The 57671-nt window shown below is 45.5% G+C and carries 53 protein-coding genes and 1 tRNA gene (1 of these 54 running past the window's edge); 30 read left to right on the top strand and 24 right to left on the bottom strand.

The annotated features are described in order from the left end of the window. Positions 1-578: the 3' end of a DNA mismatch repair endonuclease MutL gene (gene mutL, locus IKN49_00270; GenBank protein ID MBR3631500.1), read on the top strand. The gene continues 1300 nt to the left of window position 1, outside the view; the window shows 578 of its 1878 coding nt (coding positions 1301-1878); its start codon lies off the left edge, out of view; the stop codon is at positions 576-578. Between the two features lie 104 nt (positions 579-682). Here the strand turns inward: mutL and IKN49_00265 are convergent, their stop codons facing one another. Next, a complete protein-coding gene (locus IKN49_00265; GenBank protein ID MBR3631499.1) occupies positions 683-1228 on the bottom strand; it encodes a prepilin-type N-terminal cleavage/methylation domain-containing protein in 546 nt (181 codons plus the stop codon). A 387-nt stretch (positions 1229-1615) separates the two neighbouring features. Between IKN49_00265 and hpt the strand changes: the two genes are divergently transcribed. From hpt to IKN49_00225, 8 genes are all read left to right on the top strand, one after another. Continuing rightward, a complete protein-coding gene (hpt, locus tag IKN49_00260; GenBank protein MBR3631498.1) occupies positions 1616-2134 on the top strand; it encodes a hypoxanthine phosphoribosyltransferase in 519 nt (172 codons plus the stop codon). After that, the gene (ftsH, locus tag IKN49_00255; GenBank protein ID MBR3631497.1) at positions 2134-4074 is read left to right on the top strand and encodes an ATP-dependent zinc metalloprotease FtsH; all 1941 of its coding nucleotides are present in this window, start codon (positions 2134-2136) and stop codon (positions 4072-4074) included. Before hpt ends, ftsH begins: the two co-directional genes overlap by 1 nt. 39 nt (positions 4075-4113) lie before the next feature. Continuing rightward, positions 4114-5466: a phosphoglucosamine mutase gene (glmM, locus tag IKN49_00250; protein MBR3631496.1), complete on the top strand. Its 1353-nt coding sequence runs from the start codon at positions 4114-4116 to the stop codon at positions 5464-5466. After that, a complete protein-coding gene (locus IKN49_00245; GenBank protein MBR3631495.1) occupies positions 5463-6179 on the top strand; it encodes a pyridoxine 5'-phosphate synthase in 717 nt (238 codons plus the stop codon). Before glmM ends, IKN49_00245 begins: the two co-directional genes overlap by 4 nt. A 10-nt stretch (positions 6180-6189) precedes the next feature. Continuing rightward, a complete protein-coding gene (gene glmS / locus IKN49_00240) occupies positions 6190-8031 on the top strand; it encodes a glutamine--fructose-6-phosphate transaminase (isomerizing) (GenBank protein ID MBR3631494.1) in 1842 nt (613 codons plus the stop codon). Between the two features lie 8 nt (positions 8032-8039). Continuing rightward, positions 8040-8930 carry an NAD(P)H-hydrate dehydratase gene (locus IKN49_00235; GenBank protein ID MBR3631493.1) on the top strand — a complete coding sequence of 297 codons (891 nt, stop codon included), beginning with the start codon at positions 8040-8042 and terminating at the stop codon, positions 8928-8930. Positions 8931-8968: 38 nt separating this feature from the next. Continuing rightward, complete coding sequence (locus IKN49_00230) at positions 8969-9859, top strand: alpha/beta hydrolase (GenBank protein ID MBR3631492.1); 891 nt, start codon at positions 8969-8971, stop codon at positions 9857-9859. A 98-nt stretch (positions 9860-9957) separates the two neighbouring features. Next, positions 9958-10605, top strand: coding sequence for an HAD family hydrolase (locus IKN49_00225; protein MBR3631491.1), 648 nt, complete (start codon positions 9958-9960; stop codon positions 10603-10605). Here the strand turns inward: IKN49_00225 and IKN49_00220 are convergent. From IKN49_00220 to IKN49_00195, 6 genes are all read right to left on the bottom strand, one after another. Next, entirely contained in the window at positions 10600-11706 is a 1107-nt protein-coding gene (locus IKN49_00220) for a glycerate kinase (GenBank protein ID MBR3631490.1), read from the bottom strand. The two genes, IKN49_00225 and IKN49_00220, sit on opposite strands and share 6 nt — an antisense overlap. Then, on the bottom strand, positions 11706-13082 hold the full coding sequence (locus IKN49_00215) for a hypothetical protein (GenBank protein MBR3631489.1): 1377 nt from the start codon (positions 13080-13082) through the stop codon (positions 11706-11708). The genes IKN49_00220 and IKN49_00215 overlap by 1 nt, the downstream gene beginning before the upstream one ends. A 45-nt stretch (positions 13083-13127) precedes the next feature. Continuing rightward, positions 13128-13451, bottom strand: a complete 324-nt coding sequence (locus tag IKN49_00210; protein ID MBR3631488.1) for a hypothetical protein — start codon at positions 13449-13451, stop codon at positions 13128-13130. A 94-nt stretch (positions 13452-13545) separates the two neighbouring features. Further along, entirely contained in the window at positions 13546-15198 is a 1653-nt protein-coding gene (gene recN / locus IKN49_00205; protein ID MBR3631487.1) for a DNA repair protein RecN, read from the bottom strand. Then, positions 15198-16031, bottom strand: coding sequence for an NAD(+)/NADH kinase (locus IKN49_00200; GenBank protein MBR3631486.1), 834 nt, complete (start codon positions 16029-16031; stop codon positions 15198-15200). Before IKN49_00200 ends, recN begins: the two co-directional genes overlap by 1 nt. Before the next feature lie 41 nt (positions 16032-16072). Next, the gene (locus tag IKN49_00195; GenBank protein MBR3631485.1) at positions 16073-16642 is read right to left on the bottom strand and encodes a prepilin-type N-terminal cleavage/methylation domain-containing protein; all 570 of its coding nucleotides are present in this window, start codon (positions 16640-16642) and stop codon (positions 16073-16075) included. Positions 16643-17016: 374 nt separating this feature from the next. Here IKN49_00195 and nifU point away from each other — a divergent pair, with 374 nt between their 5' ends. The 6 genes from nifU (at position 17017) to IKN49_00165 (ending at position 24528) form a co-directional block, all read left to right on the top strand. Next, positions 17017-17874 (top strand): Fe-S cluster assembly protein NifU, encoded by an 858-nt coding sequence (gene nifU / locus IKN49_00190; protein MBR3631484.1) that lies wholly within the window; start codon positions 17017-17019, stop codon positions 17872-17874. A 1-nt stretch (position 17875) separates the two neighbouring features. Then, positions 17876-19048, top strand: coding sequence for a cysteine desulfurase NifS (gene nifS / locus IKN49_00185; GenBank protein ID MBR3631483.1), 1173 nt, complete (start codon positions 17876-17878; stop codon positions 19046-19048). Positions 19049-19089: 41 nt separating this feature from the next. Beyond that, positions 19090-20541, top strand: a complete 1452-nt coding sequence (locus tag IKN49_00180; GenBank protein MBR3631482.1) for a bifunctional metallophosphatase/5'-nucleotidase — start codon at positions 19090-19092, stop codon at positions 20539-20541. A 71-nt stretch (positions 20542-20612) separates the two neighbouring features. Continuing rightward, a complete protein-coding gene (locus IKN49_00175; protein ID MBR3631481.1) occupies positions 20613-22076 on the top strand; it encodes a bifunctional metallophosphatase/5'-nucleotidase in 1464 nt (487 codons plus the stop codon). Continuing rightward, positions 22073-23566 (top strand): bifunctional metallophosphatase/5'-nucleotidase, encoded by a 1494-nt coding sequence (locus IKN49_00170; protein ID MBR3631480.1) that lies wholly within the window; start codon positions 22073-22075, stop codon positions 23564-23566. The genes IKN49_00175 and IKN49_00170 overlap by 4 nt, the downstream gene beginning before the upstream one ends. Continuing rightward, the gene (locus IKN49_00165; GenBank protein ID MBR3631479.1) at positions 23563-24528 is read left to right on the top strand and encodes a tRNA-dihydrouridine synthase; all 966 of its coding nucleotides are present in this window, start codon (positions 23563-23565) and stop codon (positions 24526-24528) included. The genes IKN49_00170 and IKN49_00165 overlap by 4 nt, the downstream gene beginning before the upstream one ends. 127 nt (positions 24529-24655) lie before the next feature. Here IKN49_00165 and IKN49_00160 read toward each other — a convergent pair whose 3' ends face one another. Beyond that, positions 24656-25189, bottom strand: a complete 534-nt coding sequence (locus IKN49_00160; GenBank protein ID MBR3631478.1) for a hypothetical protein — start codon at positions 25187-25189, stop codon at positions 24656-24658. Positions 25190-25328: 139 nt separating this feature from the next. Here IKN49_00160 and rplM point away from each other — a divergent pair, with 139 nt between their 5' ends. The 3 genes from rplM to IKN49_00145 all read left to right on the top strand — a co-directional run bounded on the left by rplM (position 25329) and on the right by IKN49_00145 (position 27350). Continuing rightward, a complete protein-coding gene (gene rplM, locus IKN49_00155; GenBank protein ID MBR3631477.1) occupies positions 25329-25754 on the top strand; it encodes a 50S ribosomal protein L13 in 426 nt (141 codons plus the stop codon). 14 nt (positions 25755-25768) lie between these two features. Further along, on the top strand, positions 25769-26164 hold the full coding sequence (rpsI, locus tag IKN49_00150; protein MBR3631476.1) for a 30S ribosomal protein S9: 396 nt from the start codon (positions 25769-25771) through the stop codon (positions 26162-26164). A gap of 220 nt (positions 26165-26384) precedes the next feature. Continuing rightward, positions 26385-27350: a pilin gene (locus IKN49_00145; GenBank protein ID MBR3631475.1), complete on the top strand. Its 966-nt coding sequence runs from the start codon at positions 26385-26387 to the stop codon at positions 27348-27350. A 406-nt stretch (positions 27351-27756) separates the two neighbouring features. Here the strand turns inward: IKN49_00145 and IKN49_00140 are convergent, their stop codons facing one another. Continuing rightward, complete coding sequence (locus tag IKN49_00140) at positions 27757-28533, bottom strand: hypothetical protein (protein ID MBR3631474.1); 777 nt, start codon at positions 28531-28533, stop codon at positions 27757-27759. A gap of 12 nt (positions 28534-28545) precedes the next feature. Further along, complete coding sequence (locus IKN49_00135) at positions 28546-29115, bottom strand: sugar O-acetyltransferase (GenBank protein MBR3631473.1); 570 nt, start codon at positions 29113-29115, stop codon at positions 28546-28548. Positions 29116-29253: 138 nt separating this feature from the next. Between IKN49_00135 and IKN49_00130 the strand changes: the two genes are divergently transcribed. Genes IKN49_00130 through IKN49_00120 form a run of 3 tightly spaced genes read left to right on the top strand, consistent with a single transcriptional unit; the run spans position 29254 to position 35254 of the window. Continuing rightward, on the top strand, positions 29254-30561 hold the full coding sequence (locus IKN49_00130; GenBank protein ID MBR3631472.1) for an efflux RND transporter periplasmic adaptor subunit: 1308 nt from the start codon (positions 29254-29256) through the stop codon (positions 30559-30561). Positions 30562-30570: 9 nt separating this feature from the next. Next, positions 30571-33726 carry a multidrug efflux RND transporter permease subunit gene (locus tag IKN49_00125; GenBank protein ID MBR3631471.1) on the top strand — a complete coding sequence of 1052 codons (3156 nt, stop codon included), beginning with the start codon at positions 30571-30573 and terminating at the stop codon, positions 33724-33726. Next, complete coding sequence (locus IKN49_00120; protein ID MBR3631470.1) at positions 33716-35254, top strand: efflux transporter outer membrane subunit; 1539 nt, start codon at positions 33716-33718, stop codon at positions 35252-35254. Before IKN49_00125 ends, IKN49_00120 begins: the two co-directional genes overlap by 11 nt. A 51-nt stretch (positions 35255-35305) precedes the next feature. On the opposite strand, the gene IKN49_00115 is transcribed toward IKN49_00120, so the two are convergent. The 8 genes from IKN49_00115 to lpdA all read right to left on the bottom strand — a co-directional run bounded on the left by IKN49_00115 (position 35306) and on the right by lpdA (position 42377). Further along, positions 35306-35713 (bottom strand): SEC-C domain-containing protein, encoded by a 408-nt coding sequence (locus IKN49_00115; protein MBR3631469.1) that lies wholly within the window; start codon positions 35711-35713, stop codon positions 35306-35308. Positions 35714-35739: 26 nt separating this feature from the next. Continuing rightward, complete coding sequence (locus IKN49_00110; GenBank protein ID MBR3631468.1) at positions 35740-36306, bottom strand: ATP-binding protein; 567 nt, start codon at positions 36304-36306, stop codon at positions 35740-35742. Then, positions 36306-36881 (bottom strand): ATP-binding protein, encoded by a 576-nt coding sequence (locus IKN49_00105; GenBank protein MBR3631467.1) that lies wholly within the window; start codon positions 36879-36881, stop codon positions 36306-36308. Before IKN49_00105 ends, IKN49_00110 begins: the two co-directional genes overlap by 1 nt. After that, a complete protein-coding gene (locus IKN49_00100) occupies positions 36878-38164 on the bottom strand; it encodes a M23 family metallopeptidase (GenBank protein MBR3631466.1) in 1287 nt (428 codons plus the stop codon). The genes IKN49_00105 and IKN49_00100 overlap by 4 nt, the downstream gene beginning before the upstream one ends. Positions 38165-38203: 39 nt before the next feature. Continuing rightward, the gene (locus IKN49_00095; GenBank protein MBR3631465.1) at positions 38204-39121 is read right to left on the bottom strand and encodes a hypothetical protein; all 918 of its coding nucleotides are present in this window, start codon (positions 39119-39121) and stop codon (positions 38204-38206) included. 12 nt (positions 39122-39133) lie between these two features. Then, positions 39134-40246 (bottom strand): butyrate kinase, encoded by a 1113-nt coding sequence (gene buk, locus IKN49_00090; protein MBR3631464.1) that lies wholly within the window; start codon positions 40244-40246, stop codon positions 39134-39136. Between the two features lie 65 nt (positions 40247-40311). Next, on the bottom strand, positions 40312-41022 hold the full coding sequence (locus tag IKN49_00085) for an RNA methyltransferase (GenBank protein MBR3631463.1): 711 nt from the start codon (positions 41020-41022) through the stop codon (positions 40312-40314). Then, positions 41019-42377 (bottom strand): dihydrolipoyl dehydrogenase, encoded by a 1359-nt coding sequence (gene lpdA / locus IKN49_00080; GenBank protein MBR3631462.1) that lies wholly within the window; start codon positions 42375-42377, stop codon positions 41019-41021. Before lpdA ends, IKN49_00085 begins: the two co-directional genes overlap by 4 nt. Positions 42378-42469: 92 nt before the next feature. Here lpdA and radC point away from each other — a divergent pair, with 92 nt between their 5' ends. Continuing rightward, entirely contained in the window at positions 42470-43147 is a 678-nt protein-coding gene (radC, locus tag IKN49_00075; protein MBR3631461.1) for a DNA repair protein RadC, read from the top strand. A 34-nt stretch (positions 43148-43181) separates the two neighbouring features. Here radC and IKN49_00070 read toward each other — a convergent pair whose 3' ends face one another. Both IKN49_00070 and IKN49_00065 read right to left on the bottom strand, forming a co-directional pair. Continuing rightward, positions 43182-44480 (bottom strand): HlyC/CorC family transporter, encoded by a 1299-nt coding sequence (locus IKN49_00070; GenBank protein ID MBR3631460.1) that lies wholly within the window; start codon positions 44478-44480, stop codon positions 43182-43184. Positions 44481-44774: 294 nt separating this feature from the next. Then, positions 44775-44847 (bottom strand) — tRNA-Thr (locus IKN49_00065). Between the two features lie 119 nt (positions 44848-44966). On the opposite strand from IKN49_00065, the gene IKN49_00060 reads away from it, so the two are divergent. From IKN49_00060 to IKN49_00050, 3 genes are all read left to right on the top strand, one after another. Next, on the top strand, positions 44967-46667 hold the full coding sequence (locus IKN49_00060; GenBank protein MBR3631459.1) for a hypothetical protein: 1701 nt from the start codon (positions 44967-44969) through the stop codon (positions 46665-46667). Next, positions 46668-48275, top strand: coding sequence for a hypothetical protein (locus IKN49_00055; GenBank protein MBR3631458.1), 1608 nt, complete (start codon positions 46668-46670; stop codon positions 48273-48275). It abuts the gene before it with no gap. 375 nt (positions 48276-48650) lie between these two features. Next, positions 48651-49151 (top strand): type II secretion system protein, encoded by a 501-nt coding sequence (locus IKN49_00050; GenBank protein MBR3631457.1) that lies wholly within the window; start codon positions 48651-48653, stop codon positions 49149-49151. A 90-nt stretch (positions 49152-49241) separates the two neighbouring features. Here the strand turns inward: IKN49_00050 and deoD are convergent, their stop codons facing one another. The 4 genes from deoD to IKN49_00030 form a co-directional block, all read right to left on the bottom strand. Next, positions 49242-49958, bottom strand: coding sequence for a purine-nucleoside phosphorylase (deoD, locus tag IKN49_00045; protein MBR3631456.1), 717 nt, complete (start codon positions 49956-49958; stop codon positions 49242-49244). Positions 49959-50034: 76 nt separating this feature from the next. Continuing rightward, positions 50035-50442 (bottom strand): hypothetical protein, encoded by a 408-nt coding sequence (locus IKN49_00040; protein MBR3631455.1) that lies wholly within the window; start codon positions 50440-50442, stop codon positions 50035-50037. A gap of 21 nt (positions 50443-50463) precedes the next feature. Next, positions 50464-51252, bottom strand: coding sequence for an inositol monophosphatase (locus tag IKN49_00035; GenBank protein MBR3631454.1), 789 nt, complete (start codon positions 51250-51252; stop codon positions 50464-50466). After that, a complete protein-coding gene (locus tag IKN49_00030; GenBank protein MBR3631453.1) occupies positions 51249-52736 on the bottom strand; it encodes a TM0106 family RecB-like putative nuclease in 1488 nt (495 codons plus the stop codon). Before IKN49_00030 ends, IKN49_00035 begins: the two co-directional genes overlap by 4 nt. Positions 52737-52849: 113 nt before the next feature. Here IKN49_00030 and IKN49_00025 point away from each other — a divergent pair, with 113 nt between their 5' ends. From IKN49_00025 to IKN49_00005, 5 genes are all read left to right on the top strand, one after another. Continuing rightward, the gene (locus tag IKN49_00025; GenBank protein ID MBR3631452.1) at positions 52850-53269 is read left to right on the top strand and encodes a hypothetical protein; all 420 of its coding nucleotides are present in this window, start codon (positions 52850-52852) and stop codon (positions 53267-53269) included. A 98-nt stretch (positions 53270-53367) separates the two neighbouring features. Further along, on the top strand, positions 53368-55389 hold the full coding sequence (locus IKN49_00020) for a sulfatase-like hydrolase/transferase (protein ID MBR3631451.1): 2022 nt from the start codon (positions 53368-53370) through the stop codon (positions 55387-55389). Positions 55390-55398: 9 nt separating this feature from the next. Beyond that, positions 55399-55965 carry a LemA family protein gene (locus tag IKN49_00015; GenBank protein MBR3631450.1) on the top strand — a complete coding sequence of 189 codons (567 nt, stop codon included), beginning with the start codon at positions 55399-55401 and terminating at the stop codon, positions 55963-55965. Between the two features lie 9 nt (positions 55966-55974). Beyond that, on the top strand, positions 55975-57006 hold the full coding sequence (locus IKN49_00010; protein MBR3631449.1) for a M48 family metallopeptidase: 1032 nt from the start codon (positions 55975-55977) through the stop codon (positions 57004-57006). A gap of 3 nt (positions 57007-57009) precedes the next feature. Continuing rightward, positions 57010-57671 (top strand): M48 family metalloprotease (locus IKN49_00005; protein ID MBR3631448.1); only part of this gene is annotated, 662 nt, incomplete at its 3' end.

The raw sequence follows: 57671 nt of genomic DNA, 5'->3' as shown, positions 1-57671 counted from the left end.
GGCATGGGCCGTATCATTATCTGGGACAACTGGAAAAAACCTATTTGATATTTGAAAATCCGGATGGACTCGTGCTGATTGATCAGCATGCGGCCCAAGAGCGTGTTTTGTATGAACAGTATTTAGATGCGTTTGAAGCACGTAAAGTGACGGTGCAAGAACTTATTTTCCCCATTCATGTGGATGTATCTGCAAGTAACGCCGAAAGTTTGATGAGTTGGGCCGATTGGTTGAAAAAGGCCGGATTTGAATTAGCGCGTTTCTCAGCCCGTACGATTTTAGTTAATACCATTCCTTCCATGTTGCGATTTAAGGAAGATGATATGAAGGCCTTTATTGTTTCTCTATCGCAAATTGTGGGAGATCCCGCCAAATCTGACGATAAACTGAAACAAAAAATGGTGGCTTTACTGGCATGCAAAAAAGCCATCAAAGCTCACGACCAAATTTCCGTCGCCGAAGCGGAAGGCCTGTTGGAAAATATGAAGAAGTGTAAAGATGGGATGCATTGCCCACATGGCAGGCCCTGTGTGGCGGTGCTTAGTACGAAGGATATTGCCAAGCTGTTTGGCAGGTAATAAACGGCTTCTTCGGCTGCAAGGATTTACGCACAAAACCCGACACATAACGTATCGGGTTTTGTTGCTTGGTGGCATATCCTATAGTACTTAATAAAAAATATTTAAGGTAGACTATACCAATCTTCTCCACCATCACTATAAATTTTAGTTCCTCCAAATATTTTTTCGCAATAACCTGTCCCCCTATATACCGTTCCGCAACATCGCTTTTCTGCACAATAAATTTGATTTGCAGAAATTTTATCTGTACCGGGAAATGGAATTAAAGGTAAAATAAAAGCTCCGCCTTGATGATTCCCTTCAATTCTTCCCATAACAATCGAAGTTGTTCCCCATTGGAAAATTTCTAAAACCCACTCTCCATTGGTTTTTGGTATTTTCCCGCCTTCCCACCATTTTTTTGTTGAATCGGGCCAATCTATTTGTACGTCAAGTAGAGACCAATCATTTATTGCATAAGTCCCATTAGCTAGAAAATAAGCATTTTCAGCAGTTTGAATCGATTTTAGAAGAGTTAAAGCTTGGGTTGCTTTTGCTTTTTCTACGGCTTTCTGATATTGCGGGATAGCAATGGCTGACAAAATGCCGATAATCAGCACGACTACTAATAATTCAATGAGGGTAAAACCCCGTTTGTTGTGTTTCATAACATTCTCCTTTTTCTGTTTTGAAACCCAACAAAAACGGCTGCTATATCAGAGCCTAGCGAAGTTGACCCCAAATATAACAGCCGTGGTCTGCCGCACCTAAAGATGCGGCAAACGCTCGGCACCACACACCAAAGGGATCGGCTCCGGTATGTAGTGCCTGATAACGAGCTGTTTTTGGACTTCGCTATTGCCTTTGGTATCCCAAAAGCGCACCGTCTCTTCAACGGTTCCAAAAACAGAATAAATTGTGTACTACCCTTTTAGTATAACAAATTTTTAGTGAATCATTATTTTTAGGGGGGTACTGCCTTTTTCCCCCTTCACAGCGCTCTCTAAAAAAGGTATGCTGTATATATACCATTTTGGGAGGAAATTATGTCCAATATGCCGGTGCTGGAACGTATTTTAATTTCGCAGGAACAATTGAAAAACAGAATCGCAGAATTAGGAAGAGAAATTTCTGCCGACTATAAAGGGAAAGAACCTTTGTTTGTAGGTATTTTGCGCGGTAGTATTATGTTTTATGCAGATTTGCTCCGTGAAATCAGTATCGATTGCAAAATGGACTTTATGTGCCTTTCTTCCTATTGCGGTACCAATTCCACCGGCGAAGTGCGCACGATGCTTGATTTGCGTGAAAGTATCAAAGGCCGCCATGTGGTCATTGTAGAAGATATTGTAGATACCGGTTTAACTTTAGATTATTTGCTAAAAAATTTAGCCAACCGCGGAGCAGGCAGTATTGAAATTTGTTGCTTACTTGATAAACCGGCCAATCGCAAAGTTGACATCACCCCAAAATATGTGGGTTTCCAAATTGAGAACGAATTTGTAATCGGGTATGGGCTGGATTATGATGAACTATACCGCAATTTACCGTATATTGGAGTTTTTAAGAAATAATGAATAATAAAAACAATCATCGTCGGATTATTTCCGTCAATCAAATTTTGATGTGGGTGGCCATTTTTGCCGTGGCTGTTTTCTTGTTTAATCGTCCCGGCAGTAAAACACAGGAACTGGATTATTCTGACTTTAAGCAGAAAGTGGCTACCGGAGAAGTGTCTAATTTAACGGTTGCTCCTACGCTCATCACCGGAACTTTCAAAGATGCGGATGGCAAGGAAGCGCAGTTCAAAACCGTGCGCATAGAAGATCCGGAACTGGTAAAAGAATTAACATCCAAACAAGTGGCCTATAAGGCGCAGGCGGACAATAGCTGGGTCAGTAACATTTTGTTTAACGTGTTATGGATTGTGCTATTGATTGGTCTGTGGTGGTTTGTGTTTATTCGTCCGCAGCGTAATGACGGAAGAAGTGCCATGAACTTTGCTCGTAGCAAAGCGAAAATGCAAGACCCTTCTAAGCAAACCATTACTTTCAAAGATGTGGCCGGCGTAGAGGAAGCGAAAGAAGAATTGCAAGATGTCATTAAGTTTTTGAAAAATCCAAAAAAATTCCAAAAATTAGGTGGTAAATTACCCAAAGGTGTCTTGTTATATGGCGCTCCGGGTACAGGTAAAACTTTGCTGGCTAAAGCGGTAGCCGGAGAAGCCGGTGTGGCTTTTTTCAGTGCGTCTGCCTCTGAATTTGTAGAGATGTTTGTCGGCGTTGGAGCAGCCCGTGTGCGGGACCTGTTTGAACAGGCCAAAAAGAATGCTCCGGCCATTATCTTTATTGATGAGCTGGACGCGGTAGGCCGCAGACGTTTTGCCGGTATTGGCGGCGGGCACGATGAAAGAGAGCAAACCTTGAACCAACTCCTTATTGAGTTGGACGGTTTTGAAAGTAAACAAGGTATTATTTTGATGGCCTCTACCAACCGACCCGATGTGTTAGATCCGGCCTTAGTCCGTCCGGGACGTTTTGACCGCCACGTATCTGTGCCAGCTCCGGATTTGAAAGGCCGCGAAGAAATTTTGAAGGTGCATGCCAAAAAGGTCAAACTGGCTTCCGAAGTAGATTTGAAAATCATTGCCAAAGGAACGCCCGGATTTGTCGGCGCAGATTTGGCAAACGTAGTGAATGAGGCCGCCATTTTGGCCGCGCGCGCCGATAAAGAAGCGGTGGACAATGCTGATATGGACGAAGCGGTGGAACGTGTATTAGCCGGTCCGCAAAAAAAGAGCCGTATCATTTCAGAAAGAGAAAAGAAAATCATTGCCGCGCACGAAGTGGGGCACACAATCGTGGCCCGTTTAACGCATCATTCCGATCCGGTGCATAAAGTGACTATTGTGCCGCGCGGTCAAGCGCTGGGTTACACCTTGCAGTTGCCGCTAGAGGATAAATTTTTAACCAGTAAGTCTGAAATCTTGGATAAGATTTGCATTTTACTGGCCGGACGAGCTTCGGAAGAGTTGGTATTTGGAGAAATCACCTCCGGTGCTAGCGACGATTTGAATAAAGCAACCGCTTATGCCCGTAAGATGATTATGGAACTGGGAATGAGCGAGAAAATAGGTCCCATTGCTTTGCCGGGCGGAGAAGAAGGTGAAGTGTTTTTAGGACGGGATTTATCCCGCCACCGCCAATATTCGGAAGAAATGGCACAACGTATTGACGGCGAAATTTCCGATACATTGCACAGTGCATATGCTCGTGCAAAGGAAATTATTACTTCTCACCGTGCACAATTTGATAAATTGGTTGAACGTCTGTTAGAAAAAGAAGTCGTGGAAGCGGCAGAGATTGATGAAATATTGGGCTTAGCTCCTAAGAAACAAGAAACTGCCGCCCAGCCAGAGGCTGCGGAAAAGAAAACTTCGGCTCCTCAAGAGGGAACTTCCTCGACTGTAGTTGCTGAAAAAGAAGAAGGACCGCATCAGGCGGAGCTGTTTTAGCTTTTGAAATTTGTGCCGGCGAGCACAAAAGGAAGGAATATGGGCAAATATTTTGGTACGGATGGCGTGCGTGCAGTAGCAGGCCAGTTTCCGTTGACAGAAGATTTTATTTGTAAACTAGGATATGGTGCTTTGAAAGCATTAGACCAATATGCCGAAAAAGAACATCTCAAAAAGCAGGTCATAATTGCGCGGGATACCCGCCTTTCCGGCCCTGCTATTCTAAAAAGTTTAGCCACCGGTATCCGGGCCGCCGGAGCGGACGTACTCGATATGGGTGTTTCGCCCACTCCGTCCGTAGCTACAGCTGTTAAACAAACCGGTAGCGTGTGTGGTGTGGTAATTTCTGCCAGTCATAATCCCCCTGAATTTAACGGAATTAAATTTTTTAGTGCGACGGGTACTAAATTGCCGGAAGCACTGGAAGAACAAATCGAACAAGCGATCGAACAATTAGATACGGTACCGGCTCCGGTTGGCAACTATCGCCCGGCTCCGGAACTGGTGGTGGGATATAAAAAATTTTTAATGTCCACCGTTGACCCTAAATTGTTGCAAGGCACTAAAGTAGTGCTGGATTGCGCCAATGGTGCCGCTCACCAAATTGCACCGGATGTGTTCCGTGCATTAGGAATGGACGTGGTGGTCATGGCGGCTGAAAACAACGGAGCGCTTATTAATAAAGGGGTGGGCGCTTTGCATACGGAAAAGATGCAACAACTCGTCCAAGAGACCGGTGCTTATGTTGGTTTTAGCTTTGACGGAGATGCTGACCGTGTAATGGCTAGTGACGAGACCGGTCGCCAATTAGACGGCGAGTATATTATTTCCGCGGCAGCTTTGGCCTTACGCCAAGCCGGAAAATTACCCCAGAACAAAGCAGTCATGACGGTCATGGCAAACTTGGGATGTATTAATTTTTTGCAAGAACAAGGTGTAAATGTGGAGCTGACTCCCGTTGGAGACAAGCATGTGGCCCGCGTGTTAAAAGAGCAAGGTTTAGCCGTAGGCGGAGAAACATCCGGCCACATTATTTTCTCGGAATTTGCGAACACCGGAGATGGAATTTTATCGGCATTGCAATTTTTACAATTTGCTAAAAAATCCGGCAAAACGGTTAGCCAATTCGCATGGCAATGGGAAAAATATCCTTGTCAATTACGTGCCATAGCGGTTACCAGCAAACCGGATTTAGAAAGTTTGTCCGGTTTTTTGGATGAAATTTATCGGTTGGAAAACAGCTTGGGCGGTAAAGGACGTGTGTTCGTGCGCTATAGCGGCACGGAACCGAAATTGCGTATCTTAGTGGAAGGTGCACAAGCAACCGAAGTGCAACGTGTAGCTGATGCGGCCGAAGCGGCCTATCGGGTGCATATGGAGGATAAAAAATGAGTTTACAGTTGGGTGTTAATATTGACCATGTAGCCACTTTGCGCCATGCTCGGCAAGAAACCTATCCGGATCCGCTGATGGCGGCCGAGATTTGTTTGGCGATGGGAGCCGATTATATCGTGATACATGTCCGTAACGATGATCGCCATATGACAGAAAAAGATTTAGCCCGTTTGTGTAAAGTGTATCGTAAATACATTCATTTGGAGTGTAATTTTTCCGAGAAAATGCAGAAAATGGTTCTCAAATACAAACCCGGTTCTGTATGTATCGTGCCGGAACAACCGGGAGAAGTAACCACTACGGGCGGGCTGAAATTTACGCCAAAAAATTTTGACCGTATCCGCGCCATGACCGAAGCCCTGCAAAAGAAAAAAATCCGCGTAAGTTTGTTTATTGACCCGACGGCAGATAGCGTACGGACGGCTGCCAAATGCGGGGCAGATATTGTGGAACTATGCACGCGCGATTACAGCCAAGCGCGCACCGCTAAACAACGTGCGGCCCTGTTGCAAGATTTAGCCATGTCATCCTTACTTGCCAAAGAATTGGGCTTGGAAGTGCATGCCGGTCACGGACTGGATTATGAAAATGTATTACCGGTAGCAGATTTGTGTGGTATGAGTTGCCTAAACATTGGGTTTTCTATTATTTCCCGTGCGGTATTGGCGGGGTTGCCTAATGCTGTGTCTGGAATGAAAGAATTGCTCTAAGGAGATTTCTATGTGTGGAATTATTGGATATGTAGGCACTAAAAACAGCGTTCCGTTTTTGATTGAAGGACTTAAAAAATTAGAGTACCGCGGTTATGATTCTGCAGGTATTGCCGTGGCGGAAAATGGAAAAACACATCGTATCCGTGCTGTAGGCAAGGTGGCGGAACTGGAGAAGGCGGCCCTACTGGAAAGTCCGAAAGGATCGTGCGGAATTGGGCATACCCGTTGGGCCACTCATGGCAAACCCAGTGAAGAAAATTCACATCCACATACCGATTGTAGCGGAGACATTGTGGTGGTGCATAACGGGATTATCGAAAACTTTTTGCCTCTTAAGGAAAAACTGCAATCCTTAGGCCATAAATTCCAAAGCGAAACCGACACGGAAACGATTGCTCATTTGATTGAAGAAAATCTGAAACATGTCACTGCCAAAACAGATGAAGAGCGTTTGTTATTAGCGGTCATGAAAACCAATGCAGAGTTGCATGGGGCTTTTGCCTACGGCGTCATGTGGACGAAGACTCCGCATCAAATTATCGGTGTGAAGAATCAAAGCCCGTTAGTAGTGGGCGTAGGTAAAACGGAGAACTTTTTAGCTTCCGATGTGCCGGCTTTCCTCAAACATACCAACAGAGTGTTATTTTTGGAAGACGGACAAACCGTAGTTCTCACCCCGGAAAAAGTAACTGTATATGGAGTAGATGGCAAGGAAATGAAAGCCAAACCCATCAAAGTGTCTTGGGATCAAAAAACAGCTGAGAAAGGCGGCTACAAACATTTTATGCTCAAGGAAATTTATGAGCAACCCCAAGCCTTAGAAGATACGTTGCGTACGGCTCGTGCAGACTTTGCCCGTATTTTGGGACTTAAGACAGAAGATTTGCGCAAAATTCGCAATGTATACATGGTGGCTTGCGGAACGGCCTATCATGCGGCTTTAATTGGGAAGTATTATTTAGAGAATTTTGCCGGCGTGACCGCATCTGTGGATTTAGCCAGTGAATTCAAATACCGTACGATTCCGCCTGCCAAAGATACGCTGTGTATTGCTATCAGCCAATCCGGTGAAACAGCAGATACTTTGGGCGCGGTGAAAAAGGCGAAAGATTTGGGATTTAAGCGCCTGGCGATTTGTAATGTGCTGGGATCTGGATTAACCCGTGCGTGCAATAGTGTATTTTATACGCATTGCGGGCCGGAAATCAGCGTGGCTTCCACAAAAGCATTTACCAGTCAAATTATTTCCTTGTATGCGCTGGCTATATTCTTGGGGCATGCTTCGGGAAATATCAGCCAAAGTGAATTTAACAAACTGTATAAAGAATTAATGGCGGTACCGAAAGCGGTAGCGGAAACATTGAAAATTGAATACACGGTGCGACATTTGACGCGCAAGATTTACAAATCTGACCGCTTTATTTTCTTGGGCCGCAATGTAGATTTCCCGATTGCTTTGGAAGGTGCTTTGAAACTGAAGGAAATTTCTTATTCTTCCGCCGAAGGTTTTGCTGCGGGAGAGATTAAGCACGGGCCGATTTCTGTAATCGACAAAGGCACACCGGTAATGGTGCTGATGCCTAAAAACCAGTTGTTTGATAAGATGCTCTCTGCTTGCCAAGAATGCCGCGCCCGCGGTGCCTTTGTGATAGCTGTTACTACGCCGGACGGACAAGAAGAAGCGGCGGCGGTGACGGATAAACAAATTATTGTGCCGCAAGCCAGTGAGTATTTGCAACCGGTATTGGATATTGTTGCGTTACAATTTTTTGCCTATTGGGTGGCAAAACGTTTGGGACGCGATATCGATCAGCCACGCAATTTAGCTAAGAGCGTGACCGTAGAATAAGGAGTTTTATGCGCCTAACCCGCGCGATAGTTAAATCCTTTTTACCACAACGCCCGAAGACGGCCCATAAGGGCACCTTCGGGCGTGTGCTTGTAGTGGCCGGATCGGACTGTATGTCCGGCGCAGGAGTGCTGTGTGCCAAAGGAGCATTACAGGCAGGCGCGGGGTTGGTGTGTTTGGCTTTGCCACGCAACCGCCAAGAAATGGCCGCGGCCGCATTGCCGGAGAGTTTGACACTGGGATTACCGGTAAAAGAGGGAGTGATTTCCGCCTCGGCCACTTCCGTATTGTTACGTTACGTAGAGCAATTTGAACCGTCTGTTGTGTTAATTGGCTCGGGTTTGTCTAAGGCGCCCTTTATTATTCCTTTCTTGAAAAAAATACAATTCCCCACGGTGCTGGATGCAGATGCGCTAAACGCTTTAGCGCGCACTCCTCATTGGGATCAGATTTGCCGGCGTGTTCCGGTAATTTGTACCCCGCATCCGGCCGAGATGAAACGGATGATTGGTGGGGAAATCAGTACACTGGAAAAAGTACGTATCCAACAGGCCAAGCAGTTAAGTAATTTAACAGGCGGCGTGAGTGTGCTTAAAGGTTTTCATAGTGTGGTAACAGACGGAAAAACTACTTATATTAATCCTACCGGCGGCCCAGCCCTGGCAAAAGCCGGAACCGGAGATGTATTGGGAGGTATTATTGCCGGATTATGGGCTCAATGGGTAGCGGCGGAAGGTTTTAATAAAGCCTCCGCTCTTAAAGCTGCGGCGGCAGGTGTATATTTACACGGGTTATGCGGTGAGTTGGCGGCCCAAGCATTAAGCGAGCGTTGTGTGCTGGCTTCTGACGTGGCCATGCAGTTGCCCCGTGCCATGAAAAAACTCCTACGCGGAAAATAAATCAGCACAATACGACGGATATTTTATAAAATCAAAATATGCTTCAAATCTTTTTAATTATTTTATTAGTACTGGCAGTAGGTTGTTTAGCGGTGTTGTGGGGATGTTCCCGCATCGCCAAGAAGGCCTTGCACCCGGTTTCCAAAAGAAAACCTTTGGATGTGTGGCCGGACCAATATCGTTTGGCCTACGAAAATGTTTGCTTTCAAACCGCCGATAAAGTGCAACTCAAAGGATGGTTTTTACCCAATCCCGATTCCAACAAAACCATTATTTTGATGCACGGTTGGGGTATGAACCGCGGAGATATTTTTAGAAATACTTGCTTCCTGCGCGATTTAGGTTTTAACTTGCTGTATTTTGACTTCCGCGCCTTGGGAGAAAGCGGCGGCAAAATCAGCTCTATCGGTTATTTGGAAACGAAAGATTTGCAGGCGGCGATTTCATTCTTAAAAGAGACGCGTCCGTTTGCTTGTGAAAAAATCGGTTTGTATGGTTTATCCATGGGCGGTATGGTGGCCATTTACGAAGCAGCGAACAATCCGGAAATTGCCTGCGTGGCGGCAGAGGCTTCGTATTATTCTTTCCGCAAAGTGGTATCCCGCTGGGCCTGGGTACACAATAAAGTACCGTATTTCCCGTTGATGCCCATTGTGTTACACTATATTCGTCAACGCTTGGGAGCTAATCCGGAGCAATACAGTCCTAAATTTAATGTTCCGAAAATTACGCCGCGTCCGATTTTTATTATCCATGGCCGTTACGACAATTTAGTGCCGGCCGCTCAAGCCAAACTGCTCTATAAAAATGCCGGCGAACCGAAAGAAATTTGGCTCGTTCCGGGCGCCAAGCACAATCAGTGTGCCGAAGTGGGCGGCTTTGAGTATAAGCAGCGCATGGGCGATTTCTTCCGAACGTATCTGGCGTAAAATTTACTCACATAAAACCCCAAGATATTTTATCTTGGGGTTTTGTAAATCTTCTATTCGGTAAAAAGATCCTTGGTGAAAATTTCTACAATATATGTATGAAGAAACTGGTCATTTTTGATTTGGACGGAACACTACTTAACACCATCGCGGATTTAGCCGCCGCTACCAATCAGGCATTGGTGCAATTGGGTTTTCCTATGCACAAAGAAGAGGCCTACTTACAGTTTGTCGGAAACGGTATTTATAAACTTTTTGAGCGGGCTTTACCGGAGCAAAATCGCAGTGCAGAAGATATCGCCCGCGTCAAAGAGTTGTTTGTACCGTATTATAACGCGCACGGAACAGATTTAACCGTACCGTATGCAGGCATTACAGAACTACTGGAAACATTACAACAACGTGGCATTAAACTGGCCGTAGCTTCCAATAAATACCAAGCCGCCACCTCTGAATTGATTGCTCATTATTTTCCGACTATTTCTTTTACTGCGGTGTATGGTCAACGTGAGGGGTTTCCTACTAAGCCGCATCCGATGCTGGTGGAAAAAATCTGCCAGGAGAGTGCGGTTTCTTCGGCAGATACGTTGTATGTGGGGGATTCGGAAGTGGATATGCAGACCGCGCAAAATGCCGGCGTGCAAGCATGTGCGGTAACGTGGGGATTTCGTTCTTTGTCTTTACTGCAAAGTTATCACCCTGCGTACGTAGCGCATAAAGCAGCTGATATTTTGAAATTTTTATAGGGTTTGTACGGCACGGCGCAAATAGCGACCGGCATGGTTGATACTATCTGCCGTATCGGCGGCAAAATCCGATAAACAGATTAATTTTAATTGCGTACCGCGCGGTAATTTTTGAAGCACTTTTCCTTCCCATTGGCCACAAATAAACAAAACGGGTTTGTGTTGCGCTTTGGCTACTTGGAGTACGGCCAGCGGAGCTTTGCCAAATAGAGTTTGGTGGTCTAATTTTCCTTCACACGTAATGATTAAATCGGCCCGTTTGGCCCAGGTAGCCAACGGCAGATGGGTGCGTAAAAAATCGGCTCCTAAAATAATTTTAGCTCCGCAAAGTGCATATAGGCTGGCGCATAATGCCCCTGCCGCTCCGGTGGAAGGAGTATGGCCAATGTCTTTTCCCGTAACACGCTTAAGCACGCGGGCATACGCGCAGAGTGCTTTTTCCAAGGTGCGCACTTGCGCCGGGGTGGCTCCTTTTTGCGGACCATACACCCGTGCGGATCCTTGCGGGCCGAGCATGGGATTAATTACATCAGCCACTGCATAAATTTGCACGCCGCGTAAAAGCGGACGCAGCGCTGAGAACTCTACACTACGTAGTTGTAAGAGCGGTTTGGCCCCCGGGCGCAGCGCGCGGTTGTGTTTATCTAAAAATAAAGCTCCCAGTGCTTGTACGATACCGGCACCGCCGTCATTACAGGCTACGCCGCCCAGCCCGATATAAATTTTTTTAGCCCCTTTTTTAAGTGCGTGCAGTAATACCTGTCCTACCCCAAAAGAAGAAGCCCCCAAGGGATTTAATTCCTCTTTTTTAGCTTGTCCCAATCCGCAAATTTGGGCTGTTTCCAGCACGGCGGTTTTTTGTTTAGGTATCCATAAATACGATGTGCGGACGGATTTGCCGAAAGCATTTTGGGCGCTCAGATACACTTTGCGTGCTGACGGATACAAGGTGCTAAAGAAATCGATGAATCCATCTCCGCCATCCGAAAGCGCAACGGCGCGAACGGTGTGTTTTTTCTGTAACGCTTGGCACAAAACGCGCGCCGTTTGGCGCGCGCTGAGAGATCCTTTCAAACTATTGGGTAAGAGTAAAATGTGCATTAAAATTTCCAGCTAAATGTTAAGGAAGCTACTGTGTTTGCTTTGGCAGAATCCTTAAATTCATCTTGGTACATATTTATATGTTCGGTCACTTCCAGTCCAATCAGTAAATCATCTAAATAAGTTTGCACGCCCACTCCCGCTACAGCTAGTGGCGAGCCGACATTGATTGTATCACCGGAGATAACTCCGCGGTAGTTAAGTGTTAAGAAACGATAGCCGCCCGCCGCTGTAGCATAGACGGAAAATAAACTATCCGGATTGAAATAGTAAGTTCCCTTTAGCAAAATATCAATCATTTGACCGCTGGTTTCTACGTCTAAGTTAGAGCCCGGCGGATAGGGCAATTCGCGTCCTGCGGCCTCCGCTGCGGCGTTGGCCTGCTCAATACCCGGGTCTTTATCGGTAAAGGAACTTTTGGAAATGTTGGCAAAAGCTAAAGACGGACCCAGCCAAAAATTACTGCTTTTTAGACGCCACATAAAAGTGGCCTCTGCCCGTACTGAGGTGCCTCCTATATCGTACACGTCATTTTTATCAAAACCTTTTTTATCGGAATTATTTAGTTTTAACTTATTGCCTTGAGCACCTACGGAAATAGAAAGAAATTTATTGCTGGTGGCATCTTTGGGGCGTTTGGTTTTTTTAGCTTCGGTTTGTTTGATTTTTTCCAGTTTTCCGCTACGGGCTGCCTCAGCAGTTTCTTTGATTTGTTCGGCTTTGGAAGGGGTGACTCCTTTCAAGAATGCTTCCTCATCGGTCATGGCAGCGGCCTGTTGCGCGCGGATATCCGCTGCAGAAACTTCCCGCACGGTTTGTACTTGACCGTTTACAATTTCAGGTTTTTTTGCATCAAAGGCCTTTTCAATATCCGCATCGAAACTAAGCCCGTCTTCTCCAACGGCGGTAGCGGTTGAAGCAGCCCCTTCTCCGACGGAAACACCAGCGGCCGCGGCCGCCGCAGCGGCAGCAGCAGCTTCTTGCGCCTGCTGTGCGGCTTGATGTTGTTCAATTGTTTTTTTGGCGGAATCGCCCTGTTCGTAATCGTACACTTCCACCGATACAATTTGGGGCATATCGATATTAACGACTCCGTCATCGGTTTGCAATTTCAGATTAAATTCGTCTAGATCGGTAATGACCCCGATTAGTTGAGTGCCACCCTTCAAATAGACACGGTGTTTATCGGGCAAGATTGCCTCCACCTCGCGTTGATTGAGCACGACCGGTCCGTAAGAAGTGCGTACATTGAGCGTATATTCGGTTTGAGAGGTGATGGAACCGCTCACAAAAGTACCGTCTTTGAGTTTAACGGTTTCAGCAAACAGAGGGGAAATCAGTAATACAGAAAATGCGAAAAGGATATATTTTTTCATAATGTTGAAATAAAAAGGCGGCGTTTGACGGCCGCCTTTTATAGATTATTTGTCTTGTTTGGTTACGACTACTTCTTCTTTCTTTTCTTGGCAGCAGCACGGTGCAACTGCATGAACGATTTTGCGCAGGGCTTTCAAAATGGCCGCCACGGTCAAGAAACCTACCATTAAGCTGATGGCGTTGACTAAGAAAGATAAGAAACTTTCCCAGAAGGCTACACCGGTTAACATGGGAGTGGCAATCATCATATAAGATACGTATACCGTGTATACAACGGCTAAATAGAAAAATGCCACAAATACCCAGTATAAACCTCTCAAGCACAACCAGTTATGCGGCCACCAACAACACTTGTTTTTGCAAGACATAGCATACTCCTTATTTCAAATTCGGCAAAACAATTTTGCCGTTAACATTTATATTGTATCAAAAGAAACGGATATAAGAACACTTTTTAACAGATTATTTATTAGCTTGTTGGCGCATTTGTTGTGCATGGGCTAAAGCGGTTTTATCGGTGTCGGACAATGCACCCAACATGCGTGCAATTTCTTGCGTAATCTGTTTGTCTGAGAGAGCGGAAAGCTGCACTTCCGTCTTTTTCCCGTCCGTGCATTTTTCGATATAAAAATGTGCTTGTGCATAAGCGGCTACGCTGGCTAAATGGGTGACGCATAGCACTTGGCGATTTTGGGCCACGCAGCGCAATTTTTGCCCGACTAATGTGGCGGTCCGTCCGCCGATACCGGTGTCCACCTCGTCAAAAATCATGACGGGTATTTCTCCGGCCAGTACGGTTTTAAGTCCCAGCATGACGCGGGACAATTCTCCGCCGGAGGCAATGGCGCGTAGTGGGCGTAATTCTTGACCCGGGTTGGGGGACAATAAAAATTCTACTCGGTCAGCGCCCGTGGCGGTGGGGTTTTCGCTGTCCATTTCTACCGCGATTTCCACTTGCAGTCCGTTAAAACCCAAGGGAGCAATTTCTTGCTGTAAACAGGCGGCTAATTGTTCGGCGGCTTTTAAGCGTTTTTCGTGTAATTGTTCGCATAGTTGGTCTAACTGGTGGCGAGTTTGCTGGACCTGCTGGGTGAGTTCTTCCTGCACTAACTGCGCGTTTTGTAAACGGTCAATTTGTGCTTTCATATCCGCGGCGGTTTGCAAAACATCGGCAAGTTCCGGTCCATATTTAAGTTTGAGACGTTTGAGTTTTTCGTGGCGGGAAAGCATTTGGTCTAAAATTTGCGGGTCCGCATGTAAATCCTGCTGATAAGAGGCAATTTCTTCACAGGTGTCAGACAGCAGGGTTTCGGCTTGTGCCAAACGGTCGGCTAACGGCAGGGCTTGTTCGTCCAGTTGTGCCATGTCACGCACTTGGCGCAACGCGCGGCCTACCAGCGTTACGGCGGCATTTTCATCTTCGTATAAATCGTGGTATGCTTGCGCGGCACATTCCACTAATTTACCGGCGTGTTTGAGTTGCGGCAATTTTTGCTCCAATTCCAAATCCTCTCCGGCTTTGGGCGCGGCATTTTCAATTTCCTGCAGTTGAAAAGTGTATAAATCCAATTGGCGTTGTTTTTCTTGTTCGGACAAACTGGCCGCTTGCAAGCGGGCTTGTGCTTCTTGCCACTGGTGCCAAGCGGTGTGGGTTTTATCGCGTAAAGGGAGCAGTTTGGCATAGGTGTCTAGCAAATTAAGTTGCACATCGGGGCGAAGCAGACTTTGATGTTCGTGCTGGCCGTGAAAATCCACTAACTGTTGCCCCAGTTCGGCTAGTGCGGCCGCCGGTACGGGTTTTCCGTCAATATAAGATTTGCCTTTTCCGCCACGGTCTAAAGTGCGGGTCAGCGTAAAAGTAGCGGAAGAAATGTTGTATTTTTGTTGCAGGGTTTTAGATAGGGAATTATCAAAGACCGCGCTGACTTCCAATTTATCGGTGCCGTCTTTGATAAGTGATACAGAGCCGCGCGCTCCCAGTACAAAACCTAAGGCCGCGATGGCTACGGATTTTCCGGCGCCGGTTTCCCCGGTGAAAACATTGAGTCCGGGTTTGGGGGTAAAGCTAACCGAGGAAATAATGGCAAAATTGCGTACGGTCAGTTGGCGCAGCATTAGCGGGTCCCCCATTCTAATTTTTGGTGCAGACGATTGAAAAAGTCAAAATTTTCCGTAGTGATTAACTGCGCCTGGCAAGTGGCGCGGCGCAAGACTACGCGGTCTGCATTTTGCAAGATAAAATTTTCTTGACCGTCTAAACTCACCGCGGCCCGGTCGGCCGGGTTCTTAAATTGCGGAAAGAAAGTCAACTCGGCTTGCGCATTGAGCAGCAAAGCGCGGTCAGCTAGCGAATGCGGGCAAATGGACGTAATGGTCCATACATCTAGTTGCGGCTCTACAATCGGCCCGCCGGCCGCTAACGAATAAGCGGTAGAGCCCGACGGCGTAGCAATAATCACACCATCCCCGTAAAACTGTTTGAAAAATTGTCCGTTGCGCTGGGCTTGCAAGGTGTAGGCACGCGGCTGGCTGGCTTTAATGACGCAATCATTAAAGGCCAGTGCGCCTTTGACATCGGGCTGCCCGGCGCGGAAAATATCGGCCGACAAAAGCCAGCGCGTATGAATGTTGTATTTTCCGTCTAAAATATGGGATAAAACGAGTTCCGCTTCGTGTGCCTCGCACGCCGACAAAAAACCCAAGCTGCCGCAATTAATCGGCAGTACGGGAATGTGCAGCGGCGCGGTAATGCGTGCGCAACGCAAAATGGTGCCGTCCCCGCCTAAACTAATACACAAATCCGCGGGCGTACCGGGGATAGTTTTATAGTCATCGGTAATCGTGCACGCGCATTTTTTGGTATGCAAAAAATCCGCCAAGTGCTCCGCGGTTTTCGCGGCCTGCGATTGCGAGGGATTGCACACTAGTAGGATATTGGAAAAACTCATACCCTATCATTTTAGCAAAAAGGGAAGAATGGATGCAGAAACTATAAGGTGTGATTTGTATGCGAGCCCCCACTGTTTGAATTTCTCCACCCACTAAATGCTTTTCCGCCGAGTACAGTTTTACAATAATTTCCATTTGATGAACACATAACGGTATGTTCATGTTGTGGCAAAGCTTGACTAGTGTTAGATGGGCGTTTTGATAAATATAGTAGTACAGCTTGATTTTCACTATTTTCTTTTACAGCATACTTTCCCTGCAAACGTACTGCAAAAAAGAAAGTCCATCCCCAAGTTTTATCTTCTAAAAAGCCAATAGCCCAGTCTTGGTTTGCCACGCAATCCGTACTATCATTAAATAAAGAACACTTGTCTGAAGATTGATAATTATTGGGTATTTGCACATCTAATAAATCAAAAGTATCTGCATAGGTTCCGTTAGCCATATAATATACTTCTTGGGCTTTACCTAGAGCACTAAGTAAAGTCATGGGTTCTGCGGCCCGGCTCTTTTCCACGGCTTTTTCATATTGCGGCAGGGCAATGGCGCTCAGTACGCCTATAATTAACACAACTATTAACAGTTCAATTAAGGTGAATCCTTTTTTCATAACTACTCCTTTTTATGGTCGGCCCTGAAAACGACATAAAAAACGGCCGTTTTCCCGGGCCAGAGCAACCAAGCCAGTAGAAAACAGCCGTAGTTTGCCGTTCTAATGAACGGCAAACATTCGGCACAAAACACCCGGGTAATTAGTCCGTTTATTTTGTGCCTAAATTGGCTGTTTTTGGCGTTGCTCTGTACTTTTCAGTATGCCGTATTCTTCATACGGTTCCAAAAACAGTTCAAAATTGTATTTTTACGCGTTGTAGCGCGTGTACTTCAATTTCTCCTGTATAATTTTTTTCATTATAGTAAATTTTTGGTGCGGATAGTGAATTTTCAGAAATGCTATAATATAGAAGAATACAAAAGGAGCCTTTTATGTGGGATTATACAGAGAAAGTAATGGATCATTTCCGCCATCCGCGCAACGTGGGGGCCATTGAAAATGCCGACGCTACCGGTCAGGTAGGCAGTTTGGTGTGTGGGGACGCTTTAAAATTAACACTTAAAATTAATAAAGAAACAGAAGTCATTGAAGATGCCAAATTTGAAACGTTTGGTTGTGCCAGCGCGATTGCCTCTTCTTCTGTATTAACGGAAATGATTAAAGGTAAAACCTTGGAGCAAGCATCCAAAATAACCAATCAAGACATTGCTGATGAGTTAGGGTCTCTGCCGGCTGAAAAAATGCATTGCTCGGTGATGGGAATGGAAGCCCTAGAAGCGGCGGTGCAAAGTTATCGTCAAGGCGGCAAGCCGGTGGTATTTGAGCAGGAAGCCGAAAAAATCGTTTGCCATTGTTTTAATGTGTCGGAAGAAGCCATTATTAAGGCCATTCGCACCAATCATTTGACGACGGTTGAAGAAGTCACCTTTTATACCAAAGCCGGCGGTGCTTGCGGCAAGTGCAAAGGCGATATTCAAAAAATTTTAGATAAAGTCAATTCGTGCGCAGTGCCCGCACCCAGTGCCGATAACGCAGACAAAAAATTTGCTGATTTAACCATCGTGGAAAAAATCAAACGCATTGAAAAAGTGTTGGAAGAAGACATCCGCCCACAACTCAATAAAGACGGTGGTTCTGTGGAACTGGTGGACGTATCCGGCCTAGTGATTAAAGTGCGTTTGATCGGTATGTGCCAGGGCTGTTTAGCCGCAGATGTAACCTTGAAAGGTTTTATTGAAAAGACTTTGCAGGAAAAATTAGATCCTGCGGTGACGGTAGAAAAGGCCTAATATGAAACTGATTTATTTGGATAATAATGCCACTACGCCGGTCGCTCCGGCGGTATTTGAAGCGATGAAACCGTATTTTACGGAAAAATACGGCAACGCTTCCTCTATGTATCCGCTGGCGGCAGAATCTCATCACGCTATGGAGCAGGCCCGCAAACAAGTAGCGGCTTTAGTCGGCGCGGCGTATGCCGATGAAATTATTTTCACCTCTTGCGCGACTGAAAGTGATAATACGGCCATTTTTTCCGCGGTGCGCAGTTTTCCGCAGAAAAAACATATTATTACTTCCGCTGTAGAGCATCCGGCCATTTTGCATCCGTACCGTTATTTGGAAAGCCAAGGATATCAAGTAGATTATATCGGGGTAGATAAACAGGGCCGCTTTGATATGCATCAATATAAAAACGCTTTGCGCGACGATACGGCACTGGTCTCTGTGATGTGGGCCAATAGTGAAACCGGCACCCTTTTCCCAATCCCCGAAATTGCCCGGCTGGCCAAAGCGCACGGAGCTTTGTTCCATACTGATGCCGTGCAAGTAATCGGCAAAATGCCGTTAGATGTGAAAAATACCGCTATTGATATGTTGTCTTTGTCCGGTCACAAATTTAATGCGCCTAAAGGAGTGGGGGCTTTGTATGTACGCCGCGGGACTCGTTTTACGGAATTTATGATGGGCGGACACCAAGAAAAAGCCCGTCGCGGCGGCACCGAAAATATCCCTTATATTGTGGGGCTTGGTAAGGCCGCCGAACTGGCCAAAGCACGTGCGGACGGCCCGGCCATTGCTCAAATGGCCGCGCTACGGGATTATTTACAGAAGAGTTTACTTGAAAAAATTCCCGACAGCAAGTTAAACGGAGATCCGGACCACCGCGTACCCAATACCGTCAACATCAGTTTTGGCTATGTGGAGGGAGAGGCCATTTTAATGCATTTGAACGAATATGGCATTTGCGCTTCTTCCGGCTCAGCATGTACTTCGGGTTCTTTAGAGCCCTCGCATGTGTTGCGCGCGATGGGAGTGGATTTCCAATTTGCCCACGGGTCGGTGCGTTTTTCCTTGTCCGAAGAAACCACCCGCGAAGAAGTGGATAAGGTAGTGGAAGTATTACCGGGTATTATCGAAAATCTGCGCAAAATTTCGCCATTTGCTAAGTTAGCAGAAAAATAAAAAAAGGGGGAGAAAAGAGTCCCCCTTTTTAATGAGTGAATATGAAAAAAATAGTGTTAAGTTTGTTTTTAATGGTTATTGCTTTTGGGCTGTCAGCCAAAACGGCGGTGATATATCACACCAGCGATACACACGGGTTTTTTTATCCCAAAAACGGGCAAGGCGGTTTTGCGGCCTTAGCCGCGGTGCTACGGCAAGAAAAAAATCCTTATCTGCTGGTAGATGCCGGCGATTTTGCCGAAGGTACTGCCGAAACTAAAAATTCCAAAGGAATCAAAGCCGTGCAACTGATGAATAAACTGCATTATCAGGCGGCCACCATTGGCAATCATGAATTTGCTTATTATGATGACGGGTTGGAAAATATGCTAAAACAGGCTCAATTTTCTATTTTAGCGGCCAATTTTTTTGAAGCGGATAGCTATCAACGTCCGGCCTTTGTCAAACCCTATCAAGTATTTACCGTCAATGGTATCAAAATAGCAGTCATAGGGCTTGCTAACCGCACCCCTACCAAAGCCACTAAAAAATATACGTTTACCAAACCGCTAGATGCCTTGGAGCAGGCCTTGGCACAGCCTGAGGTAAAACAAGCAGATGTCGTGGTAGTGCTGGCACATGATTCGTTGGCAGATGACCGCCCGGAGAGTCCTTTTTACTTGGGGGATATTGCCCGAAAATATGGCCAAAAAGTGCAGATTGTATTGGGTGGGCATGCACACAAAGTGTTTACGAATCAGCGGCTCAATGGAGTGTTATATAATGAAGTGGGATATTATTTAAAATCTGTAGGTAAAATTACGATTGATGTAGATGATAAAACCCGCCAAATTACCTCTATACAGGCGCAGTTAATTCCCTTAACCATTTCGAAAACCGGTGAAGATAAAAAAATCAAGCAATATGCCGAGAGTTTACGTGAACCGGGACTGGAAAAAGTATTAGGCACGCTGGCTCAACCATTACCAGCTAAAGCAGTTGCTCCGGCCCAAGATAGTGTGGCGGATGATTGGGTAGCCGATATCGGGCGGTCCTATACCAAAGCGGATGTGTTTATCAGCAATGTCGGCGGGGTGCGTACAGGATTGGCAGCTGGGCCAGTTACCAAGCGTGATTTGTTAGATTTTTTCCCGTTTGATGATACGCTAGTCAGCATGAACGTAGACGGAAGGTTTATTAAACAATTAGTCAAAAAAACTTTGCTACCTCGCAATTTGCTAGCGTATAGCGGATTGACCGTAACCTATAAAAAGAATAAGAAAAATCAACCCAAACAAGTGAAAATTTTAATCAATGGTAAACCGGTAGAAAATCGTAAAAAATATACACTGGCTACCAATTCTTTTTTAGCGCGGGGAAAACATTTTCAGTCCATTGACTCGACGGATAAACAAGCAGTAGGCCAGATAACTATGTGGCAGTTAATTGAAGAAGCACTGGCTAAACAATCTGTTTCAGTGCCAGCGGCAGGGCGTGTGATACAACTGCCCTAATGCGTTGAAAGGCAACATAAATTTTGTTAGGATAAAATATATTTAACGTCTGTACAGATCAAGGAGCCCCCATGAAAAGAGTATCGTTATTGATTGCTTTGTTGCTGACGGCGGTCGGTTTGTTTGCCAAAACCACCGTCATTTATCACACCAGTGATACCCATGGATATTATTATCCGAAAAATGGCGTCGGCGGTTTTGCGGCCTTAGCCAATGTGCTCAAAAACGGTCCGCATCCGTATTTGCTACTAGATTCGGGCGATTTTTCCAACGGAACTGCCGAGGCTAAAAGTTCCAAAGGTATTAAAAGCGTACAATTGATGAATAAACTGGGCTATCAAGCTACTACCATTGGAAATCATGAATTTGATTTCAAAGAGGCAGCGATTGCCCCCATGTTTGAAGCGTTAAATTTTCCGGTACTGGCGGCTAATTTTGTAGACGCGCAAACCAATACATATCCGGCGCATGTTAAACCTTATGAAATTTTTGATGTGGACGGTGTAAAAATTGCAGTCATTGGACTAGCCAATAGGGCAGCCGCTTCTAGCCTTAAAAAATATAAATTTTTGAAACCGATAAAAGCCTTGAAAAAAGCCCTAAAAGAAGTAGAAGCCTTGCATCCAAATGTAGTGGTCGTGATTGTGCACGATTCTTTGCATGATCAAAAACACGGGGTGCAACCCTATGTGGGCGATATCGGCCGCAAATTTAGCGATCGTGTAAATTTGGTTCTTGGCGGGCATGCACATATTTTTGTCAACGAAAAAATTAAAGATACTTTATATGCAGAAGACGGTTGCAATCTGCAAAATGTCAATAAAGTAACGGTGGTTACAGATGATGAAACCGGCAAATTTGTTTCCGCCCAAGCAGAATTAATTCCGTTAGTGATATCTAAGGTGGGGCAGGACGCCAAAGTGGCCGCTTATGCAAAGTCACTCATGGAGCCGGGGATGGACAAAGTAATCGGAAAGACGGCGGAAACGATTTCTATCTCTTCGGACAACCCCCAACATAAAGATAGCCCGCTCAATAACTTTATTGCCGATTTGGGCCGCGCGTATACAGGCGTGCAAATTTTTGCCCAAAATAACGGCGGCACACGTGTAGATTTGCCAAAGGGCACGATTACACGTCATGATGTGGTGGATGTAAATCCGTTTGATAATAAAATTGTCATGATGACCGTAGACGGTAAATTCTTGAAATATCTGGTCAAGCATACGTTGTTGCCGCGCAGTTTATATACCTATTCCGGTATGACGATTACCTATCGGAACAAAAACGGTAAGGTGAAAGATTTGAAATTGTTTGTGGATGGCCAACCGGTAGAAAACCACAAAACTTATACCTTTGCTACCAACGACTATGTGGCCGCCGGTAATATGGAAGGCTGGCCGTTTAAGCGCATCAAAGCGGAAGACAAAAAACCGTTTGGTACGAAAGGATTGCGCACATTATTAGAAGAAGGAATTGCGGCGCAATCTCCGTTAATTGCTTTGCCGACAGGCCGTATTGTAGAAGTGAAATGAAACAAGCCGTTCGTATTTTGTTGTTATTGGTGACAGGAATCGGTTTTTTCGGTTGCGCACCTAAAGAATTACCTTCAGTCAATTTGTTTATTACGACAGATATAGAAGGGGTTTTTTGGTCTCGGCCGGAACCGCGTTATGGCAACGAAGTAACGGGCGGACTTTCTATCTTAAAATCTTTTTTAGACCGACAAACCACCCCCTTTCTATTGTTGGAAGGGGGCAATTGGTTTGCGCAAACGCCGGAGGGTACCCTTTCACAAGGGGGATATTTCAATCAGGCCGCCCGCGCAATCCCTTATAGCGGCCGCCTGTTTACGGAAAAAGATTTAGCATATGGTTGGAGATCTTTAGCATCCATTATCAAAGAGTCCCCTGCTCCGTTTGTATTGTCCAATGTAGTGCTGTCTAACGGTCGCGTGCCGGAGGGCGTACGACCTTGGTTGTTGCAAGAAGTAGGTTCCTATAAAATCGGGGTCATAGGACTGGTGAGCGCGCAGTCACTCAAAGGAAAACATCGGTTGGGCGGTTTGAAAATCCTGCCGGAAGCGGAGACCGCCAGGAAAACTATACAGTTACTCAAGGAAAAGGGAGCTCAAGTCATTGTGGCACTGGCGGCGATGGACACAGAAGAGAAAAAGAGCTCTTTAACGGCTACCGAATTGGCAGAAGAAGTGGAAGGAATAGATATTCTTGTAACCTCTGACCTAAACCACGAAGATGCGGAGGTAAGGCAATTGGGCCGCACCTTACTGGTATATCCGGGGTCTCGTTTGGACAGTGTGGGCCGCGTTCAACTTTTCTTTCAAAAGAACGGTGAGTTGGCTTATAGCCAATTTGAAAATGTGGTTTTATACAAGCGGGATTTCGGGGAAGATGAGGAAGTGGCTCTGCAAATAGCCGAGTTGCGCCGTGCGGCCCGCAGTCAAATGAGCCGGCCGGTAGGAAAAACAGAACAAGCCTTAATCGGAAAATTGGATGGAGAATCCGATTTGGGAAATTGGGCGGCGGATTGTTTGCGTAAGTGGGCCAAAGCAGATGCGGCTGTGATTAATGCTTCTTCGCTGCGTGATCAATTGCCGGAGGGCGTTGTGACACAATATGATTTATATAAAGTATATCCTTATTCAGACCATGTGACTTATTTGACCATTAAAGGAAATGCGTTGAAAAAGGCGTTGGAAGAAGGGTTGTCGGTGGCGGATAATTTTGCGCAAATTTCCGGTATGAAGGTGCATTATACCCAGCAAGCGGGAATTGCTAAAATTACCACGGTGCAAGTGGGGGATAAACCGCTTTCTCCCAATGCCACTTACCGCGTAGCCGTAACGGATCATTTATTAGCCGGCGGGGCGGGTCATGATGGTTTTATTGATTCTTTGGAGTTCAAAAACACACAAGTAGAAATGGGGACAGTACTCCGTTTATGTTTGGCCGGCAACAAACCGGTAGGTAAACCGACCCGCGGTCGTTGGAGTATGCGACCATGAATGAAATCCGTCCGGTAAAAATAGGCCGTTTTTTAGCGCCGAATAATCTGTGGCTGGCCCCTATGGCAGGGGTTACGGATGGACCGTTTCGTGCCTTGTGTTTGCGCGGTGGGGCGGGGGTTGTATGCGCGGAGATGGTATCTGCTCATGCCGTGCATTATGGCAATGCGCGCAGTACTCGTATGTTGCAAATAGACCCGCGCGAAAAACCGGTTTCTATGCAGATTTTTGGTTCGGATGAGCGCACCATTGCCGAAGCGGCTTGTGCCGCAGAAGCGCGCGGGGCCGATATTATTGACATTAATGCCGGTTGTCCGGTTAAAAAAATCAATAAAGCCGGAGCGGGCTGTGTGCTTATGAAGGACCCCGTTCACTTGGGGCGCCTAGTGGCCGCGGCGGTGAAGGCCGTTAAAATTCCCGTTACACTTAAAACTCGTATTGCGTTAAAGCGCGGTACGATTTTAGGACCGGAGCTGGCGCGCGTAGCCGAACAAGAAGGCGCGGCCGCGGTGATGATGCATGCGCGCGCGGCGGAAGATATGCACAGCGGAGAGCCGAATTTGGAAGCGTTAGCGGCGGTATGCGCGGCGGTAAAAATTCCGGTATTTGGTAATGGCGGTATCGACGGAGTAGAAAAAGCAAAACAGTTTTTCGGTGCGGGGTGTGCGGGGTTATTAATTGGCCGTGCGGCCGTGGGAAACCCCTATATTTTTAGTGATATTGCCAAGGAATTGGCGGGGGAAAAAGTCATGCCGCTTGATTACAAACGCCGGGCGGAAATTTATTTGGCGCTCATTGAAGAAAATGTGGCCCGCTACGGGGAACGTATCGGGATTGGTCGCAGTAAAAAAACGGCGGGCTATTGGCTACGCGATTTCCCAAATGCCGCTGAAGTGCGCGGCAAATTTGTACGAATGGAAAACCTAACAGATATCAAAAAATTGTTTGGGAATTTGGTCTAGGTTTACATTTCACTATCCGGCTATATCCATCCTAGTCCTTCCAACGATTTACAAATAGTTTCCAATGACTCTGTATTCTTCACACAGTTCCAGAAACAGTTCAAATTGTAATTGGTGTTATAGCAAATTAACCTTCACCTTCTACATATTTCCAACCACTCGGTTTTAAATGGTTGCAAATTAGGCGGCCCAATTCAGTCCGTTTGGTGTAACAGCGCTTTTCGGACCATTTTTTGCCGTTGTGTTTGAGATGTAAACTGTAAGAATTACCTTTGCGATTCGCTTCTATGTAACACCAGCTGCTATAGCAACCGCCTAAATAAACAAAATATTTGGTAGTATATACGCCCAAAGTGCCATCCCATTGTCCATAAGAGAGGTCTGTTTCGGCCAATTTTAATATCTCATTAAGCAAAATATCAAATTTAGGGGAATCACCCGGCCGTTTGATATAGGCCTCCAGGGCTTTTTCCATGATGTCTAGATGTTCAATTGCGTACGTGACTACTTTTTTCTCGTGTTCTTGTTCTTCAAGTTTTTGTTTTTCAAGTGCTTGCTGTTGTGCTTTTTGATAGTACGAGCGGATACAAAAAAACGCCGCCACTGCCGCAACAAGCAGAGAGATAAAAATAAGAAAATAGATGATTATTTTGCGTTTCATATAGTTGTATTGTAGCATAGTTTGCATAAAAATCAACGAAGTTCTCATAAATTTGCTATAATATCTGGGAAACCACGAGTCATTAATGCAACGGCCACCACTCCGTTGCGCTTTAATAACAAAAGGTAGAATTAAAATTATGACGAAAACTTTTTTACCTTCCGTCAAGGAAGTAGAAACCACCCGCAAGTGGCATCATATTGATGCGGCGGGTCAAACCTTAGGCCGCTTGGCTACCCGTGTAGCCGTGCTGCTGATGGGAAAACACAAAAGAACCTATACCCCTCATATGGACTGCGGTGATTTTGTTGTCGTAACCAATACCGACCAAATCAAAGTAACCGGTAACAAAATGGAAGAAAAAGTATATTTCTCCCACTCCGGTTATGCCAAGGGCGCCAAAGAAACCCCGCTCAAACGTCAGTTTGAAAAAGATTCCACCAAAGTGTTGGAACTTGCGGTTAAACGCATGTTGGATGTCAATCGTTTACGTGCTCCGCGCATGAAACGCTTACGCATTTACAAAGGCGAAGAACACGAATTTGCCGGCAGATTTGCCAAATAAGAGGGATTAATTGTATGAACAATACCAAAGAAATTAAAACCGGCCGCCGCAAAACTTCTGTGGCACAAGCCAAATTGGTAAAAGGTACCGGCATCATCACCGTAAATGCCAAAGCCTTGGCCGATTATTTCAAAGGCCATGCTAAATATCAGGCCACGGTGAAAGCACCTTTAACCGTTACGAATTTAGAAAAAGAGTATGACGTCACTGCCAAAGTGCAGGGCGGCGGTATTTCTTCTCAAGCGGGCGCTTTGCGTCACGCTATTGCCCGCTCCGTAGCGGAAATCAGCGAGGATTTGAAAAAGGCTGTTAAGAAAGCCGGTTTCTTAACCCGCGATCCGCGTATGGTAGAAAGAAAGAAACCGGGTCAACCGGGTGCTCGCAAACGCTTCCAGTTCTCCAAACGTTAAGCGTTTGTTGTACAGAATTTATCCCGTCCAAGTTGTTATTGGACGGGATTTTTTTGTCTTTGTTGTTTGTTTTTTGGCCGTTTTCTCGTCGGGAAATAAAAAGGGCTTGACTTGTTTTTTTTTTTTGCTACGATTTCTTAGAACGCCGCTGTTTTCAAGACACTTGCTTGCGAAACGTTGCATTACGGGCGTTTTAAGATGATTAAACAGGAGAATAAAAATGTCAAAGAAAGCCTTTACTTTAATTGAATTACTAATCGTAGTTCTGATTATTGGGATTCTTTCTGCCATTGCTATCCCAATGTATCAAGGAGCAGTGGACAAGAGTCATTGGAGCACAATGCTCCCGGGAGCCAAAGCGATAAAAGACGCAGAGGAAGCATTTAAGATGTCCAATGACGGCTATACCGACACCATGGGTAATTTGGACGTGACTATGGAAAATAGTGATTTAACATTTAATTTAATCACCCCCAATAACACCTCTGACCCCAATGTAATCAGAGTGACAAATAGTAAACTTGCCAATGTGCGTTTAGCCAGCTATTTAGATGACAATCCAAAATTTGCCGGACAGTTACATTGTGAAGCGGCTACCGGAGATGAGCGCGCCAACAGACTTTGTGAGAAATTATTACTAGGACAATACTTAAAAAATACCGATGATGGATATACGAGATATTTGTTAGACCAATCGGTAGATAAAGCCACCTGCGGAGCGGCAACCGGAAGTTGGAGCAGTAGCAAAACAAAATGTTATAACACAACAATCGAGCGTTGTACCGATTTAGGAATGGGCGTAATAGCAGATGAAAATTATCCTGACCAATGCGGTTATACCAATGGCGGCGGCAGCAAAATTGGGCCGGAAGGAATGTGTAAGGGCGCCGCTTTTCGCGGGTGCTCGTCTAAAGAGTATGATAATAGTGCTTGTGCTGGAGATGGAGTTCAAGCCTGTTCCTATTCAAGCTTTAAAAATGGAGCATCATGTGAAGCTAGCACAATTGATAATGGCTATGGTTCAACTTGTTATGGAGCAAAGTTATATAGTGGATCTAAATGTGTAGCTAAAGTACTGAATGGTTGTAACACTGGTTGGCCTGCGGCAGTGGAATATCTTGGTGGTTGTTGCGAGGAAGGCGTGCCCGGTCAGACAAATTGTCCAAGTAATGCTCCTAAATGTTGAAAAAACTTTACTTTAGAATATCTTTTTTTGCATAATACATTTAGAGTAGGAAACGTATTTATTAAAAGTTAAATGTACTGTTTTTGGGTCCGTTGAAGAGACGGAACGGTTGTTTGAAATGAAAACAACAGTTAGCACCCCAAAAACGGCGAAGCCATTTAACTGTGTAAAGAATTACACGGTTAGGGCAGCGTCGTTACTGGGCGTGTGCTAACTCCTAGTGACGAGGGCTGCCCTTTTTGTTGGGTAATTTACTCATAGAGGAAATCAGCTTTGTTGCAGAGGCTGTGATAATTCTCAAGGACGGGCAACCTTTGATTGAACTTACAATCCCCCGGCTGGTACAGGCTACCCGGCCTGATACCAGTAACCCCCGATACTCATCTCGGGGGTTTTTTAATGGGAATTATTTTTGGGAGTCGGACTCGGTGTCTTGAGATTGTTTGACCGTTTTAGGATCGACCATGCTCGGTAAATAAGATTGATCCCAAGTTGTTCCGCCGGATATCAAGGCCTTGAAGGGAGGTCTTTTCTGTTTTTTCTTAGGTTGAGGGGTCACCGGAGCCGGCGCAGGTCGAAGGGTTTGCAAATAGGCATCTTTATCTTCTTTCGTATAGAAAGTTTGGCTGAGTTGCCGGTCCTCAAACAAATACCAATGGTCGCTAGCGGTAGAGGTGTTTACATCCGTATATGCCAATTTATACAAAACGGCATTTTGCGGCAAATCGGGGTCTGTTTCCGAGGTAAATTTATTCTTATATGTATTTTCAAAATCCTCTTGGCCCAGTCCGATATTAACTGCATATTTTTTGTTAACGGCCAGTACATCTTGCGCAGTAGCGGCGGCTGTTAAGAAAAGTTGCGGATCTTTGGCTTGAAATAAAAGTTTGCGAAACAACTTGTCTTTCTTATACTCCACAAGGGCATATTTTTGCTTAGTGCCGGATATTGTGCGGTCTTTGACCGATACCACGGTGATGGAATACAAAGCATCTTCCCGTGTTTTACCGCGTAATAAGCGGGTTAACTGAGGGGCTGTTTTATCCCAAATAGAAATGTTGGTGGTCTTGGTGGCAGGAGCGGGGGTGCCTTGCATCTCTATCACAATTTCCGGCTCCGCGGCGCAGAATAGAGGAGCCAGTATCAGTATTGCCAAAAAACCTACATAACGTAATTTATGCATAGACATCTACTCCTATTGATTAGGTGTTTTGTAAAATTGCCGAATTTGTTTGGCCGGATTTCCGATTACTACCGTGTATGGCGAAACATCTTTGGTTACCACGGCTCCGGCTCCAACAACTGCACCGTCCCCGATTTTAACACCGGGTAAAATAATAGCTCCTCCGCCAATCCATACATTTTTGCCAATACAAACAGGAGCCGCAAATTCTTTTCCGCCGGCGCGGGCATCCGGCTCAATGGGATGGGTGGCCGTATAAATCTGCACACAAGGCCCTAACATAGTGCCATCCCCGATTTCCACGCGGGCACAATCCAAAATCACACAATTAAAATTGATAAATACCCGCTCCCCCAAATAAATTTGGCTACCGTAATCACATAAAAAAGGAGGTTCTATAATTACATCTTTGCCGACGCTTCCAAATAATTGTTGACTTATTTGCTGGCGCGCAGACAAGTCTGCCGGATCGGTGGCGTTATATTTCCACAGTAAACGGCGGGCATTTTGGCGTGCCTGTACTAATTCCGGATCCGCGGAATTGTAGAATAGACCAGCTAACATGTTTTCTTTTTCGCTCATACCGTATTGTAGCAAAATTTGCCGGGGAAAAAGGGTTAGAACACTTGTTTTTCAAGTCAGATTTTAATTTAATATAAAGTAGGGCGTTTGCTAGTAAAATTTTGATTTCATTTTTTTTTAAGATTGGAGAGGTTTATCATGAAAAAAATACAAATTGTTTCGGCTGTTTGTGTCTGTTTGGCAATATCGATGCTTTGTGCTTGTCATAAAAAGGATGCGTCACAACAAGACGCAGCTCTTCCTGTCACAACCATAAAGGTATTAAAAGCAGATTTACCTTGGAATATGGAATATCCGGCCCAAGTAGTGGGGTCTTTGCAGGTACAAGTACGCGCACAGGTGGGCGGAATTCTAAAGGCTCGCTTATTTGATGAAGGCGCTTATGTGCAACAAGGTACACAACTGTTCCAAATTGATCCGGCTGAATATGAAGTGGCTTTGCAACGGGCAGAAGGTGCTTTGGCTCAAGCACAAACGGATGTGAGTCGGACACGGCGTGATTATGAACGTATGAAAAAATTGCGTGCCGATAATGCCGTAAGTCAAAAAGATTACGACGATTCTTTATCTGCCTATGAAACGGCTCAGGCTTCGGTAAAAGTGGCGCAGGCCGGCGTAAGTGATGCGAAAATTAATTTGCAATATACTAAAGTATTAGCCCCTATATCGGGGATTACAGGTAAGGAAGCACAATCTGTGGGTAGTTTGGTTTCTCCGGCGGGAAATGGGCTACTTACCACGATGGTGCAAATCCAGCCCTTGTGGGTTAACTTCTCTATGCCTAGCTCTCAATTTTACAAAATGGCACAAGGATACACAGAAGGTACCATCGTTTTAGACACTACCGGAGAAAATCCGGTCTATGTGGAGGCTATCACTTCAGACGGACGGGTCTATCCGGAAAAAGGAACGATCATTTTCTTCGACAGCACGGAAGATGTTAAGACTTCTTCCTTGGCAATACGGGCCGAATTTCCAAATCCGACCAATCAGCGGATGTTGATGCCGGGACAGTTTATAAGAGTGCGCTTGATTGGGACCGTATATAAGGAAGCCGTACTGGTTCCTTCTTCTGCCGTTTTAAGCACTCCGGCGGGGGATTTGGTGTATATTGTACAAGCTGATAATACGGTCAAATCGCAACCGGTAAAGGTACAGTTGCAGGATAATTTGTATATCGTAACAGAAGGATTAAAAGGCGGGGAGACAATTATATCGGAAGGATTGATTAAAATCCGTCCGGATATGAAAGTATCTCCAAGCGCAAAAGATTTTTCCTTACCAATTTCCGCCACAAAGCAGACCGTACCCAGTACCACTACGGCTGTGAACATAGACACCTTGGAAGAGGCTTTGGAGCAGGACGAAAAAGGGGATAAACAAGTTTTGCCAAATTCGCTGACAAACGGCCAAGCTCCCTCAGATACTGCTACCGATAAGAAATAAGAGGCTGATATGTTTTCTAAATTTTTTATTAATCGCCCCATTTTTTCCACAGTTATTTCTTTGCTGATTTTATTGGCGGGTATTGTGTCTATCACTTCGCTTCCGATTGAACAATATCCGGATTTAACTCCTCCGTCCGTGCAGGTATCGGCTCAATATCCGGGAGCCAGCCCTGAAATTATTGCCGATACGGTGGCGGCTCCTATTGAGCAGCAAGTCAACGGGGTAGAAGATATGTTGTATATGAACTCTACTTCCGCCGCCAACGGGGATATGAATTTACTGGTTTATTTCAGCGTAGGAACAGATCCGGATCAAGCCATGATTAACGTGAATAACCGCGTGCAGGCCGCCACTACTTCCTTGCCGGAAGACGTGCGGCGTTACGGGGTAAGAGTGGAGAAAAAATCTTCCGCCATTTTACTGTTAATTGCTATGTACTCTCCCAGCGGCGTATATGATACCACCTATATTGGAAACTATGCTTTGGTCAACGTGGTAGACGATTTGAAACGTATTGAAGGGGTGGGCGACGCGCAGGTAATGTCTGCCAATGATTATTCTATCCGCATTTGGCTTAAACCGGATGTTATGAGTCAGTTGGGACTGTCTGTAAGTGATGTGATGGCAGCGGTGCAAGCACAAAATACACAGCGTGCCGCCGGTAAAATCGGACAACCTCCCTTGACGACCAGTGTAGATAGAATGTACACCATCGTAGCCCCTAGCCGCTTAAAAGATCCGGCGGAGTTTGAGGAAATTATTTTACGGGCTAATCCGGACGGAACTTCGCTACGCTTAAGAGATGTGGCGCGGGTGGAGTTAGGCAGCCAAACCTATGAGTTTTCCGGTTCTTATAATGGAAAACCCGCAGTTCCTATCGGGATCTTCCTCTCGCCGGGTGCCAATGCGGTGGCCACCGAACAAGCGGTAATTAAACGGATGGATGAACTGGCCAAAAATTTCCCCAGCGGTGTTGAATACAAGGTGGCTTACGATACCACATTATTCGTGAATGCTTCTATTGAAGAAGTTATTCATACCTTAATTGAAGCGATGATTTTGGTGTTCTTAGTGGTGTATCTGTTCTTGCACGATTGGCGGGCTACTTTAATTCCGTGCTTGGCAGTGCCGGTTTCTATTGTAGGCGCCTTTGCGGGAATGATGTTGTTAGGATTTTCTATTAATACCCTTACGTTGTTTGGACTAGTACTGGCGATTGGTATTGTGGTGGACGATGCTATCGTGGTTATTGAAAACGTAGAGCGTATTATGCATGAGGAACATTTGCCGGTCAAAGAGGCCACTATCAAAGCAATGGACGAAGTAACCGGTCCGGTTGTGGCCATTGTGCTGGTGTTGTGTTCCGTGTTTGTGCCGGTGGCATTTATGGGTGGTTTTACCGGAGTGATGTATCAGCAGTTTGCTATCACGATTGCCGTGTCTGTTGTTATTTCCGGTTTAGTAGCCCTTACGCTGACGCCTGCTTTGTGTGCGTTACTACTTCGAGAAATGAAACCCAAAACAAGCGGTTTCTTCTTCCGTTTTGATAATTGGTTTGAAAAGATGACTGAAAAATATACGGGCGTGGCGGCATTCTTTATCCGTCGGCTTCCGGTGGCTTTACTAAGTATATTGCTCATTTGGGGAGCGGCTGCCGGTCTTTTCAAATTGGTGCCGGGCGGATTGTTACCCGATGAAGACCAAGGGATGCTCATGGTGGCTACGATGTTAGATCCATCCAGTGCTCTTAGTCGTACTGAAGAGGTGGCCAAACAATTAGAGCAAATTATCGAGAAACAACCTGCCGTACAAGAAGAATTCACGTTTGCCGGTTATGACATGCTCAGTAGTACCATGAAAAGCAGTTCTGTTTCTTCCTTCGTGGCATTAAAGCCGTGGAAGGAACGCAAAACGGAGGCCTTATCCTCCTTTGGTACGGTAGCGGCGATTGGCAAAATGGGGACGGGACAAATTCACGGAGCTGTAGTGATGCCGTTTAACCCGCCGCCGGTAATGGGGATGAGTACGACCGGTGGTTTGGAAGGATATATTCAAAATCGTGCCGGAAGCGGTAGTGCGGCTTTGTCTGCTAAAGTAAGTGAATTTATTGCCGCTGCTAAGAAGAGACCGGAGTTGGAAGAGGTAAGCACTACGTTCTCGGCGGCTACCCCGCAGTATGATTTGAAAGTAGATGAAATTAAAGCGATGGCGATGAATGTTTCTCTGTCGGAACTCTATAACACGATTCAAGGGACTTTCGGTACAGCGTATGTAAATGACTTTACAAAATTCAGCCGCAGCTTTAAGGTTATGATGCAAGCAGAAGGTGATTTCCGCGCGCGTCCGGAACAGTTGGGAGAGATTTATGTTCGTTCGCAGGCGGGGGATATGATTCCGCTGGCGGCTTTTATCACCTTAACTCCCACTTTAGGACCAGACATGGTGGAACGTTTTAATGCTTTCCCTGCGGCCAAAATAATGGCAACGCCTGCCAGCGGATACAGCTCCGGCCAAGCTATTACTGCCATGGAGGAAACTGCTAAAGAAACTTTGGGAGAAGATTTCACCCTTTCCTGGACGGGTACTACTTATCAAGAAACTATTAGCGGTAGCTCCTCAACGATGGCACTTTTGCTGGGGATGTTGGTGGTGTTCTTGATTTTGGCGGCCCAGTATGAAAAATGGGGCCTTCCGTTTGCGGTTATTTTGGCAGTTCCGTTTGGTATGTTTGGGGCCTTGTTGGGTACGTGGATGCGCGGACTGAATAACGATATTTACTTCCAAATCGCCTTGGTGGCCTTGGTAGGGTTAGCCGCTAAGAACGCTATTTTGATTGTAGAATTTGCGGTGATGATTAAAGAGCAAGGGGCCAGCGCCTATGATGCTGCCGTGCAAGCTATTCGCTTGCGTTTTAGGCCTATTGTGATGACCTCACTGGCTTTTATTTTAGGGTGTGTGCCGCTTGCTGTCAGCACCGGAGCCGGTGCGGCCAGCCGTCATGCTATCGGAACGGCGGTGGTGTTTGGTATGTTGGCTGCGACGGTAATCGCGCCCATGTTCGTGCCAGTATTTTTCTACATTATTTCCGGTGGTCGTAAAGAAAAAATCTCTGCTAAAGAAAAATCGGCCCAAGAGAAGGAGGAAATAGTACATGACATTTAGAAAATGTATAGCCATAGCGGCGGGTACTTTGTGGCTCAGCGGTTGTATGCTGGGGCCGAATTATAAACGGCCGGAGTTAGACTTGCCTGCCCAAAATAGTGGCGAGAATTTTAGCGTGTTTCAAAATTATCAATGGTGGGAAATGTTTGAAGACGCCGATTTGAACCGTTTGGAAAAACAAGCCTTACAGTATAACCGGGATCTGCGCCAAGCCATTGCCCGCGTAGAAGAAGCCCGTGCCGGGGTGACCAGTGCGGTGGCAGATCAGTTGCCGGCAATCGGCTTGCAGGCAGGTAGTGGCAGAGCCGGCAATTATTACGGTTCTGGGCAGACGGCTAGTACCGCTACGGTGGTAGCCTCTTTTGAACTGGATCTGTGGGGAAAATATCGTCGCTTAAGCGAAGCGGCCAAAGCCGATTTGCTCTCCACAATGACGGCCAAAGACACGGTGCTTTTATCTTTGACGGCGCAGGTGGCAACCTCTTATTTCACGTTGCGGATGTTGGACGCTCAACTAGAAATTGCCAACAAAACCTTAGAAACCCGATTGGAAAGTGTGCGTATTTACAATAGCCGCTATGAGGCCGGCGTGATTGCGGAAGTGGATTTGCGCCGCGTGGAAGCCGATATGTACACTGTGGCGGCTTCTGCTAAGGAGTTGGAATTGCAAGTCAGCCAAGCAGAGACTGCCTTAGCGGTATTAGTAGGAGACAGTCCGCGGGAAATTATGGAAAAAGATAAGCCCCGCAACGGGCACTTACGTGACGTAGTTGTAGTGCCGGAAGTGCCACAAGGGTTGCCGTCCCAATTTTTAGCCAATCGCCCCGATGTGCGAAGTGCCGAAGGACAACTAATTGCGGCTAATGCCCGTATCGGTGCGGCGCGTGCGGCGTATTTCCCGGATATTTCTTTGACCGGTGCGGCCGGATATGCCAGCAATGATTTGAGACAATTATTCCGCGGTACTAACGGTATATGGGCAATCGGTGCTTCTGCCATGCAACCTGTTTTTAACGGAGGCAAGTTAATAGCACAAAACCGTGCCGCTAAGGCAAAATATGAAGAGATGCTCGCGGCATATGAAAAAGCAGTACAAGTTGCCTTCAAAGAAGCGTTAGATGCTCTCAATGCCAATCGAATTAATCGCGAGACGTTTGATATTCGTTTGAAACAAACGCAGGCCTTGCGTCGCAGTTATGAACTGACTAAAAAACAAGAAGATGCAGGGTTGATTGGCACCATGGAATTGTTAGACGTGGAACGTAATCTGTTACAAGCAGAAATGTCTTTAGCGCAGGCACGCCAAGCCGAACTGGTAGGACTGGTGAATTTGTCTAAAGCATTAGGCGGCGGCTGGGATGAGAAATGCGGCTTTGGTCCCTTTGAAGAGCAACTGCGCCAAGAACAAGAAGCGGCTAACAACGCAGTTACCCCTGCAAGCCAACCTGCTCCGGAGACGGTAACGCCACAAGAGACAGTAACGCCGCAAGAAACGGTGACTTTGCCGGAAACAGCAGAACAAAAATAAGACTTTTAATCTAAAATAAAATCCCCGCTCACAGGAGCGGGGGTTTTTATTTTATAAGTCTTTGCCGCAACACTTCTTGTATTTCTTGCCGCTGCCGCACGGACACGGGTCATTGCGGCCGATGCGCGGGCCATCATGTACTACCGTTTCCACCTTGGGCATATTGCCGGCTTGTTCGGCTTTTAGTTCCGCTTCGTGTTCCTTCATCCATTTCTTCATTTGGCGAATGCTTTTGAAGTCTACTCCGTCTTTTTCCATACGTTTGGCGATGTCAATGAAACGTTGTTTGACTTGCGGATCTTTTAATTTGTTTTTGAAAATTGCCGGCAGAGCGTCTAGTTCTTTTTCCAAGCGCTCCTCAATGCTTTCCTTTTTCTTGGCTTTATTTTCCGAAGAAACAGGGGCAGTTGACGCCGCAGTTTCCGGCGTAGTTTTTTTGCGTTTGAATGGGTTCCACATAATAAGTTAAACTCCTACTTGTAAAATTATTGCAGTAATTTCTCTACAAAATTTTTGATAATTTCGGCCTTTTCAAAGTAGTGTTCTTTGCCGGGCACGATAACGCGATTGGGGTGCTTTTCCCAAATCTTCAAAATTTTTCGGTCCACTTCCAAGGCCTGCTCCAAAGTTTCAGTGCGGACATTGGTGGACTGGTAAAAATCTTTTTGCGGCGGAGGGGATAAGTGTAATACAGCATCATAGCGGGCCAGTTCGGCCTCTAAGCTGCTGCCCATGGCTTTGAAGAAATCTTCCGGTCCATGCGGCCAATACACCGCTCCGTCAATAGAGCCGCGGTCACACACAATGAGTTGTGCATTGCTGGTAACATCGGCCAAATGTTCTAATTGATGTACGGTATAAAAAATAATGTGTTGGGCCGCTTCCACATGAGCAGAGCTACCGTCTTTGCGCGGGAAACCGCCGCTATAAATCAGCGTGGCCGCTTCTTGCACGATTTCAATCTTACTGCCGAAAGTTTCTTTCAAAATAGATAAGGCAGTTGTTTTGCCGCCGCTGGGGCCGCCGGTTAAAACGATTTTCTTTTTACTCATTATTTTTTCTCCTGAGGAATTAATGTTTCAATAAAATTCTTGATGATGCCCGCTTTTTGGAAGAAATGTTCCATAGAGGGCAGGACCATGCGGTTGGGGTGGCGTTCCCAAATCTTCATAATCTTACGGTCAATGGCAGAAGCCTCAGCCAAACTTTCCGTACGCACATTGGTAGATTGGTAGAACTCGGCCTTAAGCGGAGGGGAAAGGTGTATAACCGCATCGTAACGGGCCAATTGCTCATCAAGCGTAGTGCCCATATCGGCAAAGAACGCATCAATGCCGCCGGGCCAGTACACCGCCGCGTCCACAGTACCCCGGTCGCAAATAATCAAATCAGCCGCAGAGGTTTTCATAGCCAGCTCTTCTAATTGCTGAGTGGTGTAAAAAATAATGCGTTGAGCGGCCTCTACATGAGGGCGGCTGCCGTCTTTGCGCGGGAAACCACCGCTGAAAATCAGCGTTGCGGCTTCCGGCACCAGTTCAATTTTATTTCCAAATGTTTCTTTGAGTACCGATAAGGCTGTGGTCTTGCCACCATTGGGGCCCCCGGTTAAAGCAATACGTTTTTTCATATTGACTCCTGTTGCGCGGCCGCTTCCAATTGAGGCAAATGGGCGTCGGTTCGCGCTTCTTGTAAAGATTTCAAATACAATGCTTTTACTTGTTCAAAGTCCTCGCGCTGTTCTTGGGTAATGGAACGTAGCGCAGAGTTGCGATTTTTCATCTTTAAAAAGTCTACAAATTTATTGCCTTCTTTGATACGAAAATCTAAATGCGGACCGGTAGATAACCCCGTAGATCCGACGTAAGCGATGGTATCGCCCTGTTTGACCTTATTGCCTTTTTTGGCCTTGGCGGCGTAGCGGCTTAAGTGACCGTATGAGGTAACATAATTATTGGCGTGACGTATTTCCAAGTATTTCCCAAAGCCGCCTTTAGTGCCTACGAAGGTTACTACTCCGTCGGCCACTGCTTGAATGGGCGTGCCGACAGGGGCGGCATAATCAATTCCTAAATGCGGTCTGCGGATGCGTAAAATGGGATGCATACGACTTGGATTAAAGCGCGACGTAATACGCACCCCGCGGAAGCTAATCGGCGATTTTAAGAACATTTTTTTGCTAATTTTGCCGGTCTGATCAAAAAATTCATCCTCATAGTAAAAAGCGTAATGCTCCCCAGCCGCTTGGCCTTTGTAATAGGCGGCTACCAGTTCTTGACTGGTAATGGTGCCATCGGCCGTATAGTTTTCTTCCCACACGGCGGCAAATTCATCGCCGTTGCGGGTTTCCGTATTAAAATCAATTGCCCAAGAAAAAGCATCGGTCAAGTCCAATACCAGCGAGGTGGTAATGCCGTCTTTGAGCATAGATTGGAAAAGCGACCCTTCAATTTTTCCGGCTGTATGTTTAACGCGGGTTTTTACTTCCATATCCGATACACCGGTTACTAATTGTCCTGCCACATCAGCCACATAATAGTGACTGAGCCCCTTATGAAGCAGTAGCATCGCAAAGCGACCGTCCGTAGTAGTGGAAATAGAGTAGGTGTCTGCCGGCTGGAGTTTGCGGGTATCGGTTACGGAATTTAATTTTTCTACGATATTTAGCACTTCGCGGTTGGTGAGTCCTAATTCCTGTAGAGCAATATAAATGGGTTTTTCTTGAATTGTAAATTGGGAAACGGCAATCTCTTTGATATAAGAATTTTGTAAATCTAAACTATCTTTTTGTTTGGAGATATGAACGGCCACTACCGTGGTAACAGCGATAATTCCCAAGGTGAAAATATAAAATAATACATCGTGATACCGGCGGTAATGCCGATTTAGAAACGCAAGAAACTTTTCGTACATAAAAGAAAGGGAGGCCGGATAGTCCGGCCTCCTAAACGGTTATTTTTGATCTTTTAAGAAAGAGCACAGCGCAATAGCGTTGAGTTTGACTTTCGGGTCATCTGCGCGGGAGGGCAAAATGACGGGAATTTTCGGACCGACCAGTACAGCCGCCGCTTCCATGTGATCGCCGAAGAAAGCTAAGGCTTTATAAAGCGGGTTGGCCGCGTCCAAGTCCGGCAACATCAAAATATCAGCATCACCGGCTACTTGTTTGCCCGTGATTCCTTTTTCAGCAGCGCGTTGGGCAGACATGGAAATATAAAAATCATAAGGTCCTTCCACTACACAACCGGTGATTTTCCCTTCGCCGTTCATTTGCGCTAACGTGGCGGCATCTACGGTGCTGGGGATTTTTTCATTCACTTTTTCTACCGGGCACACGCAAGCCACTTTAGGAGTTTCTAAGCCCAATTTGTGCATGGTGTTGACGGCGTTTTGAATGATTTTAGCTTTTTGTTCCAACGTAGGAGCAATCACTACAGCACTGTCCGTAACCGCAAAAGGTTTGTGATATTTCGGGGTGCTATACAAAACGAAGTGAGACAACAAAGCACCTTCCGGAACCAAATGAGCTTCTTTGTTCAAAATAGCTTTCATGTAGTATTTTGTATCTACTAATCCTTTAATCAGGAAATCACCCTTTCCGGCCAAAATTTGATCTACGGCCAATTTGCACATGGTGGGGACATCTTCGCAATCAATGAAATCGAATTTTTCTTCCGGCAATCCGATTTTCTTCACCATTTCTTTTACTTGGGCGATAGGACCAATTAAAATACCATGAGAAATCAAGCCGTTTTCGTCTGCCATTTTGATGGCTTGCAACGCCTCGGAATTGTTGGCGCCGGGGACGACGACACGATTTGATTTTCCTTTTACCTGATTAATCAGGTCTTCAAAACTCTTAAACTTCATGTTATGACTCCTTTACGAATAATGTTTTACTATAGAGGGATTTTCCAAAGCGCGGCTTGCTGCGTCGCGCAGGGCATCTTTTTCTTCGCTGCCCGGAAACACATAAATAGGGGCAATCCACCCCACTTGCCGCCCGATTTCAGGCGGAATATATTTGCTATACATTTGTCCGCCCGTTAAAGCAATAAAATCTACTTTTCCTTCCAGCACCACAGCCATAGCACCGATTTCTTTAGCCATTTGATAAATCATGGCATCTAAGGCTTCTTTGGCTTGCTCCGGGGTACAATGGATTAGTGAGCCGGGGCGTTTTTGCCCGGTTTTAATAAATTCTTCCAACTCTTTAATATCGTACGTTCCAGTGTAAGCGACTAAACCGCCCTTGCCGCGTAGCATAAGGCGGATTTCCTCTTGGGTATATTTCCCGGAGAAACACATTTCCACCAGCTTGGAGCAGGGCACTGCGCCGCTACGTTGGGGGGTCATGATGCCATCGCCTTCATAGCCGTGGCTCACATCAATCACTTTGCCATGTCTGTGCGCGCCTACCGAAGCGCCCCCGCCACCATGTGCGATAATGCAATTAATTTCTTCGTATGTATGCCCTAATTTTTCGGCAATTAAACGGGCTACCCGTTTTTGGCTTAAGGCATGAAAAATGGATATGCGCGGATTGCCGGGCATACCGCTATATTTGGCAATCGGTTGCATTTCATCAATGACGACCGGATTGGCAATAAAACTGGGGCAGTGAGCATCTTTGGCGATTTCACGCGCCAAAATGCCCCCCAAATTGCAAGCATGTATGCCGCCATATCGGCCGGTTTCTAAATCGGATACCATTTGGTCATTAACTTCGTACACACCGCCTTCTACGGAGCGGATAAATCCGCCACGACCGATGACGGCATGGATCTCCGTTAACGGAATATGGTGATCGTCTAAATAATTCAAAATGACTTTTTTGCGCAAGGGTAGTTGTTCGGTTACATTTTTCCCTTCGTAAGGGGCTAAATCGGTTTGTGAATAGCGAACCGTCACCTCAAATACCGTTTCGGATCCGCGGTAATAACCGATATCATCAGAGGTAGAGCCGGGATTAATGACTAATATGTTCGGTTGCATGATTGCTCCTTGCTTGGTTATATTGTAACATTTTCGCACGTATCAGCGGGCACAAAAAAGCCCGTTTATTTACGGGCTAATGTTCCATGAATATGTGCCGCAAATTTCTTTAAGAAAAACAAATCTCCTTTGGACAGTTCGCCACGCTGTATTAATTTGCGTAAAATGGCTTTGCGTTGCTTGACGGTATAGTCTTGTTTGAAGTGTACGTATTGCGTGAGCCCTTCCAATTCGTCAATCACCAATTCCACTTGCGAAAAAGTAGCCGCTTTGAGGGCGCTTTTGCCGCGCGGGGGCACTTGTCCGCGGGCCAGTTCATAACAAGTTAAAATAACCGCTTGCGCTAAATTAATAGAAGGTTGCTTGGCTGTGGTGGGGATATGCATGGCGGCACTACATAATTCAATATCTTCATTGGAAAGGCCGGTTTTTTCATTTCCAAATACAATAGCCAATTTACCCGCCGGTTGTGTGTTGATCCAGTCAGGGAATGTGGGTAGTGTTACAATTTTTTCATTTAAGCGACGGTTTTTAAGTGCCGTTGTTGCCACGGTGACCGTACAATCGGCTAAGGCTTGCGGCAGTGTATCAAACAAGTGCGCTTTTTGCATAATATCAGCGGCTCCCACGGCACTGACTGCGGTACGCCAAGAGGGTTCATACGGCTCTACTACGCGCAAATCACTCAGTCCAAAATTTGCCATTGCACGGGCGGCGGCCCCGATATTATTGGGGTCGCGCGGGCGTACCAAGACAATAGCGATTGACCGCTTCATTTAGCGAGTGCCTCCCCAATGGCCTCACTTAAAGTGGGGTGCGGAAATACGACCTGTCTGAGTTGCGAAATAGTCAGACCGGCTTCCACCGCTACGGTTAATGCGCTGAGTAGTTCCGAAGCGTGGGCACAAGCCAAGTTGGCCCCTAATAATTTACCGGTATCGGCCTGGCTGATGAGTTCCACATAACCTTCGGTTTCGTCCATTGTTTGTGCCCGACCGTTTGCTAACAAATAGGATTTGTGGAGTTTGATTGCAATCCCTTGTGCTTGGGCTTGGGCTTTGCTCATTCCCACGCAGGCCAATTCGGGGAAGGTATAAACTGCATTTGGAATAAGCGCATTGTTATAAACAGCAGATTGACCACAGGCATTTTGTGCGGCTACTATACCCTGACGGGTACCGGCGTGCGCCAATAAGCACAGGCCTGTGACATCTCCGGCGACGTACAAGTGGTCAGCTACTTGTAAATTAATCGGATTGACGTTTTGTAAACCTTTGCGGTTCCATGTTAAACCTGCGCGCTCCGGATGTAATGCGGTCAAATCACAAGAGCGTCCAATAGCGGCTAATACGGCCGGAGTAGTTAGGGTAGAACCGTCTGATAATGTAAGGATGGCTTGTTTTCCTTCTATACGGGCCTGCGTAACGGCTTGGCCGGTTAAAATATGTACTCCGCGTTTTTGTAAGGATTTAGTTGCTACGCGGGCCAACCCTTCATCCATGGCGGGTAGTAGTCTTTGTTGCATTTCAATCAAATGCACTTCCACTCCCAAAGCCGCCATAAAAGTAGCCATTTCGCAGCCAATTGCTCCGCCTCCAACGATTACTAACTTGTTGGGTAGAGCGGGCAATTGAAAAATCGTACTGTTGTCATATAAACAACCGGATAATTGGTCAAACGGGGCGGGGATAAATGCTTGCGAACCGGTAGCTATGATGGCTTTGTCAAAGGCTACGGTTTGTGCCCCTTCCGGCGTTTGTACCGCTAAAGTATGTGCATCCATAAATGAGGCGGTACCTTGCAACACGGTTACCTTGGCTTGTTTCATTAGAGCCGTCACGCCGGTAGCTAATTTTTGGGTAACAGTTTGTTGCCTTTTTTGAATATTCTTCCACGAAACTGCCGGCAGAGTAGTCAGATCTCCCTCTAAGAAGCGAGAAATATCACGCGCAATGTCTAAGCGGTGGGCGGCATCCAACAAAGATTTGGAAGGAATGCACCCGCAATGCAGACACACACCGCCCAATTGAGCTTGTTCGATTAAAGTAACTTCCGCTCCCAAACGAGCCGCTGTTTGTGCGGCCGGATATCCGGCAGGACCGCCTCCGATAACCGCTATTTTCAAAGCCATATCAACTCCTGTCAAAAGACAAAATAAAACTTTCTTTTTATTCTAGCATTAAAAATAGTACAGAAAAAACATATAATTAAATTATGGGGGACATGGAAAAACCTTCTTATATGGGACACCGAGAGCGTATCCGCCAGAAATTTGCTTCCGGCGGGCTGGATCATTTTTTAGATCATGAGACGCTGGAGTTGTTGCTGACGTATTGTATCGCACGGCGAGACACCAAACCGCTAGCGTGGGCGCTACTGAAGCGTTTTGGTACGCTTTCGGCTGTTTTGGATGCTCCGCTAGAGGAATTATGTGCCGTGCCCGGTATCGGAAAACAAAGCGCTCTGTTTTTGAAACTCATTCGCGATGTGTTCAAAAAATATAGTTTGGATGAAGTAAAGGAAAAAGCAGTTATTCATACGCCGGAAGAAGTTTTGAATTATTGCAAAGCCTCCTTAGCAGGCCATAGCGAAGAATGTTTGGAATTGATCTACTTATCGGTGCGTAATACCGTGATAGGAACGGAGATTATTTGTCGTGGTAGCTTAGACCGAATCAGCATTACACCGCGTCAGATTGTAGAGCATGTGCTTACTGCCAAAGCCTCGGCTGTTATTTTAGTGCATAATCATCCTTCCGGAGATCCAACGCCGTCCATGGACGATGTGGCCATGACCAAAGATGTGGCCCGTGCGGCCGCTTTGTTTGGCATTACCGTACATGATCATATTATCATTGGAAAAGGCGAGCACTACAGCTTAAAAGCCAATGGAAAAATTTAGGCTAATTTTCCGCAAACTTTCTACAGCAGAAGTATTACAATTTCGTTACCAACATTTCCATCAATTTGCGCCGGCGGAATTTGCGGGCAGCCACCTGCAGCCCGTTAGCACAAACGGTTTCGCTGGAGACCAGTGCGTGTCCGGCCTGTTGTTCGGCCCATTGTTGGGCAGTTTGCTGAGCGGGGATATCTGCAGGAATCGGTATATTTAATTCTTTGAAAACGTCCTGTATACGGGCCGTGGCACTGACCACTAAACCGTTACCAAACGGACGTATATACGCCGGGAAGAAATCATATTCGTCTTCAATTTCACCCACCAATTCTTCAAAAATGTCTTCCAACGTTAAAATACCGGTAATTTGTTCGTCATCGGTCACCAGACAAATATGTTGCTTGGCTTTCATGAGTTGTTGCAAGGCGGTAGAGATCGGAGTATCTTCATCTAAACGCATGATTGGGCGCAAGATAGAGCGCGTGGTGGGGGAAACTCCGGACGCGGCTGTTTTCGTGGCATTGAAAATATCCTTAAAATTCAAATAACCGATGATGCTTTGTCGGTCCTCCGGTGTTTCATAGACCGGAAAGCGGGTGTGCATATCCAAGTGGGCTTTGATGAAAGTGTCTGCTATAGTGTCTTGCGCGTATAGCATGTAGACTTGGTCCAAAGGCACTTGGATTTCTTTAATTTTTCGCACGCAGAACTGCGCGCTGGAAAGCACAATTTTTTCCTCCGCTTGGGTAAATAAACGGGAGTTGGAAGCGATAGATACAGCAGCGCGTAAATCTGCCAAGGCAATTTTTTGAGCGGCTTTGGGGTCGGTGTTTTTGCGTAGTGTTTTTTTAGTTAAAAAGCCGACAATGTCTTCCATGATGCGCACTAAAGGAAATAGAAAATTATACAGGTAACGCATATACGGAGAAAGGGACAAAACCACCCATTCTTTGTTTTTCAGCGCAAAAGTTGTGGGGGTCAGTTCTGCAAACACAATCGTGACAAAACTTAAGGGTAATACTACCAATATCACAGATACAATGTGAGCCAGGTGATGATGCAAGTGTAACGTGTTTTGTAGCCAAGGGGTAAAGATTTTGTCTGCATCTGCTCCGCCTACGGCAGCGGCAATTGCGCCTACCAACGAGATGCCGATTTGAATGGTAGCCAAACTGCCTTCTATATGGTCTTTCATATAGAGCGCACTTTCAGCTCCTTTCTTTTTCTCCTGCACGGAAATAGACAATTGCGTGCGCGCGATGGATGCTAGCGCCATTTCATAAGCAGCCAGCAACGCATTGAGTATCAGCATCAATACAATAATGAATAAAGCCATCATAAAGTGAGTTTATCAAATATGCGATAGCCCTTTCAAAGTATTGTCGTTTTTGGAGGTTCTATGTTAAAACAAATGACCGTTAGAAAAGAGGTATCCGAGCGAGTGAGGAACAACGAAATCACGCAAAATCCGAAGAAAAAAGCCGAGGATGTAAGAACGCTAAAGAGTAAGTTTTTCACAGGAGTTTGCTGAGATTTCTAGGCACGAACGAGCGAGTGTATACTGTAAAAGGGTGGAACCCGAGGTATCCGAGCGAGTGAGGAACAACGAAATCACGCAAAATCCGAAGAAAAAAGCCGAGGATGGGAATCGAACCCACAACCTACGGTTTACAAAACCGTTGCTCTGCCAATTGAGCTACCTCGGCATAAAACTATGCTTTATCATATCAAATTTTGGACTACTTTCACAAACTCAACAAGGATATTTAGTTGTTTGGAAGACTGTTTTTGCTACAATAACACTATCTTATTGTGGGAAGCGATTATGAAAAAATGGTTAATTTTAGGATGTATATGTTATGCCGTGGCAAGTTGGGCCGCACCGGCAGTATGTGATGTTAAACAAGAAGTACCGCTTCGGTTCATGGAGCAGGAGTTAAAGCGCAGTTTTGCGGTTTTGAAAAAACAGAAGCCGCCTATTTACTATTTATCTTATACCTATCAGGAAGGTGAAAATGAAGGCATTTCGGTGGAACTGGGCGGAGTAATCCAACAGTATCATACCTATACGTCCAATGCAGAAGTACAAGCCCGTGCCGGCAGTTTGCAATTAGATGATACACATGCCTTGAAAGGGGAAGGGCAAGACACTTCTTTGGCAGGAGTAGAAAGTGCGGCGCAGATTTCTATTGAAAATCCGAAATCTTTTAAGCTGGCTTGGTGGCGAGCCACGCAAAAAGCGGTCGAACAAGCACAAGCAAATTATAGCCGTGTGACAGCCAATGTGCGCACCATGTCGGAAACAAAAGATCAATCGGATGATTTTGTGTTCCCACCCAAACAAACGGCTTGTTATCAGCAGGATTTGCAAACCGTAGATATCGAAAAAATCAAAGACTTATTAGTAGAGGCTTCCAAATTAGTCATTGGAAAGGAATATGTACTGGACAGCTCTTTTTCATTCGGTATTACGCAAGGACACCGTTATTTTGTAGATAGCCGCGGGACCCGCTTGAAAACGCCATACGCTCGGTTGCGTTTGATGTATCGTATATCCAACCGAACAGCTGATGGAATGACGGTAGAACGATTTAAGGATTATAATGTATTCTCACAAGAGGAGCTTCCTTCCGTCGAACAATTGACCGCAGATGTACAACAATCTTTACAGGAACTTGCAGACTTAACTTCGGCCCCGGAAGGAGAACCGCTGAACGCCCCTACTATCTTAAAAGGGAAAGCCGCAGCGGTGTTTGTACATGAGGTATTGGGGCATCGACTGGAAGGTCATCGGCAAAAAGATGATTCGGAGGGACAAACCTTTACAGGCAAAGTGGGACAACCGGTTGTTTCCTCTTTACTAACGATTGTGGATGATCCTACGCTAACACAATTTAACGGAACCGCCCTGCGCGGACACTACTTGTATGATGATGAAGGCGTGCAGGCGCGTCCGGTTACTTTGATTGAAAACGGAGTACTCAAGAACTTTTTAATGTCCAGCAGCCCTATTAATGGCTTTGCCTTATCCAATGGACATGGCCGTCGGGAAACGGGGCGTCGCGCGGTGGCACGTATGGGCATTATGCGCACCACAGCTTCTCAAACCGTACCGTATGAACAGTTGGAACAACAATTGCTTGAAGAGATTAAACGCCAAGGCAAACCTTATGGATTTATTGTGGAGGATTTGGGTGGTGGTTTTACTTTTACGGGTACTTCTATGCCGCAAAGTTTTAAATTACAGGCCAAGCTGCTATGGCGTGTATATCCGGACGGCCGCCGAGAACTGGTGCGAGGACTTGATGTAGTGGGCACCCCGTTAGTCAGTTTCAACAAAGTGTTGGCAGTGGGGGATGATGATACAGTTTTTGACGGCAGTTGCGGGGCAGAAAGTGGTTGGGTGCCTCAAACGAACATTGCGCCCAGCTTGCTACTCCAGTCAATGGAAATGGAAAAAACACAAAAAGGGGATTTCAAACCGCCGGTATTGCCTTCCCCATTGCTTAAAAAGGAGGGCAAATAAATGAAAAAGTGGCTTGGAATTTTTTTCTTATGTTTATTGGTGCAGAGCGTGAGCGCTACGCAGTTGCCTGATAATATATATTTCCGTGCGATGCAGGCAGAGATGAATCGCACAAAAAAGCATCTGCACGTAAAGGGAAGCGCAAAACCTCTTTACATTGTCTATCGAGTGGCTCACCAAGAAGGACAAAACTTTTCGGCGGATATGGGGCAATTGTACAAAACCTCGGGGCAGAACCCTATTTCCGGTGTAGGGATGGCTGTTTATATGTATGCGGGAGATCAAAAACATAATAGTTCGGGATTTGTGGATGATCGTTATCCTTATACGGTGCTTTCCGGCCGGGGCGGAGATAGCGAAGAAGCCCTACGCCAAAATTTATGGCAATTGACTGATTTGGAATATATCAAAGCCTCCAATTTAGCCGAAAAGAAAGAGGCCTACAGAAGACGTAAAAACTTGGGCGAAGAACCAAACGATTTTTCAACGGCTCCGCACGCCTCTTATGTGGAAGAGATTCGGCCGTTTGAACCTTATCCGGCGGCGCCTTTTGAAGCCTTGGTGCAAGAATTATCTGCCGAAGGGAAAAAACGGAATTATTTGGAACAGTATGAAGTGTCCGTGCGATTGGGGCAAATCGCACGCTATTTCCTAGATAGTGAAGGAAATTTTTACCAGATACAAGTTCCCACTAATGAGGTGATTTTAGTAGCTAGCTTCCGTAATACAGACGGCTATAAACGAAATTTACAAGCTAACTATCCTCTACCGGTAGACATTAATAAAGCAGAGGAATTCATCCGTGCCAAAGCAACGGAATTTTTACAACAGATAGCGCAACAGCGTACAGCCAAGAAAGCGGAACCTTATATCGGTCCTGTGCTGTTTATGCCGGAGGCAGCTGCCGGATTTTTTCAACAATTATTCATCAAAAATATCCGTAACAGCAAACCATTACTCTCCGCACGCAGTGAAACCGATGCCAGTGCCGGACTGTTCAAAGACAAGGTGGGTATGCGCGTGATGAGCCCGATGTTTGAGGTCTTTGACCGCCCGCAAGCACGTCAGTATCAAGATTTCCCTTTGTCAGGATTTATGCCTGTGGATGCGGAGGGCGTACAAGCCCAAGAATTACATTTGGTAGAAAATGGCAAGTTGCAAATGTTGCCTACCATGCGTAGTTTAATTAAAGATCAAAGCCGCAGTAACGGGCATGCTCGTTCTGTAAGTGCCTATCCGCGTGCGGATGTGACGAACGTGTTTTTTGAGCCAATGAGCGCCGTGTCCCCAAAACTATTAGAAGAAAAATTATTGCAGCGTTGCCGAGAGTTGGGGCTAGAATATGGCTATATTTTCCATTCTTTCCCCTATGTACTAGCGGAACGAATTTATACGGCAGACGGACATAAAGAAGCTGTATATGGCATCAAATTGGACGGGTTAACCGCTCGTAGTTTGCGTGATATCGCAGCGGCCGGAACAGATGCACAATCAGTCAATTTGGGCAATGTATCCGTGATTACGCCCTCTATTTTAGTAGAAGAAATAGAGATGGTGCCTACCCAACAAAAACCGGACCGCGCGCCGTTTTTGTCGTTGCCCAAATGAGAGTTCTTGCTAAATAAATATCCCCCTCGTTGTGCGAGGGGGATTTGTAATTCTTTTTTAGTTTTTATAGTTCTGGCTTGGCCCGACAGAAGCATGAGATATTGTGGATTGTGTCAGGGTGCCCCCCAACCTATATCGCATGTTGCTGTTATAAATCGGCCTTGAAGCGTAGTAAAAAATAGTCTGCAAACGGGGTAGTCTGTTTGATATGTGTGAGCAAAGCGAGTTTATCAAACAGCCGTTTGCAGATTCTTTTTTGCTTCTTGGCCGACCGTCTTTTTGTGTACTTTTTCTTCGGAAAGAAAAAGTATTGCACAAAACACTTGACACCGTTTTTTTTTTGTAGCATTTAAGAAATTAATAAAGGAGGTTGTTATGTTGTTAAAAAATAACAGAGCGTTTACGCTTATTGAGTTGTTGGTAGTAGTGTTAATTATCGGTATTTTATCAGCCATTGCTTTGCCGCAATATGAAAAAGCAGTAGCCAAGGCACGAGCGGCAGAAATACTATTGTTTATCCGGGATGCTAAACAAGCTTTAGCATTATATGTATTAGAAAATGGAGTGCCAACAGAGGGTTGTCATGACTTTGATGAGGATGCAAGCGGACTAAGTGTGGAATTGCCGATGGCTTCTTTGAAAAATAAAGGATATAGTCCTTCCGTTGTGGTGTGTGAACCAGATGCTGATGCCAGTCATATCTGGGTACGCAAAAATGACAATACTCTTTACGTAACCGTTCATGGCAACCTAGTTACTTCTAAATGGACCTATCATGAATGTGCCGCTAAATCTACGGCAGGATTAGCTATATGCAAAGTACTAAAGCAGGAAGGTTTTAGTTGCTTTGATATAAATACTGAAAAACCTTGTTAAAAAGTTGAACTACAAAAATAGGAACTCCGAGTCTATGCTCGGAGTTCCTTCATTTATGAAAAAGACTGGTCCAATTTTGCAAATTCTTTTTTATGCCAGCTGTAAGGCCAGTTTCATCATATTGGTAAAACTGTTTTGGCGTTCTTCGGCCGTGGTAATATGGCCGGAAAATTCCGAATCGGAAATGGTCAGAATGGTAAGTGCATTGGCCCCGGCTGCTGCGGCATTGGCATATAGCGCGGCCGTTTCCATTTCCACAGCCAATACGCCCATATCCGCCCACGTCATACCGGCAGGAGCTACTTTTTGCGGGGCGTAAAACATGTCAGAGGTCACTACATTGCCTACCGCATAGGGAAGCCCTAATTTTTCAGCGGTATCGGCGGCCTTTCGCAGCAAAGTATAACTGGCTATACAAGCATAATCGCCGGGCAGGCCAAACCGTTTTACATAATTGGAATTGGTGCAGGCTCCCTGTGCCAGTACAATATCTCCGACATTGAGTTTGGGTGTTAAGGCGCCCGCAGTGCCGATGCGGATTAAATTTTTGCAACCATAAAAATGCATGAGTTCGTAGGAATAGATTCCCATAGAGGCGCATCCCATGCCTGTTCCCATGACGGAAATGGGTTTACCTTGATAGGTGCCGGTAAATCCCAGTACATTACGTACAGAAGTGACTTGTTTGGCATTTTCCAGAAAATTTTCCGCGATAAATTTGGCCCGCAACGGGTCTCCGGGTAACAAAATAGTTTCTGCAAAATCATTGGCTTTGGCATTAATATGAGGCGTAGGAATTTGGCTCATAAAACATCTCCTTGCAAACAGTAATTTCCTTCAATTTTAGTACAAACCGCAAAATCTTTTTCACACAAAACAGCGCTCAAAATAAACCGGAACTTTCTAAGGCAGATAAGGCTTGTGTGATATTGTTGACCACGATAATAAACCGGGCGCGTCCGTTGTGTGTGCCTGCTCCGTAAATGGAGGTGATGTTCAAATTTTGTTTTTGTAACACATCGCTAATATCGCGTATAACGCCCAATCGTTCCGGAGTGTCTACGCAAATTGCATTGACTTTTACATTCGTAAATCCTGCTTTGGTTAAAGCGTGTCCGATTTCGTCATTGTATTTAACGGCCACCCGCACTACTGCCGCATCAAAACGCACGTCAGAAGAAATGCCTAAGATGTTGACGTTTTCGTGAGAAAATAATTGAGTAAAATTTTTTAAGGAACCGGGCTCATTAATTAAAAAGACGCTATATTGTTTTACCACGCTGATAGACATAGTTGCCTCACTCAAAAATGTTTAACGGGATGTGCTCTTTTTTATTATAGCACACATTTGCCGGTGAATCAGTCCGTTGCTGGCTAAAAGTTGTTGTCCAAATTGTTCCACTTGTTTCCACGGACGGCCGTTGTAAAGGGTTACTTTTCCGCCGGCTTCCTCCAAAATCAATTTTCCGGCTGAAACGTCCCAAGGATTTAAGGAATCTTCCCAATATCCGTCAAATCGTCCGGACGCCACCCAACATAAATCCAGCGCGGCAGATCCTAAACGGCGCACATCATGGCAGGATAAAAGAAAATTTTCGAAAGGTTTTAACAGCTCTTGGATACGTTTTTCTTTTCCATACGGAAAACCGGTGACCAGTAGCGAACGCTCTACTTTTTTGACGGAAGAAACCCGTATTTTTTTGCCGTTTAACGTAGCGCCGCGGCCTTTACGAGCTAAAAACAGTTCATCCATGCTGGCATCATATACACCGCCAAGCACAATCTCATTTTGATACGCAAGTGCAATAGAAGTAGAAAAATGAGGCATGTGGTGGGCAAAATTGGTAGTGCCGTCAATGGGGTCAATAATCCATCGCCAAGGACTGCCGGTGTTGCGCAGGCCGTTTTCTTCGGCTAAAAAATCATGTTGCGGAAAATTTTTCTGAATGATTTTCAAAATAGCTTTTTGGCAAGCCACGTCGGCTTTTGTGATTAAATTGTCGCGTCCTTTTAAGTGATAGGACACTTTGCCAAAATGCCGCTTGGCAATATTGCCGGCGGTGTAGAGACATTCTTGCAAGACAGCAAATTCGTTTTTCATAGAGGTTTAATAATAGTTGCCTGTTTGAGTTTTTCTTCTAGGTATAGCATGGCTATACAATCGTCTTCATTGTACATGAGTACTTTATTGAGTAGATTGGTATCTCCGGTTTTAAGCCAATTGGTAAAATAAACCATGCTGTCCATGGCACCGCAGTCATCTTGGCGCCAATGAAAACCAAATGCCGGCGCGGCCGCCTTGAGCGAAAAACTGGGTGCCGGCAAGTAGAAAGCATTATTTATTGCGACTTTCAAATCATAACACAAGCCGATAAGGCGGTTTAATTTATCAGCGTCACACTTGTTTTCACTAGCGAGCTTGCGCATTTTCTTCACTTCATATTCCGTCCAATGATACAGAGCGGTATTTTCCGGATCTTTGACATAATCACAAAATTGCTCAAAGATCTTAATTTCTTCTTCTGGTGTTTTGGCAACAAAGGAAACATATTTATTTTCTTCTTTATCCCAAATGCCGATTAAGTACACAAAGGAAGTATTTTCCTTGGTAAAAGTTTCCGTTGCTTCAAAGTCAAAATACAAGTTATGGGCTTTGACTGGCGGCGGAAAATGCCCTTCCGCCCGCAGGACCGGTTGTTGTTTCAAATAAGCAAGAGCGGTATAGTAAGCATCTGAGGCATAGGGTTCTTCCAAAATAGTTTGTAGCGTAGCCAAACCGGCACGTGCCACATCGTCCGTGTTGAATAATCCGCAAATTTTTAGACATTGACGCATCTCTGCGCTCAAATGCGGTAACATTTGTAAATCTTTCGTTTGGGCGGTAATTTTATTGGCATATACCCGCCACGGGGCATGGGCGGCTTTGGGTGGTTTGTGGGCTTCCGGTTTTGCTTTTCCGTCGCGTATGGCGCGGAAATAGTCTAGTTCTCTGATCAGGCGCTGCTCATGTTCGGTATAATCGACGTCTGTGTGTTTACCTTTGAGCTCCACGCGGCTATAGCGGGGGGTAAATTGTTGAATCGCTGCCAAAATGTTGTTAAGCAAAGAAATCTGCAAAGCATAATGTTCTTTTAAGTCATGGGCGCGTTTAAACTGAACGATGCGGTAATAATACGGACCGAACACACTGCTGCCGCCTTCCATGCGTTGCAACATATTCACAGCCCCGTAAACATTTTTCGGTAAATTCCACAAAGAGGCATTCACGATAGAGGGTTTGCCTTCTATCATAGCACGCAAAGTGGCCCGAAAACGCTCTGTGTCATTAGACGCGGTGATAAATTCCACTCCGGGAAAATGTTCCCGTATCCAGTTGTCGCGGTTGTGGCGGTCGGTGCGGACTTTTAGATTTTCATATTGATTGGGTTCGGACACGGCCTCTTCTCGGGGGGCGTGAAAGGAACACCAAATCCCAAAGGGGTCTTCTAAAAGAGAAAACATTTTAGAAGCGTTGAAATCGGTATGGTCGGGAGTACGCCCAGCTGAAAATTGTGTAAATAAGGTATTTAATAAGGCTTCGTTCATTACTTATATTCTATGATATTTTTAGGGATATCGCCAGAAAGAGTGTTGGCGGCAAAGAATTGCTTCATTAGTAGTGAAAATATGATAATATATTTATAACTATGATAAATGCAATGCTTTTTCAATTGATCGGATTTGTAGTTTGTTTTATTTTGCTGTTTTATTTTACAGCAAAATATCGGGCTGTTTTGGTGCAAGATACGTCCCTGGATTATCCGGTAGAAGATTTAACAGTAATGACGGTAGCCAAACCGGCGTTTGCCTCTCGGGCGTCCATTTTGAGCTCTTTGCAGAACACCTCTGCCTTGGAAGTGACGGATTTGAAAGAAAAGGTGAAAGAGCTGTACTATAAACTAGAAGAGCAGAAATTAGCACAAGATAAAAACAATGCTGATTTAGGCAAAATTGTGGCCCGGATGGAACAACGGTTAACTACTTTTGAGCAGGAATATGTGAATAAACTGCAACCCACTTTGCTTAGTTTGATTGAAGAGTTGGAAAGCATGAAAGTGACCGAAACAAAAGAAAAGTAATTTTACTTTTATCTAAAACCCCGCTCAAACGAGCGGGGTTTATTTTTGGTTAGCCCTCTTTATATTTTGATAAAATATAAGTATATTTAGGAGGGTGTATGAAAAAATTGGCAGTTCCCCGCTGGATACAGTCCTATGCTTTGTTTATCTTCGGCAATTGGCTCGTATTTGAAGCCCTGCGTTTGGTGTTTATGTATGTGTACCGCGGAGCTTTGACGCCCGAACATTATCACGAGCTTTGGGAAACATTTTATATTGGTGCCAAATTTGATGCCCGCCTGGCCTGCGCAGTAGCAATTCCACTGGGATTATATTTAACGGTTTACGCTTTTTGGCATAAAGCCTCGTATATTAAAAAAGGTGTCTGTTGGTTTTATGCGCTAATTGAAATGCTTTTGATGTTGATATATTTCACGGATTTTGCACACTATGCATATATTTCCATGCGGGTCACTTCTTCCATTTTCACCTATTCCGAAAACGCCCTTATTTCCGCCCAAATGTTGTGGGAAACCTACCCGGTTGTATGGATTATTTTAGGCCTTTTGTTATGGGCCGTAATCGGATATTTCTTTACCAAAAAATTATTGACTTATGCCTTTGGCCGGGATGATAAATACCGTTGGAAAGGCAATTTGGCTTGGTTTTTCGGAGGTCTTTTGATAACGGGGGGATTGATGTTCGGACAAATCAGCCAATATCCGCTACGCTGGAGTAATGCGTACCATTCCACTAATAATTTTATCTGCAATTTAACCTTAAACCCGGTCTTGAACTTATTTGATACTTATCGCTTTGCCATGGGCAAAGATTACGATGCAAACAAAGCCCGTCACTATTACGATGAAGTGGCGGCCTACTTGCAGGTGCAACACCCCAACAAAGAGACGCTTAATTATGAACGGGAATATGCTTCGTCTGCCCAGCCCAAAGATTACAATGTGGTGCTGATTTTTATGGAATCTTTGGCATGGAACAAATCCTCCTTTACGAATCCGGATTTGGACCCTACGCCGTTTGTTAAATCACTGGCAGATAAGGGTATTTTGTTTACCAATTTCTTTACGCCCACTTCTGCCACAGCGCGTGCGGTATTTGCCACTTTAACGGGTATCCCCGATGTAAGTTCTGTCAAAACCAGCTCCCGCAATCCGCTCATTGTAGATCAACATTTGGTGGCCAATGCTTTGCGTGAGTATGAAAAGTATTATTTCATTGGCGGCAGTTCCAGCTGGGGAAATATACGCGGAGTTATTGAGCATAATTTGGATCATGTACATATGTACGAAGAGGGCAAATTCCAAAATGAACACCGCAACGATGTGTGGGGTATTTCCGATTTGGACTTGTTCCGGGAGGCCAACCGTATTTTGGAGGCCGATCAGCATAAGACAGGCAAGCCATTTTTGGCCATTATTCAAACGGCCGGCTATCATCGTCCCTACACCATTCCGGCTGATAATGCAGGATTTGTACCAAACACTACCTTGACGAACGAACAAGTGCACAAGCGCAGTTTTGTGAGTGTGGATGAATATAACTCCTTGCGCTTGTCGGATCATTTCTTGCATGAATTTTTTAAGCTGGCTGAAAAATCGGATTATTATCATAATACGCTGTTTGTGATTTTTGGGGACCACGGATTAGCGGCTCCCGAATCGGAAAATATGCCGCGCGGGTATGTGGAACTGAACTTGATTAATCACCAAGTGCCGCTTATTTTGGCTGGTCCGGTGATTAAAAAACCGCGTGTGGTGACCGAGACGGCCAGCCAAGTGGATATTGTCCCGACGGTGATGGGTTTGTTAGGGCGCGGATATATGACTCGTTCTATCGGGCGGGATGTCCTAAGCTACAAACATGAACCCGGTGCATTCCTTTATGCATGGGCACAAACTCCGCACCCCATTGGTTTTGTGCAAGGGGAGTATTATTATCAAATTTTGGGAGTAGACGGTCAAGACGGTTTGTATAAATTCGGAGCTCCGGATTTTAACCGTAACTTAGCCAGTGAAGAACCCCAACGCTACACGCATATGAAAAATATGGCTTTGGGCCTGTATGAAACCTCTAAGTATTTGTTGTATAATAATCATAAAAATAATGAGCAGGACCAATAGGAGGCAGCAATGGCTGGACTTGGAATAGTATTAGTTCTATTAGTTGTGTTAGCGATTTATTTTGTCATGGCGTATAACCGTTTTATTACGCTTCGTAACCGTGTGAAAGAGGCGTGGAGTGACGTGGAAGTGCAAATGAAACGGCGTTATGATATGATACCCACCTTAGTCAATACCGTAAAAGGTTATGCCAAACACGAAAAAGAAACCTTGGAAAACGTGATCCAAGCGCGTAATATGGCCATGGAACCCCATGAGAATATGAAGGACGTTTCCAAGTCGGAAAATTTCTTGAGCGGTACGTTGAAATCTTTATTTGCAGTCAGCGAAAATTACCCGGAATTGAAAGCAAACCAAAACTTTTTGGAATTGCAACGCGAACTGCGTGACACGGAAGATAAGTTGCAAGCCGGTCGTCGTTTTTATAACGGCAATGTATTGGCTTATAACAATCAATTGGAAACATTTCCCAGCAATGTGGTAGCGGCTATGTTCCATTTTGAAAAAGAAGATTTCTTCGAATTGGATGAGGCAGAAAAAGCAGCTGTCAGCCAACCTGTAAAAGTAGAATTTTAGGAGTAGGTTGTGCCTACCACTTATGATTTCATAGAGCAAAACAAGCGGCGCACGTGGCTGCTTGTTTTGCTTTTTCCGATCACCTTTGCGGCTTTGGGCTATCTGTTTCTGTTCGGCTATACCAATCTGGCCGTACAAACAGCGGATATTTCTTCGGCAGAAAGTTACTATGAAACCAGTGGCGCGGCGTATATGGGAGAGGGAACTCCGTTAGAGCGTGCCAATCGTATGGCCAGTATCGTAATACCGGTATTGTGGGTAGTGGCTGTTTTATGGATTATTATTTCTTACTATTTTGGAGATCAGCTTTTATTGCGCGGAGCCAATGCCTTAAAAATAACCAAGGAGTCTCAGCCCGAAATTTTTCGCTTGGTGGAAAATTTATGCATTACTTCCGGGTTACCGCTACCCCAAATTTATCTAATTAATGACAATTCGTTAAATGCTTTTGCCACAGGCCGCGACCCGGAGCATGCTTCCATTGCCCTGACCGTTGGCATTGTGCGGCGTTTGGAGCGGGCAGAGCTGGAAGGCGTGATTGCCCATGAACTTTCTCATATCAGAAACCGAGATATTCGTTTGATGTTAATTACAGTAGCCGGTATTTCCTTTTTTACCTTTTTATCGGAAATGTGTTTCCGTTCTGCCTTGAGAGCGCGCGTTTCACGTAATAGTAAAAATGAAGGCGGTGCTCGTTTGGTTTTGCTTATTTTAGGTATTTTCTTTGCTATTTACGGATATTTGATCGCGCCGCTGATTCGTTTGGCGGTTTCCCGTACTCGCGAATATCAGGCGGATGCTTCAGCCGCGCTTCTGACGCGCAATCCGGGAGCTTTGGCAAATGCTTTGGAAAAAATAGAAAAAGATCCGCGGGTGGAAGTATTAGACCAGCATGCAAGCATGGCCGCTATGTGTATTGCCAATCCGTTGGATAAAATGGGGCTTTTTTCAGAAATCAGCGGCTTGTTTGCGACGCATCCTCCTACCTCTAAGCGTATTGCAAAATTGCGCACTATGGACGCCGATGTGCTGCGAGGTTGACCCATGGCAGTAGCTTATGAACATATTCGCCGTAACCAACGTAACAGCGTTTTGTGGGCGGCCAGTCTGCCTATCTCGTTTTCTGTGGCAATTTGGCTGATTGTTTGCGGCGGCTATTTTCTGCTCGGTTGCTTAAAGTATATTTCTTATACCAATGTGTGGAGTTGGAGTGATTTGTGGCGACAAGCACTTGTGTCTGCGCATGAAACTTGTTTGTGGCTGTTGCCGTTATGCATAGGGATGGCTATTTTTTGGGCGTGGCAGGCCTGGAAACAGGGCGACCAAATTATTTTGGAATGTGTGCGTGCCAAAGAATTGCCCTGCTTTGAGCATGAAGAAGCATTTGAAATCTTGAACACTTTGTGCATCCGTTGTGGTATGATAACCCCCAAATTATATGTACTGGAAGATGAATCCATGAATGCTTTTTCGGTGGGGATGTCTCCTAAAAAGTCGGCTATTATTTTGTCCAGAGGGACCTTAAAACAATTGTCTAGGACCGAGTTAGAAGCGGTGTTGGCGCATGAGCTGGTACGTATTAGCCAATATGATCCGCGGGCCAACGCAATGCTGGTGATGGGGTTGGGATTTTTCACTTTTGTGGGAGAGTATCTACTTTACGGAGAGAAGAATACTCCGGCCAGTGATCATATTTTAGGCATGGT

This window comes from Elusimicrobiaceae bacterium (genome assembly GCA_017528825.1).
In the GTDB taxonomy this organism is placed as follows: Bacteria; Elusimicrobiota; Elusimicrobia; order Elusimicrobiales; family Elusimicrobiaceae; genus Avelusimicrobium.
The sequence above is the reverse complement of the archived record's forward strand: the minus strand, read 5'-3'. Positions and strand labels throughout refer to the sequence as shown.

Bases quoted from the DNA above. Each gene is read 5' to 3' on its own strand.
- IKN49_00145 (MBR3631475.1), top strand. From the start codon at position 26,385: ATGTCAAAGAAAGCCTTTACTTTAATTGAATTACTAATCGTAGTTCTG.
- IKN49_00105 (MBR3631467.1), bottom strand. From the start codon at position 36,881: ATGAAAAAACGTATTGCTTTAACCGGGGGCCCCAATGGTGGCAAGACC.
- IKN49_00125 (MBR3631471.1), top strand. From the start codon at position 30,571: ATGTTTTCTAAATTTTTTATTAATCGCCCCATTTTTTCCACAGTTATT.
- IKN49_00210 (MBR3631488.1), bottom strand. From the start codon at position 13,451: ATGTCTTGCAAAAACAAGTGTTGTTGGTGGCCGCATAACTGGTTGTGC.
- IKN49_00175 (MBR3631481.1), top strand. From the start codon at position 20,613: ATGAAAAGAGTATCGTTATTGATTGCTTTGTTGCTGACGGCGGTCGGT.
- IKN49_00120 (MBR3631470.1), top strand. From the start codon at position 33,716: ATGACATTTAGAAAATGTATAGCCATAGCGGCGGGTACTTTGTGGCTC.
- hpt (MBR3631498.1), top strand. From the start codon at position 1,616: ATGCCGGTGCTGGAACGTATTTTAATTTCGCAGGAACAATTGAAAAAC.
- IKN49_00170 (MBR3631480.1), top strand. From the start codon at position 22,073: ATGAAACAAGCCGTTCGTATTTTGTTGTTATTGGTGACAGGAATCGGT.
- IKN49_00030 (MBR3631453.1), bottom strand. From the start codon at position 52,736: ATGAACGAAGCCTTATTAAATACCTTATTTACACAATTTTCAGCTGGG.
- IKN49_00040 (MBR3631455.1), bottom strand. From the start codon at position 50,442: ATGTCTATCAGCGTGGTAAAACAATATAGCGTCTTTTTAATTAATGAG.
- nifS (MBR3631483.1), top strand. From the start codon at position 17,876: ATGAAACTGATTTATTTGGATAATAATGCCACTACGCCGGTCGCTCCG.
- ftsH (MBR3631497.1), top strand. From the start codon at position 2,134: ATGAATAATAAAAACAATCATCGTCGGATTATTTCCGTCAATCAAATT.
- IKN49_00225 (MBR3631491.1), top strand. From the start codon at position 9,958: ATGAAGAAACTGGTCATTTTTGATTTGGACGGAACACTACTTAACACC.
- IKN49_00085 (MBR3631463.1), bottom strand. From the start codon at position 41,022: ATGAAGCGGTCAATCGCTATTGTCTTGGTACGCCCGCGCGACCCCAAT.
- buk (MBR3631464.1), bottom strand. From the start codon at position 40,246: ATGCAACCGAACATATTAGTCATTAATCCCGGCTCTACCTCTGATGAT.
- IKN49_00135 (MBR3631473.1), bottom strand. From the start codon at position 29,115: ATGAGCGAAAAAGAAAACATGTTAGCTGGTCTATTCTACAATTCCGCG.
- nifU (MBR3631484.1), top strand. From the start codon at position 17,017: ATGTGGGATTATACAGAGAAAGTAATGGATCATTTCCGCCATCCGCGC.
- IKN49_00020 (MBR3631451.1), top strand. From the start codon at position 53,368: ATGAAAAAATTGGCAGTTCCCCGCTGGATACAGTCCTATGCTTTGTTT.
- IKN49_00195 (MBR3631485.1), bottom strand. From the start codon at position 16,642: ATGAAAAAAGGATTCACCTTAATTGAACTGTTAATAGTTGTGTTAATT.
- IKN49_00130 (MBR3631472.1), top strand. From the start codon at position 29,254: ATGAAAAAAATACAAATTGTTTCGGCTGTTTGTGTCTGTTTGGCAATA.
- deoD (MBR3631456.1), bottom strand. From the start codon at position 49,958: ATGAGCCAAATTCCTACGCCTCATATTAATGCCAAAGCCAATGATTTT.
- IKN49_00220 (MBR3631490.1), bottom strand. From the start codon at position 11,706: ATGCACATTTTACTCTTACCCAATAGTTTGAAAGGATCTCTCAGCGCG.
- IKN49_00215 (MBR3631489.1), bottom strand. From the start codon at position 13,082: ATGAAAAAATATATCCTTTTCGCATTTTCTGTATTACTGATTTCCCCT.
- IKN49_00265 (MBR3631499.1), bottom strand. From the start codon at position 1,228: ATGAAACACAACAAACGGGGTTTTACCCTCATTGAATTATTAGTAGTC.
- IKN49_00165 (MBR3631479.1), top strand. From the start codon at position 23,563: ATGAATGAAATCCGTCCGGTAAAAATAGGCCGTTTTTTAGCGCCGAAT.
- IKN49_00050 (MBR3631457.1), top strand. From the start codon at position 48,651: ATGTTGTTAAAAAATAACAGAGCGTTTACGCTTATTGAGTTGTTGGTA.
- IKN49_00025 (MBR3631452.1), top strand. From the start codon at position 52,850: ATGCTTTTTCAATTGATCGGATTTGTAGTTTGTTTTATTTTGCTGTTT.
- IKN49_00140 (MBR3631474.1), bottom strand. From the start codon at position 28,533: ATGCATAAATTACGTTATGTAGGTTTTTTGGCAATACTGATACTGGCT.
- IKN49_00115 (MBR3631469.1), bottom strand. From the start codon at position 35,713: ATGTGGAACCCATTCAAACGCAAAAAAACTACGCCGGAAACTGCGGCG.
- IKN49_00110 (MBR3631468.1), bottom strand. From the start codon at position 36,306: ATGAGTAAAAAGAAAATCGTTTTAACCGGCGGCCCCAGCGGCGGCAAA.
- IKN49_00245 (MBR3631495.1), top strand. From the start codon at position 5,463: ATGAGTTTACAGTTGGGTGTTAATATTGACCATGTAGCCACTTTGCGC.
- IKN49_00095 (MBR3631465.1), bottom strand. From the start codon at position 39,121: ATGAAGTTTAAGAGTTTTGAAGACCTGATTAATCAGGTAAAAGGAAAA.
- IKN49_00055 (MBR3631458.1), top strand. From the start codon at position 46,668: ATGAAAAAGTGGCTTGGAATTTTTTTCTTATGTTTATTGGTGCAGAGC.
- IKN49_00180 (MBR3631482.1), top strand. From the start codon at position 19,090: ATGAAAAAAATAGTGTTAAGTTTGTTTTTAATGGTTATTGCTTTTGGG.
- rplM (MBR3631477.1), top strand. From the start codon at position 25,329: ATGACGAAAACTTTTTTACCTTCCGTCAAGGAAGTAGAAACCACCCGC.
- radC (MBR3631461.1), top strand. From the start codon at position 42,470: ATGGAAAAACCTTCTTATATGGGACACCGAGAGCGTATCCGCCAGAAA.
- IKN49_00060 (MBR3631459.1), top strand. From the start codon at position 44,967: ATGAAAAAATGGTTAATTTTAGGATGTATATGTTATGCCGTGGCAAGT.
- rpsI (MBR3631476.1), top strand. From the start codon at position 25,769: ATGAACAATACCAAAGAAATTAAAACCGGCCGCCGCAAAACTTCTGTG.
- IKN49_00235 (MBR3631493.1), top strand. From the start codon at position 8,040: ATGCGCCTAACCCGCGCGATAGTTAAATCCTTTTTACCACAACGCCCG.
- lpdA (MBR3631462.1), bottom strand. From the start codon at position 42,377: ATGGCTTTGAAAATAGCGGTTATCGGAGGCGGTCCTGCCGGATATCCG.
- IKN49_00070 (MBR3631460.1), bottom strand. From the start codon at position 44,480: ATGATGGCTTTATTCATTATTGTATTGATGCTGATACTCAATGCGTTG.
- IKN49_00035 (MBR3631454.1), bottom strand. From the start codon at position 51,252: ATGAAAAACGAATTTGCTGTCTTGCAAGAATGTCTCTACACCGCCGGC.
- IKN49_00100 (MBR3631466.1), bottom strand. From the start codon at position 38,164: ATGTACGAAAAGTTTCTTGCGTTTCTAAATCGGCATTACCGCCGGTAT.
- IKN49_00200 (MBR3631486.1), bottom strand. From the start codon at position 16,031: ATGAGTTTTTCCAATATCCTACTAGTGTGCAATCCCTCGCAATCGCAG.
- IKN49_00230 (MBR3631492.1), top strand. From the start codon at position 8,969: ATGCTTCAAATCTTTTTAATTATTTTATTAGTACTGGCAGTAGGTTGT.
- recN (MBR3631487.1), bottom strand. From the start codon at position 15,198: ATGCTGCGCCAACTGACCGTACGCAATTTTGCCATTATTTCCTCGGTT.
- glmS (MBR3631494.1), top strand. From the start codon at position 6,190: ATGTGTGGAATTATTGGATATGTAGGCACTAAAAACAGCGTTCCGTTT.
- IKN49_00015 (MBR3631450.1), top strand. From the start codon at position 55,399: ATGGCTGGACTTGGAATAGTATTAGTTCTATTAGTTGTGTTAGCGATT.
- IKN49_00160 (MBR3631478.1), bottom strand. From the start codon at position 25,189: ATGAAACGCAAAATAATCATCTATTTTCTTATTTTTATCTCTCTGCTT.
- glmM (MBR3631496.1), top strand. From the start codon at position 4,114: ATGGGCAAATATTTTGGTACGGATGGCGTGCGTGCAGTAGCAGGCCAG.